This is a genomic window from Vibrio sp. MMH1-50, assembly GCF_022347645.1.
Taxonomy (GTDB): domain Bacteria; phylum Pseudomonadota; class Gammaproteobacteria; order Enterobacterales; family Vibrionaceae; genus Vibrio; species Vibrio harveyi.
Genome location: NZ_JAKRGG010000002.1, coordinates 115,117 through 172,787, shown reverse-complemented (window position 1 = coordinate 172,787; position 57,671 = coordinate 115,117). Strand labels below are relative to the sequence as shown.

Annotated in this window: 51 protein-coding genes and 1 tRNA gene (2 of these 52 only partly in view); 44 read left to right on the top strand and 8 right to left on the bottom strand. The window is 42.8% G+C overall.

Annotation, left to right across the window (positions count from 1 at the left end; all coding sequences use genetic code 11):
- The 19 genes from MHO32_RS02850 to MHO32_RS02760 all read left to right on the top strand — a co-directional run.
- Window positions 1-391, top strand: partial view of a methyl-accepting chemotaxis protein gene (locus tag MHO32_RS02850; RefSeq protein WP_239210627.1) — the end only. 1,061 nt of this gene lie to the left of the window's left edge; only the last 391 of its 1,452 coding nucleotides appear in the window; its start codon lies beyond the left edge, outside the window; the stop codon is at window positions 389-391.
- Window positions 392-469: 78 nt separating this feature from the next.
- Window positions 470-1,084, top strand: a complete 615-nt coding sequence (ruvA, locus tag MHO32_RS02845) for a Holliday junction branch migration protein RuvA (protein WP_009698278.1) — start codon at window positions 470-472, stop codon at window positions 1,082-1,084.
- Window positions 1,085-1,105: 21 nt separating this feature from the next.
- A complete protein-coding gene (ruvB, locus tag MHO32_RS02840; RefSeq protein WP_009698277.1) occupies window positions 1,106-2,110 on the top strand; it encodes a Holliday junction branch migration DNA helicase RuvB in 1,005 nt (334 codons plus the stop codon).
- Between the two features lie 461 nt (window positions 2,111-2,571).
- Window positions 2,572-4,158: a cytochrome ubiquinol oxidase subunit I gene (gene cydA / locus MHO32_RS02835; protein ID WP_005450312.1), complete on the top strand. Its 1,587-nt coding sequence runs from the start codon at window positions 2,572-2,574 to the stop codon at window positions 4,156-4,158.
- A gap of 17 nt (window positions 4,159-4,175) precedes the next feature.
- Window positions 4,176-5,312 (top strand): cytochrome d ubiquinol oxidase subunit II, encoded by a 1,137-nt coding sequence (gene cydB, locus MHO32_RS02830; RefSeq protein ID WP_005450311.1) that lies wholly within the window; start codon window positions 4,176-4,178, stop codon window positions 5,310-5,312.
- A gap of 12 nt (window positions 5,313-5,324) precedes the next feature.
- Entirely contained in the window at window positions 5,325-5,432 is a 108-nt protein-coding gene (gene cydX, locus MHO32_RS02825; protein WP_000270284.1) for a cytochrome bd-I oxidase subunit CydX, read from the top strand.
- Window positions 5,425-5,727: a cyd operon protein YbgE gene (ybgE, locus tag MHO32_RS02820; protein WP_017188312.1), complete on the top strand. Its 303-nt coding sequence runs from the start codon at window positions 5,425-5,427 to the stop codon at window positions 5,725-5,727. Before cydX ends, ybgE begins: the two co-directional genes overlap by 8 nt.
- A 171-nt stretch (window positions 5,728-5,898) precedes the next feature.
- Window positions 5,899-6,318 carry a tol-pal system-associated acyl-CoA thioesterase gene (gene ybgC / locus MHO32_RS02815; RefSeq protein WP_005450307.1) on the top strand — a complete coding sequence of 140 codons (420 nt, stop codon included), beginning with the start codon at window positions 5,899-5,901 and terminating at the stop codon, window positions 6,316-6,318.
- Window positions 6,308-7,006, top strand: coding sequence for a protein TolQ (gene tolQ / locus MHO32_RS02810; protein WP_239210626.1), 699 nt, complete (start codon window positions 6,308-6,310; stop codon window positions 7,004-7,006). Before ybgC ends, tolQ begins: the two co-directional genes overlap by 11 nt.
- A gap of 3 nt (window positions 7,007-7,009) precedes the next feature.
- Window positions 7,010-7,453, top strand: coding sequence for an ExbD/TolR family protein (locus tag MHO32_RS02805; protein ID WP_005450302.1), 444 nt, complete (start codon window positions 7,010-7,012; stop codon window positions 7,451-7,453).
- A 13-nt stretch (window positions 7,454-7,466) separates the two neighbouring features.
- Complete coding sequence (gene tolA, locus MHO32_RS02800; RefSeq protein ID WP_239210625.1) at window positions 7,467-8,531, top strand: cell envelope integrity protein TolA; 1,065 nt, start codon at window positions 7,467-7,469, stop codon at window positions 8,529-8,531.
- Between the two features lie 16 nt (window positions 8,532-8,547).
- The gene (gene tolB, locus MHO32_RS02795; protein WP_009698274.1) at window positions 8,548-9,900 is read left to right on the top strand and encodes a Tol-Pal system beta propeller repeat protein TolB; all 1,353 of its coding nucleotides are present in this window, start codon (window positions 8,548-8,550) and stop codon (window positions 9,898-9,900) included.
- 32 nt (window positions 9,901-9,932) lie between these two features.
- Complete coding sequence (pal, locus tag MHO32_RS02790; RefSeq protein ID WP_005450296.1) at window positions 9,933-10,454, top strand: peptidoglycan-associated lipoprotein Pal; 522 nt, start codon at window positions 9,933-9,935, stop codon at window positions 10,452-10,454.
- 15 nt (window positions 10,455-10,469) lie between these two features.
- Entirely contained in the window at window positions 10,470-11,225 is a 756-nt protein-coding gene (ybgF, locus tag MHO32_RS02785; RefSeq protein WP_239210624.1) for a tol-pal system protein YbgF, read from the top strand.
- Window positions 11,226-11,445: 220 nt separating this feature from the next.
- The gene (nadA, locus tag MHO32_RS02780; RefSeq protein WP_239210623.1) at window positions 11,446-12,507 is read left to right on the top strand and encodes a quinolinate synthase NadA; all 1,062 of its coding nucleotides are present in this window, start codon (window positions 11,446-11,448) and stop codon (window positions 12,505-12,507) included.
- A 132-nt stretch (window positions 12,508-12,639) separates the two neighbouring features.
- Entirely contained in the window at window positions 12,640-13,683 is a 1,044-nt protein-coding gene (locus MHO32_RS02775; RefSeq protein WP_005450291.1) for a potassium channel protein, read from the top strand.
- Window positions 13,683-14,099 (top strand): DUF350 domain-containing protein, encoded by a 417-nt coding sequence (locus MHO32_RS02770; protein ID WP_239210622.1) that lies wholly within the window; start codon window positions 13,683-13,685, stop codon window positions 14,097-14,099. Before MHO32_RS02775 ends, MHO32_RS02770 begins: the two co-directional genes overlap by 1 nt.
- Before the next feature lie 8 nt (window positions 14,100-14,107).
- The gene (locus MHO32_RS02765; protein WP_005450289.1) at window positions 14,108-14,677 is read left to right on the top strand and encodes a DUF1190 domain-containing protein; all 570 of its coding nucleotides are present in this window, start codon (window positions 14,108-14,110) and stop codon (window positions 14,675-14,677) included.
- Window positions 14,678-14,682: 5 nt separating this feature from the next.
- Window positions 14,683-15,849 (top strand): glutathionylspermidine synthase family protein, encoded by a 1,167-nt coding sequence (locus tag MHO32_RS02760; protein ID WP_239210621.1) that lies wholly within the window; start codon window positions 14,683-14,685, stop codon window positions 15,847-15,849.
- A gap of 66 nt (window positions 15,850-15,915) precedes the next feature.
- Here the strand turns inward: MHO32_RS02760 and MHO32_RS02755 are convergent, their stop codons facing one another.
- Window positions 15,916-16,485, bottom strand: coding sequence for a YecA/YgfB family protein (locus MHO32_RS02755; protein WP_005450287.1), 570 nt, complete (start codon window positions 16,483-16,485; stop codon window positions 15,916-15,918).
- A gap of 94 nt (window positions 16,486-16,579) precedes the next feature.
- On the opposite strand from MHO32_RS02755, the gene MHO32_RS02750 reads away from it, so the two are divergent.
- The 7 genes from MHO32_RS02750 (at window position 16,580) to MHO32_RS02720 (ending at window position 25,207) form a co-directional block, all read left to right on the top strand.
- Window positions 16,580-19,000: a hybrid sensor histidine kinase/response regulator gene (locus MHO32_RS02750; protein WP_199451326.1), complete on the top strand. Its 2,421-nt coding sequence runs from the start codon at window positions 16,580-16,582 to the stop codon at window positions 18,998-19,000.
- 572 nt (window positions 19,001-19,572) lie between these two features.
- Window positions 19,573-20,022, top strand: coding sequence for an L-alanine exporter AlaE (locus MHO32_RS02745; protein WP_005441741.1), 450 nt, complete (start codon window positions 19,573-19,575; stop codon window positions 20,020-20,022).
- Between the two features lie 144 nt (window positions 20,023-20,166).
- Window positions 20,167-20,254, top strand: a tRNA-Ser gene (locus tag MHO32_RS02740).
- Window positions 20,255-20,593: 339 nt separating this feature from the next.
- Window positions 20,594-21,859, top strand: coding sequence for a tyrosine-type recombinase/integrase (locus MHO32_RS02735; protein ID WP_443088415.1), 1,266 nt, complete (start codon window positions 20,594-20,596; stop codon window positions 21,857-21,859).
- Between the two features lie 93 nt (window positions 21,860-21,952).
- On the top strand, window positions 21,953-22,144 hold the full coding sequence (locus MHO32_RS02730; protein WP_053052850.1) for a helix-turn-helix transcriptional regulator: 192 nt from the start codon (window positions 21,953-21,955) through the stop codon (window positions 22,142-22,144).
- A 499-nt stretch (window positions 22,145-22,643) separates the two neighbouring features.
- Window positions 22,644-22,886, top strand: a complete 243-nt coding sequence (locus MHO32_RS02725) for a hypothetical protein (RefSeq protein WP_095760662.1) — start codon at window positions 22,644-22,646, stop codon at window positions 22,884-22,886.
- 5 nt (window positions 22,887-22,891) lie between these two features.
- On the top strand, window positions 22,892-25,207 hold the full coding sequence (locus MHO32_RS02720; RefSeq protein ID WP_239210620.1) for an AAA family ATPase: 2,316 nt from the start codon (window positions 22,892-22,894) through the stop codon (window positions 25,205-25,207).
- 243 nt (window positions 25,208-25,450) lie between these two features.
- Here the strand turns inward: MHO32_RS02720 and MHO32_RS02715 are convergent, their stop codons facing one another.
- Window positions 25,451-26,542 (bottom strand): hypothetical protein, encoded by a 1,092-nt coding sequence (locus MHO32_RS02715; RefSeq protein ID WP_239210619.1) that lies wholly within the window; start codon window positions 26,540-26,542, stop codon window positions 25,451-25,453.
- A 374-nt stretch (window positions 26,543-26,916) separates the two neighbouring features.
- On the opposite strand from MHO32_RS02715, the gene MHO32_RS02710 reads away from it, so the two are divergent.
- The gene (locus tag MHO32_RS02710) at window positions 26,917-27,336 is read left to right on the top strand and encodes a DUF6088 family protein (protein ID WP_239210618.1); all 420 of its coding nucleotides are present in this window, start codon (window positions 26,917-26,919) and stop codon (window positions 27,334-27,336) included.
- Between the two features lie 11 nt (window positions 27,337-27,347).
- Here the strand turns inward: MHO32_RS02710 and MHO32_RS02705 are convergent, their stop codons facing one another.
- Window positions 27,348-27,644 (bottom strand): hypothetical protein, encoded by a 297-nt coding sequence (locus tag MHO32_RS02705; protein ID WP_239210617.1) that lies wholly within the window; start codon window positions 27,642-27,644, stop codon window positions 27,348-27,350.
- A 15-nt stretch (window positions 27,645-27,659) separates the two neighbouring features.
- Complete coding sequence (locus tag MHO32_RS02700; RefSeq protein WP_239210616.1) at window positions 27,660-28,679, bottom strand: integrase domain-containing protein; 1,020 nt, start codon at window positions 28,677-28,679, stop codon at window positions 27,660-27,662.
- Between the two features lie 680 nt (window positions 28,680-29,359).
- Here MHO32_RS02700 and MHO32_RS02695 point away from each other — a divergent pair.
- The 3 genes from MHO32_RS02695 (at window position 29,360) to MHO32_RS02685 (ending at window position 33,059) form a co-directional block, all read left to right on the top strand.
- A complete protein-coding gene (locus MHO32_RS02695) occupies window positions 29,360-29,503 on the top strand; it encodes a hypothetical protein (RefSeq protein WP_239210615.1) in 144 nt (47 codons plus the stop codon).
- 249 nt (window positions 29,504-29,752) lie between these two features.
- On the top strand, window positions 29,753-31,246 hold the full coding sequence (locus MHO32_RS02690; RefSeq protein WP_062853092.1) for a hypothetical protein: 1,494 nt from the start codon (window positions 29,753-29,755) through the stop codon (window positions 31,244-31,246).
- Between the two features lie 574 nt (window positions 31,247-31,820).
- Window positions 31,821-33,059: a tyrosine-type recombinase/integrase gene (locus tag MHO32_RS02685; RefSeq protein WP_239210614.1), complete on the top strand. Its 1,239-nt coding sequence runs from the start codon at window positions 31,821-31,823 to the stop codon at window positions 33,057-33,059.
- 70 nt (window positions 33,060-33,129) lie between these two features.
- On the opposite strand, the gene MHO32_RS02680 is transcribed toward MHO32_RS02685, so the two are convergent.
- Both MHO32_RS02680 and MHO32_RS02675 read right to left on the bottom strand, forming a co-directional pair.
- On the bottom strand, window positions 33,130-33,852 hold the full coding sequence (locus MHO32_RS02680) for an NYN domain-containing protein (protein ID WP_239210613.1): 723 nt from the start codon (window positions 33,850-33,852) through the stop codon (window positions 33,130-33,132).
- Window positions 33,853-33,922: 70 nt separating this feature from the next.
- A complete protein-coding gene (locus tag MHO32_RS02675) occupies window positions 33,923-35,794 on the bottom strand; it encodes a hypothetical protein (RefSeq protein WP_239210612.1) in 1,872 nt (623 codons plus the stop codon).
- 490 nt (window positions 35,795-36,284) lie between these two features.
- Here MHO32_RS02675 and MHO32_RS02670 point away from each other — a divergent pair, with 490 nt between their 5' ends.
- The 4 genes from MHO32_RS02670 to MHO32_RS02655 all read left to right on the top strand — a co-directional run bounded on the left by MHO32_RS02670 (window position 36,285) and on the right by MHO32_RS02655 (window position 38,703).
- Window positions 36,285-37,031 carry a hypothetical protein gene (locus MHO32_RS02670; protein WP_239210611.1) on the top strand — a complete coding sequence of 249 codons (747 nt, stop codon included), beginning with the start codon at window positions 36,285-36,287 and terminating at the stop codon, window positions 37,029-37,031.
- A gap of 270 nt (window positions 37,032-37,301) precedes the next feature.
- Entirely contained in the window at window positions 37,302-37,544 is a 243-nt protein-coding gene (locus MHO32_RS02665; protein ID WP_239210610.1) for a helix-turn-helix transcriptional regulator, read from the top strand.
- A 43-nt stretch (window positions 37,545-37,587) separates the two neighbouring features.
- Window positions 37,588-37,791 carry a helix-turn-helix transcriptional regulator gene (locus MHO32_RS02660; RefSeq protein WP_050937586.1) on the top strand — a complete coding sequence of 68 codons (204 nt, stop codon included), beginning with the start codon at window positions 37,588-37,590 and terminating at the stop codon, window positions 37,789-37,791.
- Between the two features lie 63 nt (window positions 37,792-37,854).
- A complete protein-coding gene (locus tag MHO32_RS02655; protein WP_239210609.1) occupies window positions 37,855-38,703 on the top strand; it encodes an HNH endonuclease in 849 nt (282 codons plus the stop codon).
- 12 nt (window positions 38,704-38,715) lie between these two features.
- On the opposite strand, the gene MHO32_RS02650 is transcribed toward MHO32_RS02655, so the two are convergent.
- Window positions 38,716-39,372: a HEPN domain-containing protein gene (locus MHO32_RS02650; protein WP_239210608.1), complete on the bottom strand. Its 657-nt coding sequence runs from the start codon at window positions 39,370-39,372 to the stop codon at window positions 38,716-38,718.
- Between the two features lie 98 nt (window positions 39,373-39,470).
- Window positions 39,471-40,331 (bottom strand): helix-turn-helix transcriptional regulator, encoded by an 861-nt coding sequence (locus tag MHO32_RS02645; RefSeq protein WP_239210645.1) that lies wholly within the window; start codon window positions 40,329-40,331, stop codon window positions 39,471-39,473.
- A 142-nt stretch (window positions 40,332-40,473) separates the two neighbouring features.
- Between MHO32_RS02645 and MHO32_RS02640 the strand changes: the two genes are divergently transcribed.
- The 10 genes from MHO32_RS02640 to MHO32_RS02595 all read left to right on the top strand — a co-directional run.
- Window positions 40,474-43,959, top strand: coding sequence for a hypothetical protein (locus MHO32_RS02640; RefSeq protein ID WP_239210607.1), 3,486 nt, complete (start codon window positions 40,474-40,476; stop codon window positions 43,957-43,959).
- A 5-nt stretch (window positions 43,960-43,964) separates the two neighbouring features.
- The gene (locus MHO32_RS02635) at window positions 43,965-45,935 is read left to right on the top strand and encodes a hypothetical protein (protein ID WP_239210606.1); all 1,971 of its coding nucleotides are present in this window, start codon (window positions 43,965-43,967) and stop codon (window positions 45,933-45,935) included.
- 175 nt (window positions 45,936-46,110) lie between these two features.
- Window positions 46,111-47,364 carry a DUF6361 family protein gene (locus MHO32_RS02630; RefSeq protein ID WP_239210605.1) on the top strand — a complete coding sequence of 418 codons (1,254 nt, stop codon included), beginning with the start codon at window positions 46,111-46,113 and terminating at the stop codon, window positions 47,362-47,364.
- Window positions 47,348-49,171, top strand: coding sequence for a phospholipase D family protein (locus MHO32_RS02625; protein WP_239210604.1), 1,824 nt, complete (start codon window positions 47,348-47,350; stop codon window positions 49,169-49,171). Before MHO32_RS02630 ends, MHO32_RS02625 begins: the two co-directional genes overlap by 17 nt.
- A 41-nt stretch (window positions 49,172-49,212) precedes the next feature.
- The gene (locus MHO32_RS02620; RefSeq protein ID WP_239210603.1) at window positions 49,213-52,455 is read left to right on the top strand and encodes a DEAD/DEAH box helicase; all 3,243 of its coding nucleotides are present in this window, start codon (window positions 49,213-49,215) and stop codon (window positions 52,453-52,455) included.
- Window positions 52,456-52,608: 153 nt separating this feature from the next.
- The gene (gene mads1 / locus MHO32_RS02615) at window positions 52,609-52,779 is read left to right on the top strand and encodes a methylation-associated defense system helix-turn-helix domain-containing protein MAD1 (RefSeq protein WP_017038628.1); all 171 of its coding nucleotides are present in this window, start codon (window positions 52,609-52,611) and stop codon (window positions 52,777-52,779) included.
- Window positions 52,776-54,254 (top strand): type I restriction-modification system subunit M, encoded by a 1,479-nt coding sequence (locus MHO32_RS02610; RefSeq protein ID WP_239210602.1) that lies wholly within the window; start codon window positions 52,776-52,778, stop codon window positions 54,252-54,254. The genes mads1 and MHO32_RS02610 overlap by 4 nt, the downstream gene beginning before the upstream one ends.
- Window positions 54,254-56,038 carry a DUF262 domain-containing protein gene (locus tag MHO32_RS02605; protein WP_239210601.1) on the top strand — a complete coding sequence of 595 codons (1,785 nt, stop codon included), beginning with the start codon at window positions 54,254-54,256 and terminating at the stop codon, window positions 56,036-56,038. Before MHO32_RS02610 ends, MHO32_RS02605 begins: the two co-directional genes overlap by 1 nt.
- A complete protein-coding gene (locus tag MHO32_RS02600) occupies window positions 56,035-57,495 on the top strand; it encodes a type I restriction-modification system subunit M (protein WP_239210600.1) in 1,461 nt (486 codons plus the stop codon). The genes MHO32_RS02605 and MHO32_RS02600 overlap by 4 nt, the downstream gene beginning before the upstream one ends.
- 1 nt (window position 57,496) lies before the next feature.
- On the top strand, window positions 57,497-57,671 hold the 5' portion of the coding sequence (locus MHO32_RS02595; protein WP_239210599.1) for a restriction endonuclease subunit S. Its footprint extends 1,097 nt past the window's final position; 175 of the gene's 1,272 nt are visible here — the first part of the coding sequence; its start codon is at window positions 57,497-57,499; its stop codon lies beyond the right edge, outside the window.

The following is a 57,671-nucleotide window of genomic DNA, read 5'->3' as shown; positions in this document are numbered from 1 at the left end:
CAGAGGTTTTGCGGTCGTTGCGGACCAAGTGCGAGAGCTTTCAGCTAAGAGCAGTCAGTCGGCGGTGGAAATTCGGAACTTGCTTGATCGCAGTGAGCAAGAAGTGAAGCATGGTCAAAGCGTTGTGACATCGAGTACAGAGCGAATGAACACCATTATTCAGCAAGTTACCACCATCTCTCACGATGTGCAGAGTCTGTCTGGCATCATGGCGACGCAAATGACGGCTTTAAAAGAGTTAGATGAAGCCAGCAGTGAAGTTGCTAACGGCGTAGTGAACACCAAAATCATTGCCGAAACTGTCGCGCAATACGGCAGCGAACTGAACGGGCAAGTGGTCGCGGTGCGCAATCTGACTCAACAGCTTGATCAAGTTGTCTCAAAAATCTAACCCCACCGCATAAAGGACTGGATGTCTATCCAGTTCTTTATTATCCTATCGCAAATTCATTTCCAAAGAGTATTTATAGTGATTGGACGTCTTCGCGGCACTCTGCTTGAAAAGCAACCACCTGAAGTTTTAATTGAAGTTAATGGCATTGGTTATGAAGTTCAGATGCCAATGAGCTGTTTCTACGAACTGCCAAATGTCGGCGAAGAAGCCATTATTTATACTCACTTTGTTGTGCGTGAAGACGCGCAATTACTTTACGGTTTCAACACAGTAAAAGAACGTGCGCTTTTCCGTGAAGTGATCAAAGCGAACGGTGTTGGTCCTAAGCTAGGTTTAGGTATTCTTTCTGGTATGACAGCGAGCCAATTCGTTTCTTGCGTTGAGCGTGAAGACATTTCAACGCTGGTGAAGCTACCAGGTGTTGGCAAGAAGACTGCTGAACGCCTCGTCGTAGAAATGAAAGACCGCCTGAAAGGGTGGGGTGCTGGCGATCTGTTTACGCCATTTACGGATGCAGCACCTGCGGACTCTGGCTCTGCGGGTTCTAATAACGCAGAAGAAGAGGCAATCAGTGCGCTTCTTGCTCTGGGCTACAAGCCAACTCAAGCGTCGAAAGTGGTTTCTCAGATCGCTAAACCGGATATGACCAGTGAGCAACTGATCCGTGAAGCACTAAAATCAATGGTGTAACGGAAAGCCCAAGGGAACAATATGATTGAAGCCGATCGTTTAATCGCTCCAGAAAATCCTTCGTTTCGTGATGAAGATGTTATCGACCGTGCGATTCGTCCTAAGAAACTGGCAGATTACCAAGGTCAGGATCACGTTCGTGATCAGATGGAGATTTTCATCAAAGCCGCTCAATTGCGAAATGAAGCGCTTGACCACCTTTTGATTTTTGGTCCTCCGGGCTTGGGTAAAACCACGCTTGCGAATATCGTCGCCAATGAGATGGAAGTGAACATTCGAACCACTTCTGGCCCAGTGCTTGAGAAAGCAGGAGACTTGGCGGCGCTGCTGACTAACTTAGAAGAAAACGATGTGCTGTTCATTGATGAGATTCACCGCTTAAGCCCGATGGTTGAAGAGGTGTTGTATCCAGCAATGGAGGATTATCAGTTGGACATCATGATTGGTGAAGGTCCTGCAGCACGCTCTATCAAAATTGATTTGCCACCTTTCACTTTGATCGGTGCAACGACGCGTGCAGGTTCTCTGACTTCGCCACTTCGTGACCGTTTCGGTATTACGCAGCGTCTTGAGTACTATAAAGTAAAAGACCTGCAAGATATCGTTCAGCGCAGTGCCGATTGCTTGGGCTTGTCGATGGAATCAGAAGGTGCATTGGAAGTTGCTCGCCGTGCTCGTGGTACACCACGTATTGCTAACCGACTATTGCGCCGTGTTCGTGACTATGCCGAAGTGAAAGGTAATGGTCATATATGTGCTGATACAGCAGACAAAGCGCTGAACATGCTTGATGTGGATGCTGAAGGCTTTGATTACATGGACCGTAAGCTGTTGCTTGCGATCATGGAGAAATTTGGTGGTGGACCTGTCGGTTTAGACAACATGGCAGCCGCGATTGGTGAAGAGAAAGACACCATTGAAGACGTTCTTGAGCCATATCTAATCCAACAAGGCTACTTGCAACGCACTCCTCGTGGTAGAATTGCCACAGATCGCGCTTATCTGCATTTCGGAATTGAAAAGTAAGATTCCATCGCTGGGCGCTTAGCGCTCAGCGTTTCACCAATGTTGACCAACCTCTCATTTATTAAATCTCTTCTAATACTAAATAGGTAATAGAAACTTATAGATTGTTAACTCTATGTTCTTGCCCAACTGATTATTTTCTCTCCTGATTACTCTCTATTAACATACTCATCGAATATCGATTGATCTGGATCAATGTGATGGATTTTTGTGCAAAATCAGCGCATAAAGATTGATGTATATCAAAGCGGTTTCTCGCCATAAACCTTTTGAAACAAACTGTTTTTACAAGTAATATTAGACCCAGCTATATTAGCTGATGCTTAACAATTAACTAACCAATGAAGCACATTTTTGCAACAAAGCGTTGTGATAATTCAACATTTTTCAAGTGTGAATAACACTTGTGTATGGATTGCAATATGTAGAGAGTGTCATTCAGCCGACACATAGGAGTTACCATGATTGACGTAGTTGATCTGTCGCGGTTGCAGTTTGCACTGACAGCGATGTATCACTTCCTATTCGTACCATTGACTCTTGGTATGGCCTTCCTTTTGGCCATTATGGAATCGATGTACGTAATGACGAACAAGCAAATCTACAAGGACATGACCAAGTTCTGGGGTAAGCTGTTCGGTATTAACTTTGCACTTGGTGTGGCTACCGGCCTTACCATGGAGTTCCAGTTTGGTACGAACTGGTCTTACTACTCCCACTATGTAGGTGACATCTTCGGTGCACCACTGGCGATCGAAGCACTGGTTGCTTTCTTCCTGGAGTCAACTTTTGTTGGTCTATTCTTCTTCGGGTGGGATCGTCTATCTAAACGTCAACACTTAGCGGTAACCTGGTTGGTTGCTCTGGGTTCTAACTTCTCTGCACTTTGGATTCTTATTGCGAACGGCTGGATGCAAAACCCAGTTGGCGCTGAGTTCAACTTTGAAACCATGCGTATGGAAATGGTGAGCTTCGCAGACGTTGTTCTAAACCCTGTAGCGCAAGTTAAATTTGTACACACAGTAGCGTCTGGTTACACATGTGGTGCAATGTTTGTTCTAGGCATCAGTTCTTACTACTTATTGAAAGGTCGTGATGTGGCGTTCGCTCGTCGTTCGTTTGCTATCGCAGCTTCTTTCGGTATGGCAGCAATCCTGTCTACTATCGTGCTAGGTGATGAATCTGGTTACGAGCTTGGTGAAGTTCAAAAAGTGAAGCTTGCAGCAGTCGAAGCTGAGTGGCACACAGAACCAGCACCAGCGGCGTTCACACTGTTCGGTTTACCAAACCAAGAAACAATGAACACCGATTACGCAATTAAGATCCCTTACGTTATGGGTATCATCGCGACACGTTCATTTGACGAGCAAGTAACCGGTCTGCACGACTTACGTGAAGAGCACGTTGACCGTATCCGTACTGGTATGTACGCATATGAATTGCTTGAAAAACTGCGTGCAGGCGACAAGTCTGAAGCAAACATGACTGCGTTTGACGAAGTGAAGGGTGACCTAGGTTATGGTCTACTTCTAAAACGTTACACAGAAAACGTTGTTGACGCGACAGAAGACCAAATCCAAGCTGCTGCAGATGATTCAATCCCAACAGTATGGCCGCTATTCTGGTCATTCCGTATCATGGTTGCGTGTGGCTTCATCATGCTATTCGTATTTGGTGCATCATTTATCCAAACATGTCGTCAGAAGATCGAACAGAAACCATGGATTCTTAAAGCTGCATTGTTCAGCATTCCACTTCCATGGATTGCGATCGAAGCAGGTTGGTTTGTTGCTGAGTACGGCCGTCAACCGTGGGCAGTAGGTGAAATCCTACCGGTACACGTTGCGGCTTCAGCACTAACAGCAGGTGAAATCTGGACTTCACTATTTGCAATCCTAGCGCTGTACACTGCATTCCTAATTGCAGAAGTATACCTAATGGTGAAATTCGCTCGTAAAGGTCCAAGCAGCCTGAAAACTGGTCGCTACCACTTCGAGCAAAACGCTGACTCTGTTGAAGACAAAGTTAGCCGCCAAGTAGAAGCGTAAGGTAAGGAGACAACAAGATGTTTGATTACGAAATCTTGCGATTCATCTGGTGGGTACTGATCGGTGTTCTACTAGTTGGTTTCGCTATTACTGACGGTTTCGATATGGGTGTAGGCGCGCTTGTACCTGTTATCGGTAAAAACGACACACAACGTCGTGTAATGATTAACTCAATCGCTCCGCACTGGGATGGTAACCAAGTTTGGCTTATCACTGCTGGTGGTGCATTGTTCGCAGCATGGCCTTTGGTTTACGCGACATCGTTTTCTGGTTTCTACCTAGCGATGATCCTAACTCTAGCGGCACTTTGGCTACGTCCGATTGGTCTTGATTACCGCTCAAAAATCGAAGATCCAAAATGGCGTAACACTTGGGATATCTGTATTTCAATCAGTGGCTTCGTTCCACCAATCATCTTTGGTGTAGCGTTTGGTAACCTTCTACAAGGTGTTCCATTCCAGTTGAATGAATTCCTAATGCCAACGTACCACGGTTCATTCTTTGGTCTACTAAACCCATTTGCTCTGTTATGTGGTCTAGTAAGTTTGTTCATGATCCTGATGCAAGGTGCAACTTGGCTTCAAATGAAGACAACTGGCGAAGTACATACTCGTGCTCGTAATGTGGCTCAGCTAACAGGTCTACTAACTGTTATTGCATTTGTGGTTGCAGGTTTCTGGATCCAAAGCATCGAAGGCTACGTTATCGTAGGTGGTATCGACACAGCAGCAGCTTCTAACCCTCTAAACAAAGAGGTTATCCGTGAAGCTGGTGCGTGGATGAACAACTTTGAAGCTTACCCACTACTATGGGCTGCACCTGTACTGGGTGTTGCTATGCCGCTTCTAGCAGTATTGGCATCTCGCCTAGAGAAGTGTGGTATCGCGTTCCTAACTTCAAGTCTTGGTAATGCTGGTGTTATCTTTACTGCTGGTATTGCAATGTTCCCATTCGTAATGCCTTCAGACCTGATGCCAAGCCAAAGTCTAACAATGTGGGATGCAACTTCATCTGAACTGACTCTGAACCTAATGACAGGCGTAGCGTTTGTTATGGTTCCTATCATCCTTGCTTACACGTCTTGGACTTACTACAAGATGTTTGGCCGCTTGGATGACCAGTTCATCGAAGAAAACAAAAACTCACTATACTAAGGAGCTATTACTATGTGGTATTTCGCATGGATTCTAGGTGTACTACTTGCTTGTGCATTCGGTATCATCAACGCTCTTTGGTTAGAGCACTCAGAAATGATGGATAAAGACAGTGAGTAATCTCGCTGACAAGGTAGCGAAACTTCACGCACCAATGGACAAGACTCTGCTAAGAGTCTTGGCCTTAATCCTTGGCTTTATGCATGTAGGGTTGGTGATGTGGGATCCGAACGCATACCATCGAGAAATTGGTGGCTTTAATGCGTTTATCGCACCAGCGCTGATTTGGGCAGTGTGCTCAAGCATGGTATATGGTGTGGGCTTCAAGCCAAGAAACTGGTACTGGCAGGTGTTGTTCAGTCCTTATTTCTCGCTCGCTATCTTAATTTATCTAACTGCACTGTATTTCATGTAAGCGTTACAGACTGAAATAAAGTCGGTTACTAAATCATCGAATAAAAGCCAGACTCATAGTCTGGCTTTTATTTTTTCTACAAATTTCAAAAATATTCCCTTAGCTCAGTACCAATTGCTGTCGCTTCAGTTATAGTAATTGCTTTAAAGAATTGAATATATTGGTACTCCCTTGCAAGGCACATCAAATTCCTTCCGCTGGCCAATCACGGTGTATTACGAAGACACTGATGCGGGCGGCGTCGTCTATCACTCAAATTATTTAAAATTCTTTGAACGTGCGCGTACTGAGTTATTGCGTGCAAAAGGCATTTCTCAAAATCTGTTGTTGGAACAAAATATAGGTTTCGTTGTCCGACACATGGATATCGATTTCAACCAAGGGGCTAGATTGGACGAGCATTTGACCGTTCTTACCCGAGTGTCAGAAATAAAACGTGCGTCTCTGCAATTCTGTCAAGAGTTAGTCAATGATGAAGGCAAAACATTGTGCAAGACAATTGTTAAGGTAGCATGTATCGATAATAAGAAAATGAAACCAATAGCTATCCCATCTTTTATCAATTCGGAGCTAACAAATAGTGACTGCTGATATTTCCATTTTAGATCTCTTTCTTCAGGCCAGTCTGTTGGTAAAGCTTGTGATGTTGACACTACTCGGTATGTCTGTCGCATCTTGGGCAATGATCATCAAGCGCAGCAAAGTGTTGTCTAAAGCATCGAAAGATGCCGAGTCATTTGAAGACAAATTCTGGTCAGGTACTGATCTTTCTCAGCTTTACCAAAAGGTAAAAGCCCGTAAAGATGACATTACTGGCACAGAAGAAATCTTCTACGCAGGTTTTACAGAGTTTGCACGTCTACGCAAAAGCAATGCGAATTCTCCAGCTTACATCATGGAAGGTACGGGTCGTGCGATGCGTGTCTCCGTTGCTCGTGAAGTCGATGAACTGGAAACGAGCCTACCATTTCTTGCCACAGTTGGTTCAATTAGCCCGTACATTGGTCTATTTGGTACTGTTTGGGGCATCATGCACGCCTTTATTGCACTAGGTGAAGTGAAGCAGGCGACACTTTCTATGGTGGCTCCTGGTATCGCAGAAGCACTGATTGCAACTGCTATGGGTCTATTTGCCGCTATTCCAGCAGTAATGGCTTACAACCGTCTAAGCAACAAAGTAAGTAAGTTAGAGCACACTTACGCGACTTTCTCTGAAGAATTCCACAGCATCCTGCACCGTCAAGCGATGGCGGGTAGAGACAGCGCAAGTAAGGAATAAGGCATGGCGGGTTACCAACCTAAAAAGCGTAAAATGACAGCAGAGATCAACGTCGTGCCATATATCGACGTCATGCTCGTATTGCTGATCATTTTTATGGCAACCGCTCCATTTGTCACCCAAGGTGTTGATGTAGATCTTCCACAAACATCGACAGCTGAATCGATGCAAGATATAGCGGGTGATACAGACAGCAGCTTTATCATCATTGAAATTGATCGCGACGGGAATTTAGGTCTGAGCGTGAATGACGAAGAGGTTCAGCGCGGTCTATCACTACAAGACGTGATTGTAAGAGTGAAAGCAGAACGCTCTATCAAGCCAGATTCACCTGTTGCGGTGGGCGGCGATGCGGCGACGCCATATGCTGACGTTGTACTTTTGCTTGACGAGTTAAGTCGTGCAGGCATCCCAAAAGTGGGTCTGATGACCGATATCAAGGAATAGACATCGTACATCTATGAAAGACAACAAGAAGAAACGCAAAGAATACACCAAGCCGATAGCGATATCAGTTGGTTTGCATGCGCTGTTAGTCGTTGCTCTGCTTTGGGGTACAGATTTCACAATGTCTAAGCCGGAACCTACGGGGCAAATGGTGCAGGCAGTGGTCATTGACCCTAAACTTGTTCAACAGCAAGCGAAAGAGATTCGTCAGCAACGCGAAAAAGCGGCAAAGAAAGAGCAAGACCGTCTTGATAAGTTGAGACGTGAAGCTGAGCAGCTTGAGAAAAATCGCAAAGCAGAAGAAGAGCAGATTCGTAAACTGAAAGAGCAACAGGCGAAAGATGCCAAAGCCGCTCGCAAAGCCGAAGCTGCTCGTAAGAAGAAAGAGCAAGAGCGTAAGGCAGAGGAAGAACGCACTCGTAAAGAAAAAGAACGTGCAGCAAAAGCAGAAAAAGAACGTAAAGCCAAAGAAGAGGCTGTACGTAAAGCTGAGCAGCAACGCATTGCTAAAGAAGCTGCCGCAGCAAAAGCGGAACAAGAGCGTGTAGCGCGCGAGAAAGCTGCGAAAGAAGCAGAAGAGAAAGCGCGTCGTGAACGTGAGGCCGCAGCAAAAGCAGAGCAAGAACGTATTGCGAAAGAAAAAGCCGCGAAAGAGGCCGCTGAAAAAGCGCGCAAAGAAAAAGAGCATCTTGAGCGATTAGAGCGTGAGCGTAAAGAGCAAGAAGCAGCGTTGGATGACATCTTTGCTGGTCTAGAAAGTGAATCTGAACTTAACCAAGAAGCAAAGAATCAGCATGTTAATTCGGAAGCTGATCGTTATGGTGCGATCTATAAACAGCTAATCGAAAGTCGTATCATCAAGGATGACTATCTTGTGGGAAAGTCGTGTAGGTTGAACATTAAGCTTGTGCCAACAGGAACAGATGGCGTAGTGAGTAGTGTTTCAATTATCAGTGGTGATGCTCGTTTATGTAGCGCAGCAAAGAGCGCAGTTAATCAAGTTGGTAATTTCCCTATGCCAAAAGACCGCGCCATTATAGATAAAATTCGTGATGTTAACTTAACGGTTGATTATTAAATTAAGGAACTGAGACGTGATTAAACGCCTTTTACTAGGAATGTTTGTACTGCTTGGCAGTCTAACGAGTGTGGCTCATGCTGCACTAGAGCTGGTGATTACCGATGGTATTGATTCAGCGCGACCAATTGCTGTTGTTCCATTCAAATGGGAAGGCAGTAAACCTCTTCCAACTGATATTTCAGCTGTGATTGCTTCTGATTTGCAACGCAGTGGTAAATTCAGCCCTGTACCAACGAGCAAAATGCCACAAACTCCATTCAATGAATCAGAGGTGAACTTTGATGCGTGGACAGGTCTTGGCGTTGATGCTCTGCTAACTGGTTCAATTAAGCAAAACGAGCAAGGTAACTATGTGGTTAACTACCAATTAGTGGACGTTGTTCGTGGTCAGCTAACGGGCGGTCAGAGTAAAGCTCTTGGTGGTGATGGTGAGCTGGTACTTTCTAAAGATCATGTTCTTTTCAATAAAGTAGCAACGGTTGAAGCTCCACGCATGCGTGAATACGCGCACCGCATTTCTGACCTTGTTTACGAGCAACTTACTGGCGAACGCGGTGCATTTATGACGCGTATTGCTTACGTTGTTGTAAATGACAAAGATCGCTTCCCATACCAACTTCGCGTTGCGGATTACGATGGTTACAACGAACGTTTGGTACTTCGTTCTAAGCAACCGCTTATGTCTCCTGCATGGTCACCAGATGGCCAGAAGCTAGCGTACGTGAGCTTCCAAAATGGTCAGGCTGAAATCTTCATCATGAACATCTATACCGGTGAGCGTGAGAAGGTAACGTCATACCCTCGTCATAATGGTGCGCCAAGATTCTCGCCGGATGGCAGTAAACTTGCTTTGGTACTGTCTAAGACAGGTTCACTTCAGGTTTACACCTTGGATCTAAAAACACGTAAGCTGACACAAATTACGCGTGGCAGATCAAATAATACGGAACCGTTCTGGCACCCCGATGGCAAATCGCTGATTTTCACATCAGACAGGGGTGGTAAACCTCAGATTTATCAAGTAAATTTGGGCAGCGGTTCAACTAACCGCTTGACTTGGCAAGGCAGTCAGAACTTGGGTGGACAAATCACTCCTGACGGCCGATTCCTTGTCATGGTGAATCGCAGTGATTCGGGCTTCAACTTGGCTAAACAAGATTTGGAAACAGGTGCTCTTCAGGTGCTAACAAAAACGTTGCTTGATGAGTCTCCGAGCATTGCCCCAAATGGTGGCATGGTTATCTATAGCTCGATTTACAACAAGAAAAACGTACTATCGATGGTGTCAATTGATGGTCGATTTAAAGCTAGATTACCGGCAACAAATGGGCGTGTAAGAGCTCCCGCATGGTCACCGTTTTTGTAGTAAGAAAAAATTGATTAATAAAGGAAAATAAGATGCAACTGAACAAGGTTCTAAAAGGGCTACTAATCGCGATTCCTGTGATGGCTATGACAGCATGTAGTTCAAGCGATGACGCTGCTTCTAACACTGGTGCAGAAACAAACACTGGTGCTGCAGAAACAACAGTCGTTACTCCGATCGATCAAAACGGTCAGCTAACGGAGCAAGAGCTAAAAGAGCAAGCGCTACGTGAAACTCAAACTATCTACTTCGCATTTGACAACTCAACAATTGCAGGTGATTACGAAGAAATGCTAGCAGCTCACGCTTCTTACCTAAGCAAGAACCCTGCTCTAAAAGTAACTATCGAAGGTCACGCTGATGAGCGTGGTACTCCTGAGTACAACATCGCACTAGGCGAGCGTCGTGCAGAAGCAGTATCAAACTACCTACAAGCACTAGGTGTACAAGCTGACCAAATCTCTATCGTTAGCTACGGTGAAGAGAAGCCACTTCTTCTAGGTCAATCTGAAGAAGTTTACGCTAAGAACCGTCGTGCGGTTCTAGTATACTAATTCGAGGTAAACCTCATGTTCAGTAACACTAAGCGCGCTGTTACGCTTACGTTACTGGCAAGTGCAGCGAACTTCGCGTTCGCTGCACCAGCTCCAGTATCAGATCTCAACAGCACGTCATCAGTATCTACTCAATCTTCTTCAGAAACCGACATCGAGCGTTTAGAGCGCTTGCTGCAAAATCGCAACCGCGTTCAGCTTCAAATGCAAGAGCAAATTGACCAAATGTCACAAGAGATCAGTGATCTACGTGGTCAGTTAGAGCGTAATAGCTACGAGATGCAGCAAATGCTGAAACGTCAGCGTGAGCTGTTTGTTGAGCTTGATCGAGTGCGTGGCGAAATGAAAGCCGCACCTGTTAAAGAAACGAAACCAGCAGAGACGGGTGGTAAGTACACATCGAATGCCGATGAACAAACGGCTTACCAAGACGCGGTGGATTTGATCCTTAAAAAACGCGACTACACCGGTGCTATCGCTGCATTCCAACAGTTCCAAAAGGACTATCCTGATTCAACATATTCTGCGAACTCACATTACTGGCTAGGTCAGTTGTACTTCGCGAAGAAACAGGATAAAGAAGCTGTGAAGAGCTTTGCAGCCGTGGTTTCTTACAAAGATTCCAACAAGCGTGCAGATGCATTAGTCAAGCTAGGCGATATTGCTGAGCGTAACAACAATGCAGCGCAAGCGAAGAAATACTATCAGCAAGTGGTGGATGAGTACCCAGGCAGTGCATCGGCGAAAGTCGCTAGCTCTAAGCTGAAGTAAAATAACAAAAGGGAGCTCAGGCTCCCTTTTTCTTTGGGCTTCACCGCGCACTTTTTTAAAGACCTATTGATGTGATGAATATCTAAAGGCAACAATCAGAATTGTCACTCACAACAAAGATATACGGCTAGACTGCTATAAATTCCGGTTACGGGTTGGTTTTTGAAAATCAACAAGGTTACAATACTCGGATTAAAGGAAGTTGCGTAGAGCAAGAGCAATGAGCCACATATTAGATAAAATCGACACAGTTTACCCATTCCCACCAAAACCAATCCCATTAAGCCAAGAAGAAAAAGCCGATTACATCGAGCGAATCAAAAAGCTGCTTAAAGAAAAAGACGCGGTACTTATCGCCCACTACTATACCGATCCTGAGATCCAAGCTTTGGCTGAAGAGACCGGTGGTTTTGTTGGTGATTCGCTAGAAATGGCAAAGTTTGGTAACCGTCATCCAGCAAGTACGCTGATCATTGGTGGTGTTCGCTTTATGGGTGAGTCTGCGAAGATCCTGACACCAGAAAAGCGCATTCTAATGCCAACGCTAGAAGCAGAATGTTCACTTGATCTTGGTTGCCCTGCGGATAAGTTCAGCGAGTTCTGTGATGCGCACCCAGACCACACGGTTGTGGTTTACGCAAACACATCTGCAGCGGTAAAAGCACGCGCAGATTGGGTGGTGACTTCTAGTATTGCGCTTGAAATCGTGGAGCACCTAGATTCAGAAGATAAGCCAATTATCTGGGGCCCTGACCGTCACTTAGGTTCTTACATCGCAAACAAAACTGGCGCAGACATGTTGCTATGGCAAGGTGAGTGTGTGGTTCACGATGAGTTCTCTGCAGATGCGCTACGCAAGATGAAGAGTGTTTACCCAGACGCGGCAATCCTAGTGCATCCAGAGTCTCCAGCGAGTGTGGTTGAACTAGCAGACGCGGTTGGTTCTACGAGTCAGCTAATTAAGGCAGCGAAAGAGCTTCCTCATCAACAAATGGTCGTTGCGACTGACAAAGGCATCTTTTTCAAGATGCAACAGCTAGTGCCAGAGAAAGAATTGATTGAAGCACCCACGGCAGGCGCAGGCGCAACATGTCGCAGCTGTGCACACTGTCCTTGGATGGCGATGAACGGTCTTAAAGCAATTGAGCAAGCGCTGCGTGAAGGTGGTGAAGAGCACGAAATCTTTGTTGATGAAGCACTACGTGTGAAGTCACTGATTCCGCTCAACCGCATGCTAGATTTTGCCGAGCAGTTAAACATGCAAGTTAAAGGCAACGCATAGTCATTCCGTCAACTTAGACTGTAGTTTGTTAATATAAATCTCAAAAACCAGCCGAATGTGGCTGGTTTTTTTATTTCTTACAATCAATAGGTTAGTATTTAGTTATAGCAATCAGAAAGGAATCGGAAACTTATGGCTGTATGGCTAGTACTGAAAAAGTGGCTAAGCACCCATCTTTTCAAATTAAGCAACCGAAACCTTCTCGTCATTAGTGGCGCATACATTGCCATCTCGTGGTTATTGTTGGCTCTTGCAGGAGAGCATGCACTGACCGAAAACTTCTCTAACTTTATTTACTACCTCATGGTGACTGCTTCAACGGTTGGCTATGGTGACTTATCACCCTCAAGTGATATGGGTAAGTGGGTTGTGGTTTTGTTTATTATCCCTGGTGGTTTGAGTTTATTTGCTGCCATTTTGGGGCGAGTGGCTGGTGGCGCAATTGACTATTGGCGAGCAGGCATACTGGGTAAACGGAGAGTAAGAGTGGATAACCATATCGTATTATTGGGTTGGAATGGCGCACGAACCATGCACCTTATCCGCATGTTGCAGCATGAAGAAGAGGGCAAACGCCCAATTGTGTTATGCAGTCGTTCAGACATTGAAAACCCATTACCAGGTGAAATTGGTTTTATCAAGGTGAACAGTTACACCGACGCGCAAGAGATGAAAAACGCCAACATCACCGATGCTAACTGTATTATTGTCGATAATCTTAGCGATGATATTACTCTCTCTGCCGCCTTGTATTGTGCCTCAGTGAATCCTGATGCACACTTGCTGGCTTATTTTAAAGATGAAGCGCTAGGTCGACTGTTGAGTGAGCACTGTCCAAAAGCGGAATGCATTCCAGCCGTTGGCGCGGAGATGCTTGCGAAAGCGGCAGTAGATCCGGGTTCGAGCGCACTTCATCAGGAGCTACTTGCTTCAACTCGGGGTATGACACAGTACTCGGTGATTTACCCACAAGATCAACCGACAACCAGCGTGGAAAAGATCTTCGGATTTATCAAGAAGCATCACCAAGCTACGTTGATCGCGTTCGATCTTGGTGACGGGATTGAACTCAACCCAGATTTAAATGCTCAAGTGCCACCAAGCACTAAGCTGTTTTACATTGCCGACGAGCGAATTGATGACTTCGCTTGGACAGACATGAACAAGGACAAATAATGCATATGATTGCCGACCTGTTGGCAGGTTTTCCCAATTTTCTTCTCTACTTTTCTGTTTCGATCGTTTTCGTGCTGGCGTTTAAGTTCGTCTACGTCAGATTGACACCTTATGACGAATGGCATCTGATCAAGGAAGAGAAAAATACCGCTGCGGCAGTTGCGTTAAGTGGTGCTTTTCTTGGTTACTGTCTGGCTATTGCCGGCGCTGCGACTAACTCAGTCAATATTGTGGATTTCATGGTATGGGGCGTTGTAGCGATGCTGGCACAGATCATTGCGTTTGGTATTGTGCGTTTTATTCTGCTGCCGAAAGTATCGGATCGTATTGAAAATGATGAAGTACCAGCAGGCATTGTTTTAGCTGCCGTCTCTGTGTCTGTCGGTGTGCTTAACGCAGCTTGCATGACCTACTAGGAGGAACGATGAAACGCAGTTCCAATGTAAAACGCTCCTCAATGGACAAGAGTTTTAAAGTCGGACGAATCATTCCATTCGTTGCTTTTGGTGGGATTTTTTTCCTCGCAACTCAAGAATCAGAAACGGAAGGCTATATCTACGTCGATGCTGACGAGTGTAAATCTGCCGCGCCTGAATTCAGTGAGCAATGTGACATCGCCTACCAAGAAGCAATGGCGCGTGCAGAAGAAAATGCGCCGCGCTACAACAACAAATATGAGTGCGAAAATGACTTTTACGAGGATGATTGTTACTACAGTTCTCGTCATCACTCATATGTCCCATTTGTTGGTGGTTACTTCTTCAGTCGAGCGGTGAGTGGGCTTAAGGGTTACAACAAAAGTTATTACTCAGAGCCGATGTATCGTTATAAATCGAAGTATTACAACGGTGCAGGGCAGTTTTACGGCTCTTATCGCAATCAATCCACTAAGGTCGCTACCAGTAACCTAAATAAGCGCGGCGGCGGTACGATTGGTCGTGCGATGTCTCGTGGTGGCTTTGGTAAAGCTGTGTCAGTCAGCCGCGGCGGTTAACTGAAATGTTTCGACGAGAAATACAAGAAAGAGAAAACTGGCGTGAATTGGCACGCCAGTTTGGTTTTGGCTTCCATTCTATGTACGACCAACCGTATTGGGATGAGAGTGCTTACTATCAATTTACCCTTGAACAGATAGAGAAAGACATTGAAGACCCAACGGAAGAGCTTCATCAAATGTGTCTTGAAATCGTCGATCAGGTTGTGCGAAGTGAGCAGTTACTGACGCAGTGTGCGATTCCTGAAGCAATGTGGTCACAAGTCGCTTCCTCTTGGCAACGAAGAGAGCCTTCTCTTTATTCGAGGATGGACTTTGCTTACAACGGCTCCTCTCCTGCAAAGTTATTAGAAAACAACGCAGACACACCAACGTCATTGTTTGAGACTGGCTTTTGGCAGTGGGTGTGGTTAGAGGATGTTGTCAATAAAGGTCGCATTCACCAAAGTGCGGATCAGTTTAATATTCTGCAAGACTTTCTGATTCAACGCTTTGCCGATATTGCCAAATTGCAGCCGGGTCAAACGCTGCATTTTAGTTGTTGCAAATACACCGAAGAAGATAAAGGCACAGTGCAATACCTCGAAGACTGTGCGCGAGAAGCTGGGTTAGCAACCGCCTTTGTTTTTGTCGAAGATATTGGCGTGACGCAAGATGGGCAATTTGTGGATTCCGATAGCAGAGCGATTCGCTGGATGTTCAAACTCTACCCTTGGGAGTTCATGTTCGAAGAGGAATACAGCCAGTACTTGGCAACTGCGAGTGTGAATTGGTTAGAGCCGATGTGGAAATCGATTCTGTCTAATAAAGCGTTGTTACCCTTGCTTTGGGAGAGGTTTCCAAATCATCCGAATCTTTTGCCCGCGTATTTTGCCAATGATCCAAAAGCGGCTAGCTTAAAAGACTATGTCATTAAACCTCTGTTTTCTCGCGAAGGTGCCAACATTGAGATTGTCAAAAATGGTCAGCGATTGGTGAAAACACCGGGTCCGTATGAATCGAGCCAAAACATCATTCAACAATATCATCCGCTACCTAAGTTTGGCTCAAGCCATACGTTGATTGGCAGTTGGTTAGTGAATGATAAAGCAGCCGGGATCTCCATTCGAGAAGACAGCAGTTTAGTTACCCAAGATATGGCGCGATATATCCCCCATGTCATTCTAGATTGATCAAAAAAGCTCTCCGGATTGGAGAGCTTTTTCATTCTGTCTTATGTATCTCACAGGGTGGTGAGTTTATTCTTGCTCAGCTAGCATTACGCCACGTTGAGTCAGCCCGCAAAGCATCATCGGCATTGCGTTGAAGATCTCTTCAAACTGCTCTAGACCTTCCATACCTTGCTCTGCAAGTGTCGTGATTGTCGTTTCTGGATCGTAAAGCATAGTTAGAGAAAGCAGTACGCCACCAAGCAATGCACTGTCTTCACTGTCATCAGGCATCAACGTTTCCCAATCGTCACGAGACAATTGCCAGCCTTGAAGTACACCCTCACAGAAATCACGCGTGTTTGCAGATACGATATCTTGATCATCCAGCTCGCATCCTTCAGGCCACAGCCATGCACCTTCCAGAAGCGCTGGGCGTGTTTGGTTCCACATTTGAATGATCTCATCGATGTACTGTTCTAGTTGCTCACCATCAGAGAAAGGTGCTGTTTCTTCACCGCCCCATAGGAATGGCAGCCACTCTTGAGGATTCAACACGTTTGGCGCACATGCCATAGACGTAACAAAGCCTTGAGTTTTCGCTAGGTTTAGTAGTTTTCCATCAAGTTCTGGAAGAGAAAGGATGTCTTGTAGTTTCAAAATAGAATACCATTTGTTAATGGGCTGGTTGGTTGGCTAATCTTACCAATCAATCAGTGATAAATCGATATTAGGGAATGATTCGTCTACATCTATGGAAATTCGTTCGTCACTCAGAAACAAAAGCATTCTCGCCCTGACACTTTATTTGTGTTTCTTCATCGCGACCATTGGTTCTGTTGTTTACCTCGTTGTTGAGCCTCCAGTGCGTGAAAAGCTTGAGCGTAATTTGGATTTGCGAACTCAATTGCTCGCCTCACAGATTGAAGGACCGCTAACCAGTTCCGTTGGTTTGCTCAATAGCCTTGTAGGGTTAGGGCAGACGCCAACACCAAGTATTTCACTTCAAGATACGATTCCCCAGTTACTCGCGGTGAGCGACGACATCATCGTCAGTGGCGGATTATGGCCAAAACCAACATTGGAAGATGAACGTTGGCAATATACAAGCTTATTCTTCAATAAGAATGACAACGGCAGCTTGGATCAAATCCATTCCTACAATAATCCAGAGTCTGGTGGCTACGACAACGAACCTTGGTACCAGTCTGTTGCAAACAAACCTGCAGGGGCAGTGAGTTGGTCTGGCGTGTATATCGATACCTTCACGCAAGTTCAGATGATCACGGCTTCAGCGCCTTACTACAAAGAGGGTGTTTTTGCCGGAGTGGCAACCGTAGACTTGTCTTTGGAAGCGTTATTCCAGTTCATTCGTGAACATACAAATCAATACTCATTAGGTGTTGTGATTCGTGATGCCGATGACCAAGTCGTGATTGAGCACAACTTTCAGCTTACTAAGAACATATACATCAGCCAGCTCGGGTTTGGTGGCTTTAATTGGCGCATGGATGTGGTGAATGCCAAGGTCAAAGTATCGGATCAAGTCTTTAATCAAGTAATGAGTGTTGAGACCGGTGTTATCCCATTTCTACTGCTCTGCGTGCTGGTGGGTTACTACCTATTAAACCGATATATTGTAGAACCGATTGTTCGAATTGCTAAGAAAGTGGATGACTCCAAAACGGGCGGCATTATCGATATCGCCTATGAGAGTGAAGATGAAATCGGGCACTTGATCGCCAAATTCAATGAGAAGACGGTTTACCTTGAGCGTGAACGGGTTAAGGCGCAGGCATCTACAAACGCAAAAACAGCCTTCTTAGCAACCTTGTCTCATGAAATCCGAACGCCGATGAATGGAGTACTGGGAACCGCACAAATACTACTGAAAACTCATCTAACTGACGAACAAAGAAAGCACTTAAATACCTTGTATGATTCTGGCGATCACATGATGACGCTACTGAATGAAATTCTCGATTACTCGAAAATTGAGCAAGGACACATTGAGCTCGACAACACGCCTTTCCCAATCGAATCGATTCTCGGCAGTATCAACAGTGTGTATCACACTTTATGTGCCGAAAAGGGGCTGCAATTTAGAGTCATTTCTAATGTTCCGTTTGGACGTTGGTACAACAATGACAAAGCACGCCTGCGCCAGGTGTTATTTAACCTCCTCAATAACGCAGTGAAGTTCACGGATCGTGGTTTTGTTGAAGTCGAACTGACTGAGCATGTGAAAGATGGCATAACCAAACTAACCATTAGTGTAAAAGACACAGGGATTGGTATCAGCCCTGATGCGCAGAAACGCATTTTCCGACCATTCGAACAAGCAGAATCGTCGACAACACGTCGATATGGCGGCACGGGTCTTGGATTGGCGATAGTGAAGCAGATTTCAGAGCATATGGGCGGGAGTATTACTGTTCAAAGCCAAGAGTGTATTGGCACCAAGTTTATTGTCGAACTTGAGCTCAATCCTTGTAAGGCTGGGGTGTTAGAAGCATCTAATACACATAAACTTGATTGCCAAGGCTTACGTGCGCTTATCGTGGAAGACAACCGTACGAACACCATCATTATGGAGACCTTCTTGCGCTCTAAAGGGTTTGTATGCGTTTGTGTCGAGAATGGGCAGCAAGCAGTAGAGCAGGTGTCGAAGCATGAATTTGATTTGGTGTTGATGGATAACCACATGCCAGTACTTGATGGCGTAGGGGCGATTGCTGTTATTCGCTCTATGGATGCACCAGCTCGCTCGGTTTTGATCTTCGGCTGTACTGCAGACGTCTTCAAAGAAACGCAGGAGCGTATGTTAGATGTCGGAGCAAACCATATCATCGCCAAACCGATTGTTGAATCAGAACTCGATGATGCTTTGTATCGTCATGCGTCGATACTTTATCAATACCAAGACAAGCAAAGCGGAGAACAACCTAAACCTCAAAACGCCGAGGCATTGTTGCTGAACTTCTATATGGCATTAGATGATGGCAACTTGGAACAAGCAATGACGACACTTTCTCACATTTTCGAAAGTGCCAAACCAAATGTCTCTGATGAACTGAATAAAGTTATCCAACGCATCGAAGACTATTTGAGTAAAGCGCTTACCCCTGAGCAAGAGGACATCGACCAACTGACGGTACTGTTAGCAGAACACTAACTCCGTGCATTCACTAAGTAGTGTAGGGTACTTCCAATACTACTTATACCCAAGTGATTTCAAGATGCAGGACTCAGAGCGTTGTCATTTCTTGATTTAGAGTAACTAGATCTTTAAATCGCCGCTGCGCCTACAAACCAAGTCATCCTTGCTGAACCTAGCATCTCGATGTTACTTGGGTATAACCTCCATCTTCACTTCCCATTCTATAAACTTCGTGTTTACTCTGAATTTGCTTGATCCAATAGCATAAGACGATCTTTTTGAAATTCATTTGCCAGATATTTCTCTAGTTTTCTGTGTTTTCTCGTGAGCTAACTGGCTTAAAAGTAAATAAATTACGTTTTAAAACTCCATTTTGAAGTGTTTTATGGGGCTTTTTACTGATTTTGGTGAAAGCTGCTACTTTTGCTTTGAAAGTTAGTTATTAATTTACAACTCATATTTTAAAACGGAATTATAAACTGAAAATAATGTGATTTAATAGCGCTATTAACTGCTATGTGGTTTTAAGTGCAGTAAATGATTTTATAGATGTCGTTTTTATTGGTATTTGATTTTAGAGGTTGTAAATGAAGTCTCGTGGACCATTTTGTATTCGCAATGCCGCAGCGGATACTTTTGCTATGGTGGTTTTTTGTTTTATTACAGGGATGATTATCGAGATCTTGATTTCGGGTATGACGTTTGAGCAGTCTTTAGCATCACGCACATTGTCTATCCCAGTAAACATCGCGATTGCATGGCCTTACGGTATGTTCCGTGATTGGGTATTACGCCAAGGTAACAAACTATCACCCTCTTCGTTTATGAAGAACGTGTCTGACTTGGTGGCGTACGTATTGTTCCAATCTCCAGTCTATGCGGGCATTTTGCTGGCAGTAGGCGCGTCAACTGACCAAATCATCACGGCAGTAGCAAGTAATGCAGTTGTGTCATGTGGCATGGGTGTCCTTTACGGTTACTTCTTAGATCAGTGTCGCCGTTGGTTCCGAGTACCAGGTTACTATCAAGAAGCCTAATTGCCCCAGTTTTGCGCAATTTAGCTAGATAGTGAGCAAACAAACGCAAAAGGGCGCTTTTTTTCGTGTTTAGCCTTGACCATCAGGAACATAATCATTAAATTAGCGCCTCGTTAGCAAATGATGCTAACCACAATTTGATTCGGTGAGTTGTCCGAGTGGCTGAAGGAGCACGCCTGGAAAGTGTGTATACGGCAACGTATCGAGAGTTCGAATCTCTCACTCACCGCCACATTCGAGCCCCTAGAAGTTTCTAGGGGCTTTTCTCGTTTTATAACTCTCTGTTTTTGAACGAATCAACAGTTTCACTACGTATCACCCGTCTTTTACTATCCCAAACTTTATTGTATGCCAAAGTGTATGCTTCTAAGCTGTGAGAAAAATCGGCATACATTTGCGTCGAAAATTCAGCATACAGGTTTGTGGGGAGCAGGATTGCCAAGTTTCTTATCCCACCTTTTATCTCATTGAAAAATCATCATTCACCTATTTTGCATACCGAAAATTTTAGGGAGCAGGATAGGTCGAAAAACTGCATACAGTTTGGCTAAATTTCAATTCTAAGGAGGGGATGATGGCAAAACTAACGGCAAAAGAAGTATCGAATGCAAAACCTCGCGATAAAGCCTATCGACTGGGAGATGGCGGAAACCTCTATCTTCATATAAGAAAAAGTGGGGCGAAATCTTGGGAGTTTAGATACACCAAACCCTCAACAGGCAAACCAACATTTGCAGGCATTGGCTCTTTTCCAGATGTCTCATTAGCTGAAGCTAGATCAAAAGCCACAGAGTTTAGAAAAAACATTGCTGAGGGTGTTGATCCGCAACTGCTCAAAATTGAGCAAAAGGCAAGGTTAGCCACTGAACAGTCTAATACCTTCAAAGCAGTTGCCTACTTGTGGATGGACACGAAACAAAACCGTATATCACCTAAAACCATCGAGGGTAACTGGCGAAAGTTGGAACTCTACGCTTTCCCAATGCTTGGCTCGATCCCTATTACTAAGTTATCAGCCCCAATGGCAATCGCGGCGCTTAAACCTGTCGAGGAGGCTGGTTATTTAGAGACCGTAAAGCGCACCGCGCAGTTGATCAACGAAGTGATGACGTACGCTGTCAATGCTGGACTTATACATTCAAACCCGCTCAGTGGTATTAGAGAAGTTTTTAGAAAAGCGAAAGTCACTCATATGAAAGCCTTAAGCCCAGATGAGTTGCCCGAGTTAGTGCGAGCAATAGCCAGAGGAAACATGGCAATTACAACAAAATGTCTTATTGAGTGGCAACTGCATACGATGACACGCCCAATCGAAGCGGCGGCGGCACGTTGGTGTGAAATCGATTTTGAACAACGGTTATGGATTCTTCCTGCCGAAAGAATGAAAGCAAGGCGCGAACATATAATCCCATTAACAGCGCAATGTATGGCTATATTGGAAACGATCCGACCAGTGAGTGGACACAGAGAGTTTATTTTTCCCTCGATTCGACACCCTAAAAAGCACACGGATTCTGAATCTATCAATAAGGCGTTAGGACGTATTGGATTCCAAGGTAGAACGACAGCTCACGGATTACGCTCATTGGCATCAACAACGCTTAATGAGCAAGGGTTTGATAGTGATGTTATTGAGGCTGCTCTGTCTCACTCAGATAAAAATGCGATTCGGAAGGCGTACAATCGGACGACGTATCTAGAACGTCGTCGCCCCTTAATGGAATGGTGGAGTCAAAGAATTGAAGAAGCGAGTTACGGCAGTGTCTCTGTAACAGGCTATCGCACTTTAAACGTGGTGCCGCATTTAGAGTTTGAGGAGAAAGTGAGAAAAATATAATTTAACGTAAGAAAAATGCGTCACTAATTTCGAGGGCTTTCGTTTTTTTAACCATATTCATAGTGATATGTAATTAAATACGGGAGTGCCACTATGTCTCTACGCATCATTCGCCTCAAAGAGGTTATTGCCTTGACAGGCTTATCTAAAAGTTCGATTTATCGTTATGCAGACGGAAAAGCATTTCCTCAATCCGTTCAATTAGGTGCACGAAGCGTTGGATGGATTGAGGAAGAGATCAATCAATGGATGCAAGGGCGTATCGATGAACGCAGGGTTGAGTAAGATGTGCTTCTTTAGCTTGTATAATGTGTGGTGTGCTGAGTTAAGAGCCACCACACACTGTTAAGTTGGTTTACAGCCTAATTGATCAAGTGTTTACCGAGATAAGAAAAGTAGAGTACGACCGAATCGTTTGGTGTTCACAATGCTGATGTCGCTGGATTAGCTTATTTGTGGGCAGAAATGCGTTAGAGCAAGGAGTCTAAAGCTGGGTCGTGGGATGAGGAAAAATATGGTACTCAAATAACGTTTACCTTGACCCCACATATCCATGTTATCAATCAATATCATGAGTTCGGTAACTAGGAAATAGATAAGTAACTGATACTGAGGAGCTCAAGAAAAAGCTTGAGCTATTAACTGATGATATTAAAGACTGCCTAGATTTTGATGATTAACTACCTACAGTTGTGACTTTTTTCACAAAGCTTTGTGTCTTCTCCTATTGAAATGATATACAACGGACACCATATCGTTATTGTCTATTTCACAGGATAAGATTATGAATACTAAGAAAACCTCCAAGTCAGTTGCTTCAAAAGCAGCTAAGGCCCTTTCTGATCCTAATGCTTCAAAGATTCAAAAGTCACTAGCTGCTAGCGCAATGGCTCAAGCTAGTTCATCAAAGCAAACAGGCAAAGACATGGAGGCTAAAGCCTCAAAGGTTCTTCAGTCAGACAAATACAGTGACGATACCAAAGAGTTTGCTGCTTCGGTGCTAGCTCAGTCAAACAAGAAGCGATAGACAATATGATTAACGGCATTAGTAAAATCAAGAGTCTTCGTTCATTCGGAATTTATGAAAATCACATCAATGATGGTTGTGATGAGTTTGCGAAATTTAATCTTATCTATGGTTGGAACGGTTCAGGTAAATCGACATTATCTCGATTGTTCCGTTGTATTGAAAACAAGAGCTTAGATGGCACCAACTACACCGAGTCAACATTTGAAATCGAGTACAGCGTGGATGGCCAAGCTCAGAGTGTCCTTACTCAACAAAACCTCTCTCAGAATCAGCTAAACATTCGGACATTCAATAATGATTTCGTTCGTGAGAACATCGACTGGAGTGGTACTGTTAAGAGTATACTGCTTGTTGACCAACAGAAAATCGAAGAACGAAAGCAATTAGATGAACAGAATAAAACTCTCAAACAAAAAGAATCAGCTTCAGAAAAAGAAACAAAGATAGCTGATGACCTCGATACCGAGATTAACAAATTCCTGTCACGCACAGCGAAGAGTATCAAGACGAGCTTAAAGGTAATTGGGACCGAAGATAGTAAGTATCTTAACTACAACAAAACCTCACTTGAAAATTTGATTAGAACTAGCTCTGCGGAAGTTGTGGATCCTGCGTCAGTTCTTACCGATGAGCAAATCATTCTTCATACCAAGTCAGCTTCTCCTGTCGAAAAAGATAAAATTACATTTGCAGCAAATACAATCAGGCAAGATCATTTTGAGTCGGGCTTCAATGCGCTAACTAAGTTGCTAAGTAAGTCAGCGGTTAATGAAGTCATTGAGTTTCTTAGAGACAACCCCGATGTTCAAACATGGGTGTCAAGTGGTATGGCGGTTCATGATGAGCATAAATCGGAAGAATGTCACTTCTGCGGAAATAAGATAGATGAATCAAGGCTCACTAGTTTAAATAATCATTTTAGTAATGAATTCAAACTATTGAAGCAGGAGATTACTGAAGCAACAAAGTACTGTTGTAATTTACCTGAGCTTACTTTACCTGGTGTTGAGTCATTTTTTGATGAGTTTCAGACTGAGTACAAAGAAGTAGTAGCTCCTTTGGAGGGTATTGTAACTGAAATCAATAGTATCGTAGAGCAGTGGCGAGAATGCATCGATAAAAAATCAAATGATCCATTTGATATCTCTCAAAAGATTTCGTCTGTGACAGTGGATTTGATAGACCAATATAACAAAGTGATTCTTGATATCGCTGCTTGTGTGAAAAAACACAATGACAAATCAGGAAACTTCCAGGCTGTTACGACCACACATAAAAAAACTCTTGAGCTCCATTACGCCGCTGATGAAGTCATCGATTTTGATTACAGCAAAAAAGTAGAAAATAGAAAGACCGCAAATGATAATGTGCTGAAACTGAGTGATGAAATTTCTGCAATTAAGAAAGAAATACAGAGACTTGAAGCAGAGCTATCGAATGAGTCAATTGCCGTAGATGCTTTCAATGCTGAGCTAGCGAAGTTTATTGGTAGAACTGAGTTAACTTTAAAGTTTGATGCAAAGCAGAAAGGCTACCGAATTTCACGTAATGGATCCGATAGGCACGCTCAAAACCTGAGTGAGGGTGAGAAAACCGCCATAGCATTTGTTTACTTCGCGACGAAACTCGAAGAGCACGATAATGATATTAAGAATACGATTGTCGTGATTGATGACCCAGTTTCTAGCTTTGACTCTAATCATTTGTTCCACTCGTACTCATTCTTGAAAAAACACTGTGAGCAGGCAAAGCAGTTGTTTGTAATGACGCACAATTTTTCCTACTTCAAGTTGGTTCGTGACTGGATGCTGAAGAAAAATAAGATGCGTAAACAGCCGCCAGTGATTAAAGCAAGAGCCTATACGATTGAAAGTAAATCTGACGGAGTACGTCAGTCTAAGTTGGTTAATGCTGGTGGTTCATTGACTGATTATAATTCCGAGTATCACTACCTGTTCTCTAGACTTTATTCTCTCAAAGAGAAACAAGAGCTTAATCTTGATGAAGTGTATTTGTGTGCGAACTTGTCAAGAAAGCTGTTGGAATCTTTCTTGTGCTTTAAGTTTCCTAAAAAGAGAAGTGATTTTAGACAGTTGGTTGATGATGGTGTTAGGCATTACCCAGCAATCAAACCTGAAGATGTTGAAAAGGCATATCGCTTCATCAACAAATATTCTCACAACCAAGAGATCGAATTAGAGGATAACGCTGATAACTTGCTTGGTGAGTCACCTGCGATTCTTAATATCATATTAGATATTGTTAAGACTATCGATGAGGCACATTATTCTGAGATGGAAACAGTAGTTACTGCTTGATAGTATCAAAAGGGAGTCTTAACGACTCCCTAACTTATCTGTAATGCCTTTCTCGACAAGGCGTGTTGTCACTCTTTCGTGAAAAGGTGTGGAGTCAGCTACGCAGTTTTTACTCTAACAAACTTCAGGTCGAACGGGCACTTTCGTGTTGCAAAGCCCCTCAGAAACTGTAGATCTCACTGACTCAACTATAGACAGAAACGTGTCAGCCGAAGAGAGGCTAACACGTTGTTGAAAACTAAGTTACTCTACTCGAGTATATGTCTTTCCAATAAGAACGCGCTTAATCTGGTCAATGTTTTTCGCGCCAATTCGGTCAAAAATTTCTTCAGCAGAATATTCTTTACCTAGTTCCCGTATGGCACGAACTTGCTCAACAGACAATCTATCTTCACGACTACAAATTTGTGCAACAGCCCACTCATTGTCACGCCACTTTTCTGCTACCCAGGGTGCTGGCAGTCCTTTTCTTGGGTGTTCGTCAAGCCACTTTCGGATAACTCGAACCCTATCATCTGGCATGGGGATGATAGATTTTTTAAGCAGCCCATTATCCCGAAGATATCTCAATCCTGATTTTCCTCCAGGAATCATATTTAGACGTCGTTCATCACTCCAATGACCTTCAACTAAGAATTCTTCAGCTTCATATAGTTGCTCAAGATCATCAGTAATACCCATTACTTTATGATGTATGTACGTCACTTTTCCACGCTCGGCTTCCTCTCGAAACTTTCGGTGGAACAGAAGAGGGCTTCCTTTTTCTATTGCGTACTTATGTTCAGTCCATCTCTTCTGCCAACTACGAGTTGTCACCCCAACATAAAAGTATCCATCATTAGGATATGAGCCACCATTGCCAAAAATATGCTGATACAATACATATGACTTTTTTGGAAAATATTGTGGTGTCAGTAGAAAGTGAGCGGGTATTGAGAAAACAAGGCTAGGTTGTTTTATTTTTGCTTCATCTATAGAAGTTACACCACAACTAGCTGCACAAATAAACAATGGGTCAGTGACCAACTCAACTTCAATGATTGGATTAATTACTTTCTCTTCATTTTCAAGTACTTTCCCTGATAAGTATTTAGCATCTCTAGTAACAGTTCGATGACCAGCCTTTAGCTCTTTTAGCGGAGCAACAAATCCAGGCCTATTTCCCATGAAAGTCATATGGATAACCGGAATTACCTGTCCCACTTTAAGTCTAAACACCCCTTCTGGCTTAAGCGCAACCTTACACCATTCTTTGCCATAAGGATGAGAGTTTATAAAAGTTTTAAGAAGCGATTCAACTTCATTGCGACGAGATATTAGAGGCTTTGGAGCCAAATGTTCCCACCATAACCTGTTTAGCTGGAGCATGTTACGACCTATTGGAGACTTTCGATTAAGAAGTAGACCTGTTCCTCTAATCCAGTTCTGTGATAGTTAGAGCGTTAGTCAACTAAGCACATAATGAGATATTAGATAAATTAGGTCAACGAACAGGTAATTCGATCATAGAAATTGATTACTCTAACGCAGAAAGGGACATAACTGTGTTTGACAAGAATGATGCTCTTGCAGATATAAGAGTTGCTTAGTACTTATGTATGTAACATCCAAACTAGCGATCTTTGAAGTACACTCTCTCTTTAAAGAAAACTAGAGTCGAAGTGAAATACAGATTAGAGTGTTTAGATCAGAGTTTTAAGGAGAGCATTGTGACAACGCTTAATCGCATTGAGGTGTATATTAAAGCTTCTCGTCGCTATGTCTTCGAGCGGAAAGACTTTGCTCACTTTGCCAGCTACTCTCAAATCAGCCGCAGCCTTAAACGGCTGATTGAAAAAGGCATATTGATGAGAGTAGGGTATGGCTTATACACCAAAGCCACAATAAACAGCTTAACGAATAAACCAATGCCGACTCACCCTGGTGGCACGGATGGTGTGATGCTAGAAATCTTGAAGAAACTTGGTGTACCTTTTGAGGTAGACCAAATGTCATTGAAAAGTATCAATGGTCACTCCAATCAGATCCCCGCTTCGGTTCAGTATTCTTGGGATCACAAAGCATTTAGTCGTGAGATCAAGGTAGGTAACCGAGTTCTATGTAGTACTCGAAAGCGCTCCGATGATTGATCCAAAGACATTCAATGTAACTCAAACTCCGGAGGAGCACTGTTCCGATTTAAGACAGTATTCCAGAAGTACCTTATCGCATAGTTATAATCTCGCTTAGTGCTGAGAGCATAGTCACTGTTCCGTTTCAGAAAACCAGTAACGTGGTTGCGACCAATTTGATTGATTCTTTTCACCGCATGCTCGTGCTCGGCAATATTTAAGACTAACAACTCAATCCTTTTCGCTTGCTGCTTTCTTGATTTCTTTCCTCCTTTTCTTTTTAAGTCCCCTAATGGTTTATGGAGATCTTTCAGGATGTTGTACATAAGTAATCTCCCCAATTAACCTAAGTAAGCGTTAGTGATATCTACTCTCGCATGCCCTAGTGACGTTGCAACGGCATAGCGTGCTCGATAATCGAGCTCTTTTGCTCGTTGGTAGGTTGAGCCGATTGCTGATGCAATGTATTTGATATGCTCTCGACCTTGTGAATGCTTGCACAGCACCGGAGCCAAGATATTGTTTTGACCAGATAATGCTCTCATTACTTGCGTGTACTTATTGTGTGCGTAGTGATGCCTCTCCTTGTGTGGGCTATAACCTTTGATTTTTGAGTATGCTGAATAGCAATGACCTCGGAATTCTTTATAGGACAGATTCTGTGGGATCATTGAACGATGGCTACCCTGAATCTGTGCCGCTTTTTTGAGTGCTTCAATCTGAGCTTTTGATGTTATATCTACGATCCTTGACCTGCCTCCTTTTGTTCCATCGATAATATTGACATGAGAAGTGCGAGTCACAGGATTGAAGTTTCGAGCCGCTTGGGTAAGTAGCTCCGCTGGGTTGCATTTTACCGACTCTTCAAACCGCAAACCGAGCTGTCGTTGTATTTCAGAGAGAATAGAGAGACGTTCATCTAAGAGAGACTTTGCATGTTGATGTAAATCCTTGCTACAGGCTTTTGATTGCTCTGCTATGTGACTCCGGTTGGGGATATTTGTTTGTGCAGCAGTCACTCTGACGAGATTGTCTTGCCTCATTTGAGCAATCACTGCGTTGACTGAACTTAAGTAGTCGTGGGCAGATGATACGCTGAGAGAACCATCTTCAACTCGCTCTGCTAACTCTTCGGCATATTGGAGAATGTGGGAGTTTTCAATTTTCCGAGAATCATTGATTGAAAAGTTATCGACGCAGTATCTTGCAAACTTCTCGAACCGATCTGCATTTTGTTGTGCCGTGGAATAAGACGTTGTCTTTGATTCACAAGCTTCAGTCATTGCATTTCTTCCTGCACGAGCCATATCACGGCTGCGCAATCCGTGGTTTCTAGCTCCGGTATTGCCTCTGGTGAACATGCTGCTTTCCTAATTAAAACAAGATTGTTAAGAGCGGTGGCTTAGGCTGAGTATTCATACTTTGATGAAGCATCAAGCCTTGGATGTTAAGTGTTATTGCGCATTTCATACTTGCGCGTGTATTGCTCTTTTGTGTGAGGATGTCCGATCCTCTGCGTTATTCATTGGTATTGCTTTACGGTGGTTTGCAATCAATTTGTCTGGCGGCCACATCGCATGCTTTCAAAAGCTCCAACCCTATTGTTTGCCCGTATGTTGTTGGGCGTTTGCTTCGCAAACGCAGCCAAAGATGAGTCTATGCTCATATTTCGTGCATTTTCGTTTTTCGAAAAGGCATGGGAAGTCCATTTAATCAATGGCTTAGAGGTGGTCGTAGTGTCCGTCTATGTCGACATAGACGGACCATAGCTAGCGACTATCGTGAAATGCTGTATCCAAGAGTCAGTCAATGCACAGCGCATTTCACACAGAAAGTAGCGATGTTTAAACGACGTTTCAGTATTGCAACGCTTGGCGTTGTCATTGGTTCTTATCATTGATGATAAGCAGGAGGGTTGTAGTGAATTTAAGCACTACTTGAGTTCAAGACGCAGGCTCCTGTGGCTTACGTTTGTGCAACTCGAAAAAGTCAGCGACGGTTGCAGAGGTTAATTACTCATTTCTGAATAATGCTTCGAACTATGTCGAAAGTAGTTATTGACCTAGATATGAGAGGTCAGGCTCGCGCAGCATTTAGCTGGTTGTCAGATCTGGACAACGGCAGTGTCGATACGTCGATCCAAATCATTTGGAAAGAACATATCATTGGTTCTCTCCTAGCTTAACTTAGCTAAACCGCTGCATTTAGAATTAGTCAGGCAGTTTTGGGGCGTTTAAACGAATAAATTCAAAATGAGGCAGACTCGAAAGGTTATAGAGCAGTTATAAGTTCGTCTTTCGATCTTATATGCGACGGATGATCACACTAAGTAAGCACATTGTCTTTGACTTGATTTTAGTATGGTAATTAATATGAGATTGATTCCATATTTTGTGTTTTTAATCATCACTATTTTTCCAATGTTGAGGTGTGCATGAGAAATCGTTCTATTTTTGGGTGGAAGCTAAGCGAGAGTAGAGTTGTTTCTGTTGTTGAGCTTGAAAGTGGCACTCAGGATGACGTTGTTTGCCCTTGCTGCGGAGACTTCATGGTTGCCGCACATAGTAATAAAGGCATAGCTAGCTACTTACGCCATCAAAGTAACGCAGAATGTCGCTATTCGTATGAAACCCAGTTGCATTTGAGTGCAAAGGAGTTCATTGAACGGGAGAAGCTCATTCCTCATCCATATTCCAGTGGCATTTTTGATTCTAGTGATTGTGAAATGGTAGGAGTGAAAAATGTCCGTTTAGAGGTCTATCGAGACGGTAGGATTCCAGATATCGTCTGCCAGATTGGTAGGGAAGAGTATTATGTGGAAGTTACTAATACTCATGAAACCCCACCAGATAAAATAGTGGACTTTCGAAAGCAGGGTAGGAGTGCCCTTGAGTTATTTCTTGTTGGATTGGACTCAGATTCGCTGCTGAACAGCTATGAAAATGTAAAAGTTCAGATAACAGCATTAAATCCGCTAAATCCATTCTGGGATTTTATTGAGCAGCAAGCCGCGATGAGTATCAGCAAAGAAAGAAGTATGTTGTTGAGAAAGATAGCAAGGCATCGCAAACAAGTTCAAAGAATCACTGATAACATTTCTGAGCGTGAGGAACAGGCTGAGGAAAGGGTAGCCCGAATCAAACAAAGAGTTGAAAAGTGGCAAGAAAAAGAGCGGGAGCAAAAAGAGCTCTATACGCAGATAAAGTCCCTCGCGAATGACCTTCAAGTAGCGGTATTGCGGCTTGAAGAAGAGAAGTCATCTTTAAATCAAGAATTAGAACAACTCAAGCAAACCATTTATCTTAACAAGTTAGAAGCGGGAAGAATCATTAACAATGCGAGAGTTGAAGCAGAACAACAACGTGAAAAGGTTAGAGTAGAAGTTAGAGATGATGTTCTAGCTGAGTTAGCGTCGGAAATAGAAGATGCTAGAAAGAATGCTCAAGTGATTACCGAGAATGCTCTAAAGCAAGAGCTATCAGTGGTTGAAAGCGCTCAAAGAACAGCGCAACAAATATTGGATGGAGCGCATTACAAAGTCACGAGTGAGCTTGAGGCTGCACTAGATAGAAAAGGTGTATCAAGTGAAGCGTTGACCGAGTTAGAAAACCGTGTCAAATGGTTAAGGCAAGAAACGGAGAGTCTAGAGGAAAAGAAAGCTGAGCTAGAGAGTGGTGTAAATTTAGATGAACTTTGGAGTAAGCAACAACACTTGTTGGATTTGATTGGCAAGGAGACAAACCGTTTGAATGAGCTTAAAGACGTTGGTGATAAATATGTCAAGATCATTAATGATATTGCCATAGATTTTAAACAACTAGATATTGCGGAGTATGCCTCTCTTTTGCCTGAACGTATTCAAAAGAAAATAAAAACTCATCGAATGATCTTAGAGATGCAAAACTCAATAGAATACGAGGCGTTGTAACTAGCGGTATGTGCTTTGGAGTCTATGACTGTTACCAGCATTCGAGCAGAATAGATATTGATTAGCTCTGTTCCTACTCAGATCAGTGATAGGAGCCTTTTCTACTATACTTACCTTAATGAGTTAAAACGGGACAAGGTAAATTTAGCTAGGGTGTATGCGTAATGAAATGCTTTTTTCTACCCAACTTGTAAGATGAGCATCAATTCAGAGATTTATATTTCTAGGTGTTAGGTCTCACTCCCGCCACATTCTTGAAAAAAGACGTCCTAGGACGTCTTTTTTTATGCCTATTATACTTCTAAATCAATAAGTTATCGTCCGATAACGTCCAAAGATGTCCTAGTTCGTTCGCCATTTTGGGGTATGACAAAGTGTATGTTTTAATCTTTCCCGACTTCGGGAATATACCATTTGAACTTGATTTGCTTAGCTCCTATTCAAGTGATTAGGAACTTAGGAATTACATGAGTTACAGCTTTGATTCTCCATAAATCAATAGCTTAGGGTTAAGTGGTATGACGCGAAAAACTTAACTTTTTCTGAGTGTAGCTTAGTCATACCAGGGGGCAATATGTCGCACTTAATACATCGTCTGAAAGACAAGGAAATCGAACAAGCACAGGGCCGAGATCGAATCTATCGTTTACCTGATGGCGGTGATCTCTATCTACTGGTGAAACCCAACAGCCTCAAATACTGGGAGTTTCGTTACACAAAGCCAGGTACAAAAAACAGAACCTTCTTGGGGTTGGGTAGCCTAGACATGCTCAATGTTGATGGTGCTCGTGACAAAGCGTTTGAGATGCGCAAACTTCTGAAGGAAGGTATTGACCCTAAATTAGACAGGATCGAGAAGAGGACCCAGATTCAACAAGAGCAAGCTTGTACATTCAAGTCAGTCGCTGATGAATGGGTTAAGACCAAGACGAAACTAAAACCTAAGACCGTCCAAGGTAACTGGAGAAAGCTCGAGCTTTATGCTTTTCCTAAGTTCGGTGAGATCCCGGTTAAGTCACTGACGCCAATAATAGTTCAGGACGTGTTTAGGGCCATTGCTCGTAGAGGCAAGTTGGAGACAGTAAAACGCACCATCCAGTTGGTAAATGAAATCATGCGCTTTGCTATCAATAGCGGCTTGATCCAACACAATGTTCTATCTGGAGTTGGAGAAACGTTCGCTTCTCCAGATGTAAAACATATGGCCGCACTTAAACCTGATGAACTAACAGAGTTACTACAGACAGTTGCAACTGCAAATATGCAGCTGGCTACCAAATGTTTAATTGAGTGGCAGCTGCACACCATGACTAGACCAAGTGAAGCTGCTGGTGCTCGCTGGGATGAGATTGACATAGAAAATCGACTCTGGATTATTCCAGACACACGGATGAAAATGAAACGTGAACATCGCATTCCATTGACCGATCAGACTATCGCCATACCGGAGCGCATACATCCTATTAGTGGGCATAGGGTACATGTCTTCCCCTCTATGCGCTTCCCCAAGCGGTCTATTGACTCTGAGACTATAAACAAGGCGTTGGGGCGTATTGGATTCAAAGATCGCACTACTGCGCATGGCATGCGCTCTCTCGCCAGTACGACGTTGAATGAAAGAGGTTTTGACCCGGATATTATTGAGGCTGCTTTGGCTCACCAGGATCGAAATGCTATTCGTTCCGCTTACAATCGGACAGATTATCTGGAACGTCGACGAAAAATGATGGAGTGGTGGAGTAGTTATATTGATGATGCAGCAGTAGGTTCGTTGTCAGTAACAGGTGCTGTACATTTAAGAGCGATCGGTTGAATTCATGATAAATGGCAATTTAGGGCTTAGCTGTAAAGCCCTAAACTTTTTCCATTTCTACTTCTGCTAACTACACGCAGATTTCAGTAATACGATTTTCACCAGTGGGAAGGCTTTCTAGTTTGACGTAGCCTTTTTGCTCCATGTGATTGATAAAATTCATGAAGGTTTTGAATTCCGTATTATTCACTTGAAAACTTGGGTCTAGAGCTTTCATCCTGTCATTAGCAATGGAAACGTTACTTGGAAGTTTGCTCTGGTTCATATTCCTGACGGCGCTGATAAAAAGCTTATCAAGGTTACCCACTACAGAAGTATCTTTTTTAGGAAGAAAATCTTCGACGAACAATAAGTTGTCGAATGACTTAGCGATAATCGCTCTATCTTTGTCGGATTTTTTGCAGACTAACCATACTTCTCTACCGAACTTTCTCAGTTTATCTGCGATTACAGTAAAGTCAGAATCTGTGGTCATAAAGCAATATCTATCAACTCTCGGGTTATCAAGGTGCAGACTTTCAAAGGCATCCAAGCTGAGTAACAAATCTGCTCTGTTCTTCTCTTTACCAATTTTTGGCGTATCAATAATATTGAAATTATGCTCTAAGATTTGAGTTTTCAGTGATTTCTTTGCTGTCGCTTGGTTCCCATAAGCCGACTTAATTGTGAATATACAGTTGTACTCGTCGTCAGCGCTGAGGAAAGAATTCATTACTTCTTCAAGCTGAAAGTCGCTAGCTGCTATGTTTTCCATATCAATGTAAACAGCGATATTAAAGTTCTTCTTTTTCATCAAGTTGTGTCCCGGAAAATAAATTCATGAAAGGGTTAACTAGGCAGCGACTTATCCACTGCCTTAACTGTTAGTGTTTTTTCAGCTCGTAACAGAGCCTGAAGCCTGTCTTCATGCCTTTGTATTTTCCGGTTGAATCTTGAGGTCCACTTGCCCTCAACACGTAATTGTCCAAATAGAACGAAGAGAGGCTAGCTGAGCGGATCTGAACCCCTTCTAGTAGCCACTCACAAAAGAAATTTGAATCAATAAATCGCAATCCGTTCTCTTCGATATTGTGAAGAGGTTTTGGATAGCGAAGGTGCAAGTTGTCAAAGTCATTTTGAGCCATGTAGGGTGGGTGAGAATCATACTTCTCACCTGATGTGCTGATGAATGTCATGTCACTGTCTTGACCACGTTTTGGTTCTGACCAGTTTTCTCCTCTCAATGACTTGTATTCTGAGTAGCTAAGAATACGAAGAGGAACCCCCGTTTGTTTCTCCAGCCAGTTAATGTAGGCTAGGACGTCAAAAAATGTACATGATGCTGGCAGAGTGATATCACTCTCGCTATTGACTGGGGCAAGTGAATCACCTTGACGGCTTTTGCTGTATTCTGCGTTTTCTTTTAGGAAGTTGATCAGGTCACCAATCGTTATGAGTTCGGAGACCATCATTTCTTTTTCATCGATGGATACTTGTTTGAAGCCATCTAGACGAACGTTAGAACTTCTATGCTCTGGGTGATAAACCCCTTTATATTGATAGTACTCACGTAATATGGTCTGAATGCCGGGGTAGTTGGACACCGTGCCACCATTAAGATAGTAGTGCTTTTCTGAGTTATGTCCATCTAGTTCTCTATTACCTTCATATTCGAAGTAGTACCAACGCTCAAAGCGGTAATTTTCGATGAAGCTTGGAATATCAGCTCGTTTCAAATTGTTCCCAAATAGCTGATGGTTGAACACTTTGCCACGTTGATTTTTGATGACAAAATCATAGTTACCGCGATCATCTGACAAGAAAATCAAATTCTCATTGTAAGGCAGAACATTGACCCAGCCGGCGTTGCCTTCGCCTATGCGTTTAGTTAGTAACAGTTGCAGGTATTTGTCCGAATTTAAATCTCTTTCAACATTTTCAGTTGGAACTGTATTTGGGGCATAAAGCTTTATGTATTCTGACGGTGAAGGAATATCTGTTAAAGAGTTTCCGAGAAGATGGTAAATACTACTAGACCAGTTTCGGTTTTTTAGAAGGATGAGATCTAAAATCTTCACAGAGACCTGTTGGTATCGTTTTTCCCTTTTCTTTGGTTCCGTCTCTTTGTTGTTTAGAAAATCTAAGAAGTTAGGGAGGCCCGTTTGATCCAATAAGCGCACTGTAATTTCTGTTGTTACATCGAGTTTAAGCAAATACTGTTGACGGTCAGATAGGTGAGAAATATCAAAATTATCGTCTATTGCTCGCTTGATATGATAATTGCCTAATATAATATCAGACCAGTCACTATCTTCATTGAGAGCGTCGTATAAGTCTTGACTGTGCCAACTAATTGGACCAGAAAAGTCAAAATCATGCCCGGTGAACAGCTTCTTAGGAGTCGGGCCTTCAAAGAAGAATAGTCGTTCAGAAACCTGCTGGTGGCTGAAAGGGAAATACAAATTGTAATCTCCGTCTTTCGTGTGCTTGAGAAGATTTTTGCGTTTTCTAAGGTTATGTTTGGCCATAAACGGAAGTAAGCTTCCGTTGTACTCTTTCTCGTAAGCGGCAAATCCACCAGTTATTCCAAGACGTTTAGCAATGGCGTTTAGTTTTGTTGTATGGGTGATTTTTTCACGGTCACGCGATGTTCTTTTCGCAGAGATTTTGAGTTCTGCTGGAGACAGTCCTGTTAAGGGAACAATATGGAATTTCTCTAACGGGATGTATGTAGTTGGGATTGAGTTATTAGTCATTCTAAAACCTTTAAAAAGAAGCAAGCCCCATCACAGTTTAGTGACGGCGTACTTCCGGCTATAAGGTCCGAGAATGATGGTTTGATCGTGAGTGGTAGTGTCTTTTTCTTCAACGATGTGAGTGCTTTGTTTTGTAAGAAGTACATTACAAACCGCGGGTAAGCCTCAGCCCTTTGCGTATAACCTAAATTGAAATATTGGCTAAGTCAATAGATTGTTCGTGTTAATCTCCATCACTTATTTGTTTTCCAAACTACTCTCCGGAATTGTTACTGGTAGTCTAGCTAGTGCTTTTTATGACTTACAAAACATTAAGTTGCTGCTATTTCTGCTACTAATAGCAACAAATAGCTATAGTTTTAAGGGCAGAGAGCTACATGATGAAAAGACTCCATCGACTTGATGAAGTCGATTCGGGTACTTCGATTGGTGATAAGTTGGGAAATGCCTTGAGCTTGACATTCCAGTATTGATCCAAGTTCCGGCATCCATGGATGTATGGGCGATAGACCCAAAGTTAAACCAGTTAACGAAAAAGGATGTTGTTTTAAGTGAGTCAAACGTTGTTACGCAGCTTCCGCTAAGAATTCATCTCTTAGGTGGGCAATCTTTTCCTCCTTCAAAGAAACCTCATATTCACACTTCGAATTTGGCAGCATCAACAAAGTTAGCGCATGTCGAATACTTGCAGTTGAAGCACAGCGATATCCCTAGGTTACTGGCGCTTCACCAGTTGAGGCTTGATAAGTTTGATGCTGTTTTCGTTTACGACAACGAGACTTGTAAATACAGTTTGTGCAAGTCTGTGCCTGTATCAAGATATAGTTTTAGTATCGATGAAACTGATAGTCGAGCGAACCTTGAAAGCGCTCTAATAGGAAAGATCAAGTTTTCGGACCGAGAGTTGGATTATGTTCTTTGTAACCAATACAGTGGAGAAGAGCAGTATAATCACCCGGTTGATATCGTCGAAACTTGTTCTGTAACTCAGTCGGAATGTTGGGTCTTGGAGGAGCATCTATCAACGGCATTCGTGGAGCTTTCAAAAGCTGCTTTTGAACTTCTGGAAATGGGGGAAAAAGCCCATACTTACTCAGCAAGCATAAGTGTTTCAATCCAAAGCATGTCAAGGATGGTGGAACGCGGACTATTAACCTTATTAAGAGCGAGGGCGGAAGTGAAACCTTCAACAAGCTCAAGGATATTTTTGAGCGATATTGGGTTGATATGTCGATAAAAGGTAAGGACGAAGCACGCAGGGTGACTAAAGGTGTCATCGAGACTCTTGAGAATGAGATAGGTTCCTTGTCTAGTAATGTAGTTGGGGTTGAAATGATATTGAGACCGGATAAATACAAATAAATTGAAAAAACTTTTTAGGAGTCCAGAGCCTTGTCCCCAAAGGTTTAAGGATTCCGTTTATAGGGATTTCCTATCGTTAGCTCCTTTTTCCTATTCCCTGGCTTAGTGTTTACTTCTCCCATCAAATCAATTTGGGAGAAGCAATATGCAAAACCACCACACACCACTTTCAAACAAAATCCTTCGCTTGAAAGACATAGCGTTGCTGACCGGCTTGTCGCGGTCAACTATTTATGACAAACAAAACCCTAAGTCCCCGCGGTTTGACTCTACATTTCCTCTGAAGATCCAGCTTGGGGCACGAGCTGTTGGCTGGCGAGAAAAGGACATCATAGAGTGGATCAACTCTATGAGATGTGGACCTACTCGGACGTCCCTATACCCCTAGGCGGGGCTTAGCGTCTGTTGACAACTAATATGAGGGAAATGAAATGAGGTTCTTGAGACTAGGTGAAGTGAGAGAGAAAACAGGTTTAAGTAAATCAGCGATTTACAACCAAATTAAAAAAGGAGAGTTTCCGGTAAGTGTGCCAATTGGGTCACGAACAGTCGCATGGCTTGAAAGCGACATAAACGAATGGTTGGAATGGCGGGTACAGGTTCGAGATCGCGCTGTGAAAGGATTTTTTAGCTAATAAAGTCATATTTGGCTATAAATTTAACGTGGGCGGTTGTAGCACTTAATGTAGAGGTTACACATGAAAATTGGAAAGCTAGTTCAGGCACTGCTCCCCAAAGTACTGGAGCATTGCGAGCAAAAAAGTCACAACGAGTTCGAGCGTCTTTGTGATGCTGATTACTCCAAGCGTAACTTTAACCTTAACTTTCCATTTTTGGTTCCAATTAGCAGTCTTCCTTCGGATTTGTCTAAACGATACTGGACCAAAGTTTACTTGGTGCGTGGGCAAACTGTTCGTGCATGTAGCCAATGGTTTGAAAAAGATGCGGTTTACTTTGTTAAATACTTAAAACGAATCGGCATCGACTATGACCAATCTCAGTTGGAGATTGAGATACTTGAATCAAGAACAACACTCTCGCGCAAGCTATCAGCACCAACTGCTAGACCCAATAGCCGCTACCGTGGTAATGCGATAGGCAATGCTCAAAACCTATTAGTGCGAAATATTCTTAGTAACCTTGGAACAGAGCAGTTTTCTGAAGAGGATTGGCAGGCAACCAAAGCCTACTTCAACCATCAATGTGCTTATTGTGGAGAGTCAAAGGAACTGGTTATTGAGCACGCAGTCCCTATTAATAAGGTTTACCTAGGAGAGCATCGTCTTGGGAACTTAGTACCTAGCTGTAGAGAATGTAATAGCGCAAAGGCAAGCAAAGATTTTCGTGAGTTCCTAGAAGGGCGGGATGACAAGATTAAGGCGATTGAATCTTATATGGACGAGAAAAACTACGTACCTCTTGAAAACAACGAGCAGGTATCAATGATTCTCGAGATGGCCTATCGAGAGGTCGGCACAGTGGCTGAGCGGTATATCACAATTATCAACGAGCTATTTGTTAGTGACGATGATTCTCAAGGGCTTTAACTACTCAATGAGCTAGTTATGGTTGATAAGTGGATAAACAGCTTCTCCCCAAACCTTGTCTGCTGAGTCCATCATGATTTCAATAATACTCGGAACCAGTTTTTCTAGAATACCGCAGCAGTCTTTGAGCTGCTGCCTATTTGCCGAGCTCAAGTAAGTCGCTCCGCCATGGATTAGCTGGTTACGTAGGGTGTATAGGCGAGAAAACAGTATAGATAGGACTTTCGCCGTATCATTTTGACTCAGCGCTTTGTTGGCGGTGATTTTGGCTTTGCTGCGTTCGCTCTTCCAGCTATCTTCAGTAATTCTTCCTGCATGATAATCCCAATATGCCTGGAGGATAAACTCATTATCCAAGATGACTCGAATAGTGTTGGAGTACTCGTCCCAAACTAAATTGTGTAATTGCTGTCTCTGATCACAAGTGATGAGTTTTTCTAAGAACTTGCCATAAAGTCCTTGCTCGCCAAATTGTTGCCGTTGCTCAAACTCTTGCGCATAAGCAGAGTTGAAAGCGATCCACAGGAAAATAAACTTAGAGTCATCATCATCACAAAGTTCTGACTTATTCAGCCAGCTCAAGGCACGATGGACACGTAGGCTAAGGTTCTGTGGGTAGTCATCTCGTTCAACTCTTTGACGCTGTTTTAATACTTGGTAAGTTTGCATGTTGTCATCCAGAGCAATATTACTATCGTTCTGTTAGTATATAAGCAGTCTGATGCTTATAAATTGACGTGTTATGCAATTTTGGCAAGTAGATTTAACTAGAAGATTAGGTACTGTTTTATCTTTTCAAAGTTCCCCACGATAATCTGCTGACCTTTAGGGTTCGAATCTAGCACATTAATATCGATGTTGTAGGTATCGAGAACGTAGCGAACCAACGCAGCATTGGTTGGAATTGTGAGTGTGCCATTTTCCATACCGTAGTCATGGGCAACGACAGCGGCCTGAGCTTCCGTCAGTCTTGGGTCCGGTATCAACTCAATAGCGAGAGGAGTATTCCAACGGTCATCGTTGGACTTCCTCATTACATTTTTAGCCTCAAGGCATGGAATGCCTCTTATGCGGCTGAGCACAAAATCGCGATAATCTTTCGCATGTTCACAATAGGCCCGAACATGCCATCTGAGAGGGGTGCAAACTAATGTATGTGGTGAAATGATCCGCTCAACTTCAACGCCGTCTTTTAGTGATGTGTAGCTTATGTCGACACGTTTCTTTTCTCTGATAGCTTGAACTAAAGGACGCAAGACTTGTGGCGATATGTTGCGAGTAACTGGGCGAACCATAGCTGTATTCTCGAACCCCATATCAAGTTCATTAAATGTGATGGTCATATCTTCACTTCTCGAAAGAATGTGCAAATATTCATCAGCATGCCCCTTTGTTACTTGTGGGCCAAAGGTATCACTGGGCTTGTAGCCTTTCAGCTGTTTATCATAAACAAGGTTTCCTGGAGCGATATCGGCTAGATAGGTGTTGATGTCTTTCGATGCTTGCTGTCTGCCAATACCAAAGCTCTTAATCAGATGATTGGTTGTTAACCGTCCTTCCCACAGAGCGATGACTTCTATCATTCTGTAGCGGAACAGTAGATCCCAACGTATTGGCCATTTGCTCATCATCTAACTCCTGTCTATTTATGCGACGTGTGTATGTATTCAGTGTTTACCTGTAACCAACGACGACATAGTATTGATTGAGTGTTTTATCGTCAAGTTGATGGTCGGTTTACTGATAAGGAATTAGTCTGGAGTGAAGAGTATGAGTGCATTGCTGAAAACTTATTTGGAAATTGCAGGTCCAGGAGCGTGTATGTCTGATGAGGGCTTTTTGGCTCTAGTCGATGCTCAGACTGGCCTGGGTAAGACTTACCAAGCCACAGAGCTTCAACTTGAACATCTTATAGCTGATTCCAAGAAAACACTGATTTACGCAACTAACTTGAGAGTCAATGTAAAGGAAGCATATGAGGACCTATTAAAACGGATTGATAATAATAAGTCATTGAGTCAAAACCGTAAGGTATATCTAAAGCGAAATGTCATTCTGATCCAAGCTCAGGATACCTGTATAAAAGATCTATCCACTGATGATTGGACTATAGTTTTTGAAATCTTGGATGTGTGTGAGCGTCGGGAGATTAAAAAATCACTTGATAAGATAGAGTTACTGGAACAGGCCAAAAGTAGCAGCAGTTCTACAGTATTTGATGATGAACTGCGCACCAGATACGGAGCTATTTTTACATCACTTAGAGCATACCTTAGAGACAAAGATGGCTGGGATGTAAAAACAGATCACATTCTAAATCGAATTTTTCCAGCTCGGTTAATAGATCAAGAACAAACGCAGGTGCTTTTTCTGACCACATCAAAACTGCTGTATCCTTGGCATGCAATTCATCGTACGTACAGAATCAGTGATTTTCTTGAAAATTCACTTTTGATACTTGATGAGTTCGATCGTCAACAAAGTGAATTTTTAACTCATCTGATAAATGCGGTTTCAGATTACGACATCATTGCGTTGACTCGTAAGTTTTACTCGAGCTTTGATAGTTTCAAGATCCAAGGTTCGCCAGAGTTTAGTGGGGTGGATAAGTGTTTTGACCATTTTCGTGTAGCGCTGAAAGATCACAAACATAAATGGAAAATACACTACAGACCATTTATAACAAATGCGACTATTCAAAAAGGGAGTGAAAACCAAAATCGTATTTTTACTCTATTGTCTGACCGAATGTCGATTCATGCCATCAACTTTAAGCATGAGGATCTACGATCGAACATCAATCATCTAAAGGGTAGTCACGAAATTGGGCCTACTGGAAAAGAAAGTACCATTCAATTTGTCAATAATGGTGCCCAGTTAGTTCGAACCTTTTGCAACGGTATGTTGAGTGCCATCCTCACGCTTAAAAAGAATTTGGAAGACTCTAACGAACCTAGATCTTATACAACCGAAAATTTGGTTGAGAAAATACTGAACAATCTTGGTTTGGTTGAATTGACCAACAGCATTATGTCTTTGATATCTGCACGTTTAAGCTTCACAGTTCAAAATGAATACAAATCTTATAGTTTCCATGATAGTGGTTATGAAATTGCTAATATTTCTAAGTTCAGCGAGACGGACAATACTGCTATAGCAACAACTTTCGACTTAGCGCTAACTTCAACAGGGCTGTTAGCACATTGGGTTTTTGCTGGCGCCAAAGTTTTGGGTATCAGTGCAACAGCCACTAGCGAAACGGCCATTCATAATTTTGACCTTAAGTATTTAGAGGATGTGTTATCTGATAGGTTAATTCGGCTCAACGAATCACAGAAGTCAGCGATTCAGGATGAATACTACGCAAAGCGGAGATATACGGAAAATGGAATCAACATTGATGTAACAGGTATATCTCAGCGAGTTGATTGGGGTGGTGTTGGGTTGCTGTATCAAGAGTTTAAAGGAACAACATATTTTCCTCAGTTATTGGAGATGGAGCTGTGCCAACTCTTGGGGGTTGATAAGCCTACAGATCTATCTTTCGCGCTAAGTAGGGTGGATAAGCTGGTTGGCTCCATCAAACGATTCTCAGAGCATCCAAGTAATCGATATCACTTCTGCATGCTCAACAAAAGTTACAAGAGCAGAGAGTTTTTTGAGTTCATGGCCTTTGTTGGGGAAAAATTCGATGTCACGATTTTCGAGAACATAAATGCTGCGTCATTTAGAAATGAACAGTTTCAAGGTGTATTGGAATTGTTGGAAGGTACGGATAAGAAAGTAGCAGTAATCACAAACTATCAGGCAACAGGTGCTGGATTATCTCCATCTTACGAGGTTCCGAACGGGCATGATCTTGTTTATATCGGTCCAGAGGGCAGTGAGCCAATACAAAATAAGACAGACATAGATTCTATATATTTGGAGCAACCAAAAAGCCTGATAGGAAGCCATCTACATGACAACCTATCAACAGCAGAACGAGATCTAGCCATTAAGAAAAATATTCATGATGCCTTAATGCTGCATGAAAAAGGAATTATTGTCGCCAACGAGGTCAAGGGGCAGTTGAAATGGTTTATCTCTTCTAAAGTAAACGGAAGAGCGGTTGGATCGATGATTAAGACATATAAAGGTAGTGAGGATTATCGATATGCTGTGTATCGGTTCATTGAGCAGGCGCTTGGAAGAATGTGTCGAACAGAGTGGAAACAGAAAGAGATCTCAATCATGTACGACGCAGAAGCGGATTTTATCGAAGCTTTAGCCAAAGATAGCCGTGATCTTTCCTATCTGTCTTATGAGTATCAAGAGTTGATCACGGAAGTGAAAAAGAAACATCGAGTGTTTGCAGAGGAAAAACAACGTATTTCATATCATCCTAAAGCATCTCGCAACTATGCTCACATTCAAAGGCTTATAACCAGTGTGTATGAGCATCAGAACCCTAATGCGATAGGTCAGTATGAAAGATTAAGGTACTGGATGCTAAAGAAGCCTGCTATGGATCAAGCTCCAGTAGGTGAAGAGGTTCGTTACTATATTGAACCTAAAGAGAGCCTAGGCAGGTATCAATACCAAATCCAATACTCAGACGAAAAAGGTATTACGGAAATATTCGTTGATCCAGCCGATGTCGCTGGTTTACGTGAGGTTTCGGAAGTCTCGGCACGTTTGTCTATTTTATTAAAAAATCCTTTGGTCGCAGCGCACTTTAATGAGAACCATTTTGCAGGTTCATTCAGTGATGGCAAATATGTTCTGGCTCCAGCCATGTTTGATTTATACATGGGCGCTGTGGGCGAGGAGGCAGTCTCTGCTGTACTAAAGCATTTTGAGTATGAAATACAAGGTATGCCAGAGGGCTGTATTGAATGGTTTGATGGTTATCTAGCAGTTGGTAACAGAATTCTGTTAGTTGATGTAAAGCATTGGGATCTGAATATTGGGTGCTTGATTTACGACAATACACTTCAGAAGTGTCAGGCTAAGTTATTGGAAATCAGAAGCAACCCTCCTCAAGAGTTTCAAGGTAAGGTTATCCAGGCGCTATACATCAATACGATTTATGACGATAAGCCAGGTGTGGTTACTCGGAAATTTTCTGAAGAAAATGAAATGTTTGTGGAGCATGCAATAGCAGCTGATGCGGATGTTATCGAAATCCCAGGAATTATCGACAATGTGACAGGCACGAACAACGTTCCACCAATGACCCAGTTACTTGAATTATTAGACCAGTTTTCGGAGTGAAGAAGATGAGCCGAAGTTTAACCACCCTCATTGACCTAACCTTTGATTTTGAAGCGTTGAATCAAAAGTACGTCATTTACAAAGTGTCATTGGACAAAAGCATGGGAAAGGTAGATTACGCGAAGCAACTTAGCATCGTGGAGCGAGCTTCGATGCCTAAGGCACTTATAAAGCACTCTGGTAACTACTGGGTATTGCGTGGCAAACAAGACAAAACTAAGCCTGAATCAACAGAGGTTGCTTTTGAGCGCGTGAGATTTGAAGACTGCGACCAGTTGTTACTGGGGCGTCTTTTTGTACGAGCGCTTGGCAAAGTGGCGTCAAGTCAGTTTTTTTCAGGGCTTGGAGAGACATTTCTTTTTGTTGAGTCAGACAAGTTCTTTGAGCATAACGTGTACAAATGCTTAAAATTTGATCTTAAAGAGAGTGTGCGCTTTAACTCCTTATTCATTTCTATAGATGGCACAACATTTTCGCCAATAGAAACGGCTTATAAGCCAGTAAGCTATATTGAGAAACAAACTAAATTTGAGTTCGACATGGAAAGCGGGCTATTGCGACGTAACCCAAAGGGCAACCTCATTGTGCATAGTCCAGGGAAGAAAAAGTTCACGACAAATGCCATCGACATTACTGGTCAAGAACCGATTTCGCTTCAAAGGACGAAAACCGGCGCCATTTATCAATTCGTAAATCTGATGAACACGCATTTCTCTGGTGGCTTATCGCTTCAACTAAAGCCTATTGAGGCTAGTTGGCGTGAATATTATAAAAAGCGCGATGTTGAAAAGGTGTATCAGCGTATCTATCAAGTTATCGATGATGCTGGTGGTCTACAGATTGCGAACGCGTCGTTAAAAGGGGGTGGCTTTGAGAAGCTAAAAGATCAGCAATGGCCAATACAAGTTGAATTTATTGAAGTTGCAGATATCGATGCCAGAAAGCCATTACTTGTCGTATTAGATAGTGCTGAAGACTATGAAAAAGCAGGGCTATCCGATCCTAAGGCGGTTTTTTATACATCAGATAGAGTGACACAAGGTATCTACAACTCAACAATTACCTCTGTACGTCCCAAAGCGAGAGGAAATGAGCTAAGCCCGATCATTGATGCAGTGGTAAAAGAAATGGCGATTAAACAAGAGTGCTTGCTAGGTCAGTTTCTTGTTCAACCTCTAACTGGGAACTACTGGTTTGCCGAGAGAGAAGACCCTAAGTATCGCGACCAAGAGCCGGTTTTTCATATCTTGAAATGTGATAACGGAGCCTTCAAGTATGAGCAGCAAGATGAGTTTTATTTTGATGAGCTCAATATAGAACTACCTGAAAAGCAGCGCTATTTCGAAACGCTGAACTATGTAATCGATATGTCGCAGTTACCTCCTCAAATCTGTACCATTGTTCATGAAGAAATTGCCGCAATTCCGGATGCCGAAAAGCTATTCAAAGTACTTGAACATCTAAAGGAGAGTAACCTGCGAGGCATAAGCCGTGGATTTATCGATACTTACCTTTCAGATGCTGCCTACTTGAACGATCCAATACATGGCAAGCTCAAGTCCATGTTGGAGACACATACGCTGCAGGAAGAGTTTTACAAAGAAGATCTTAAAGCTGCCAAGATTGGGTACCGCTCGACCGCTGAACAAGCACTGATTGATGGCTATTTTGAAGAGACTGGTGTGATGCTTAATTACTCGTTGAAAGGTGGACATAACGAGTACCTCGAAGCACTAACGGGGCACTTCTACGATGCCGAACATTCTGCTTATTTTGTTGGTAGTGAAAAAGGTGGTTTTAAGTTTAGCCGGGGGCAGTTCAATCATATCAGGTATCTTGAAGGCCCTGATGAACTAAAGCAACTTTGTTTGAATTTAACGAAGAGCTACTTTGTGCGCAATAAACTAGCGACAGTCAAACCTTTCCCATTTAAGTACTTATCGGAATGCCGAGAAGGTCGCAAATGGTCGAAATGAGTTTCGATTGGCAATTGAATATAGGGAAAACTAAATCGTTGGTGATTAATTTTCTTTTTAGCTAAAAGATCAACGACATCGAAGTATTTGAATATCTACCAATAAGGAATACTGAAAGTCTTAGTGACATAGCGCTAGATGATCTCTGAATTAATTAAGAATATGTGAGTGAGTAGTGAGCCGACAAAAAAGTCTAATTGGGTGGATAGATTTTTCATCCACAGAGCGAGAGCGTGTATCTCAAGTGTTATCCATGTTACAAGAGAAAGGTACACTTGATGAGTTGGGTATAGGACAAATTAGGGATGCCTTTGCCGATCAGCTTTTTCCGGGTTTTTCTACTATCCAAACCCGCGCTAAGTACTTTGTCACTATCCCATATATCTTTCACGACTACCGTAAGTTAGATCCCTATGAGAGGCCCCCTCTTGCTGAATACATTAGCCAGCAAGAAGATAAATTAGCTAGGTGCTTAGTCGAAAACCATCGACATGATATGCCTGATGGGATCATTGGAAAAGAAAGCCTAGAGAAAGGAGTGGCTCGGAAGCCTTCTTCTGTCTACTGGAATGGACTGCGCCAGTTATCTATCGCTAAAACAGAACTGTCGTTAAGAGAGTTTGTTAATCAGTACCAAGAGCTAGCAAACAATAAGACCAAAGCCCATGTTGATGACGATGGGCAGCATTCTGATATCGCTCAACTGATGACGAAACCCGATGGTTACTGTGAATCTTGGTTAAACCAAGTGTCAATAAAACTTACACGGAATGAAGCTGATTACCTCAAAAATAAACTACAGCTATCGAGTAAGATTGAACATAGTGTCCCCGCTCAGTTATTCAAGCACAACCTTGTTGGTGAAGCTTTGCAAGTGGCTGATATGGATGTCCATAATGGTTGGCAGGCAGAAGCCCTTTATGAAAAGTTAAAAGACTCGCCTATTTCCGAACAAACGAAAACATGTTTTGAAAACGCGCTGGAATTTAGTTTTGTTCTTGAAGGCGCGCATATTCGTTACAACATCCTCATAGCCCAACGTGCCAAAAATATCGAACAGATTGAACAGTGGAATGAAGAGTTTGATGTTTGGTTGAATCAAGCTCATAAACAGCGGACGAGCTTTGAACAGCAGAGCATCGATAACTGGTATGAGTTTGCTTTCGGACCACATAAAAGCGCAAACAAACGTACACGTCAGTTTATCGAAAACTGGTGTAGCTTGATTCGCGAGAATGCCCCTGTAGATAAGTTGGATGCATGTGTTAAGCAGCAAGCGATAGCAAATAAAGGGGTAAGGTGTTTGCTGAAAAAAGCCCTCAGTGAAAATCAAAAGTGGGTTGGAATGCGCAAACTAGAATTTCGTTGGCCTTCTGCCAGAGTCATTTTACAAGATATCCAGGAGGGGCTAGATGTTAGTGCCGGATAAAAATCGCTTAGATTATGGCGAACAGCTTATTGCTCCCGAGGGTTATGAGCTTACTCATGCTATCGCCACGACGTATAGCTTGGATCTAAATACCTTGTTGACGGTGCCAATTGCCATGTGTTTTGGCCATACCTTAGAAGGCTCGGTTGAACACATGAGAATAGCGCTGTTGGAAGCGTTAGGAATGCTGGGAGATAAACTTACGGTTTTCTACCAACAAGGTAATATTAAGTTGCCAGATAAGTACAACAGCTTATTTGGCTTGTTGGAACGCAGCCTAGTGCCTGTAGTTCCAAACGCAGGAGAGTCAAATTCAGCGTTTTCGTCGTTTCACCCGAAATTGTGGTTATTGCGATTCGAAAGCCCAGATGAAACTAAAAATGTAAAATACCGCTTGATAGTGTTGTCACGTAACTTAACGTTTGACCGCAGCTGGGATCTCAGCGCTGTTATTAATGGAGAATCAAGAGGGAAGCGCAAGCCAGCCAATCGTCCATTGATTGACTTTTTTGATGAGCTTTACCGCGGCTCATCAACGCTTTCATTTGATGAAGTGATTGATCCAGAAGAGCTAATTAGGGTGCATTGGGATAAACCAGATAACATCAGTAAACTCGGCTTTCTCTCTACCATTTTTGATGATGACAATAAACGACAGCATCCAATTCGTTTAGAGCATGGTAATCAAGCCATGCTTGCCGTATCACCTTTTATTCGAGGAGGCGGCAAAGTCGGGGCTTTAGACTGGCTTAGTACCTTTGCTCCTGATGACCAACGTTACTTATTTAGCCGTAAAGAAGAGCTTGATATGGCGGGCGAGAAAGCGTTGGACGGTTGGCACTGTTACGCACTTAACGAACACCTCGTCGATGCGGAAGAAAATGAGGAAATGGACCAGTCCTTATTTGTCGAAAACGACCTCAACTTGCATGCTAAGTTATTAGTTGTCGATGAAACTGATTCTACTTCCAGCTGGCACCTTGGTTCTGCGAATACAACGCAAGCGGCGATAGGAGACGCCTCCAATAGTCCGAGAAATAGTGAATTTATGCTTCGTTTAACGGGCTCCAAGGACCACATTGGTGTTCATTCACTGATTAAGCAATGGGTTAATGAGCATGGCTCAGGCTTATTTACAAAACATGAGTTCAACGAATTAGAAGAAACTGAAGGTGAAGACTCTGATCGAGCACTTCGTCTATTAGAGTTCAGCCTAATTAGTACGGATTGGAAGCTCAACGTTGATTTATGTGGTGATGGTGAATATCAGCTGACCTTGAATGGGGCTTTGGTTGAGACTCCCGAGAGGTTTGACGTTAAGGTTTCGACATTGAGTGCGTCACAGCCTCGAGCCCTAGCTCGAGAGGTTATTTGGGATAGCCTTAAACTCTCCCAGATTAGTGCACTAATTCACCTCGAAATATCAGAAAATGATTCAGTGGTTAAGAATTTAGTAGTTAAAGCTGAAATAACGAATGATTTTGAATTGGATCGAGGCAAGGCAATTACTAATGAATTGCTCGAAAACCGCTCACAGTTTATGAGTTATATCGCGATGCTGTTACATATCGACCCAAGTAAGCAAGATTTGATGAACAGTGAGGGCAAGGGAGACGGTGAGGGGGCGGGTGGCGTGTTCTTTACCAAAGACAGTGTGATCTACGAAAAGTTGATGCGAGCGGCTGCGTTAAGTCCGGATTTGTTAGAAAGAATTGATCGTTTACAAGCGCAAGTCGATGAAAAGATCATTCCAGATGAATTCAAGACGTTATGGGGCGTCTTCTCGTCATTTGTACCATCCAAGTAGTAGTTAATAAATAGTTGTAAGAATTATAAGAACACGAAGTAATGACACAAGCGATCCTAGAGCAACTAAACGGTGTATTGACTGGCCTTAAAGATTTTCAAAAGGCAACGGTAGACCTAGTTATAAATAAGTATCAAATACCCGAACATAGCCACAGAATACTGGTTGCTGATGAAGTGGGGTTAGGAAAAACTATCGTCGCGAAAGGTGTTATCGCTCAATTACTGAAAAGACATTTAGGGTCCAACACGACTACACCGATGCGTGTCATCTATATCTGTACCAACCTTGCATTGGCAGATGAAAATCGCCAAAAGCTGGCGCTCTTTAATGGTGAAGATGCAAAGCGATGGGTGAAACCATCAACATTTGGGCGTTTGGTTGAACTGGCTTTAAAACCGAAAAAATCTGAATTAAACGATGAGCATGTCATTGAAGTTTGTACGTTAACCCCTTCGACTTCTTTTACGTTGACTGCTGGATCGGGTAACTGCCGGGAAAGAGCGATCTTAGCGGTTCTATTGTCTCAAACGACGAACTTATGTGAAGTTGTGGAACCAATTCGTCAGCTATTCAAAACCAACCAGATTACCAAAGAGGGCCGATGGGAAAAAGAATTGGGGGAACTGGATAAGGATTTTGACACTGAACCGTCGGTGTTATTAGAGCTTGAAAGCAGCTTGAGCAAGCCTTGCGAATCTACAGTGTTAAGAGAACACTTTTCATCGCTACAAGATGCGGCGCTCTACTTAGCTAATTGTTGGAACAAAGACTCAGGCGAAACCGAAGAAACTAGCCATCTATTTTACCATTTTAGAGTGGAAATTCGTCGACTGGTGGCGCGCTGTTGTGCTGGAAGCTTGCAAGCAGACTTGTTCATCCTAGACGAGTTCCAACGCTTTCAGTCGTTAACAGATCAAAGCTCCGATTCCGAAGAGTCGTTAATTGCTAGGCAGGTATTTAGTGATAAGGACAAAGTCAAAAAAGCAAAATCCAAAGTACTTTTGTTGTCGGCAACGCCTTTTAAAGCGATGACGACAATTAACGATGAGGACGATGAAAGCAGTCATCATGAACAATTGCATAAGTTACTCGATTTTCTATCGCACAATGACGTGGACTTTGTTTCTCAATACGAACTGAAGCGTAATCTGCTTCATGGGGACATGCTAACCCTGTCGTCTGGCAATGCAGATTTTGAGTCCATCAGCGATACTAATGCGCGTTCAGTCGAAAAGTTACTGCGAGAATACATTGCCAGAACTGAGCGGAGCCAAATTAGCAAAGGCTTTGAGCAGCTTATTTATTCCAATGAACTATGTTGTGGTTCTGACTTTAGTGTTGAAGAAGTCCAAGGTTACCGAGCGATCGAAGCGTTAAACGCAGTGCTGCCTAAAGGGCGTGGAGGTGTATCTCTTATCGAGTTCGCTAAGTCAGCACCTTGGGCTATCTCCTTCCTAAATGGTTATGCTTTTAAGGAACTGTACCACCGCAATATCAATAACCCTGATGTACGTAAGCTACTTGGAAAGCACCGAAGCAGAGAGCACACTCACGCTTGGCTCTCTCATGCGAACATTCAAAACTATAGATTGAACGTTGAACAAAGTGCCCCGAATGCAAAGATCAAAGCATTAAGTAAAGTGATTTTCGAAGGTTCGCCGGAGAACTTGCTTTGGTCCCCACCTTGCAAACCTTACTACCAATTTGACGGTGTATTTAAAGGGAATGAACATTTTACTAAGACGCTGCTATTTTCATCGTGGGCGCTTGTGCCAAAGGCTTTAAGTTGCCTGTGGTCTTATGAGGCCGAACGTCGAGTAATAAAAGGGAAGGGTAAGAGGCCGCAGTACCATAGTGATAAAAACGCTTCACCTTTACTTCGATTTGAAGGGAAATCAACTCTCAACGTATGGCATTTACTTTATCCTTGTAAGTCGCTAGCCGATGTGTCGTATTTGGGTGGGAGCCTAGATGAGGTATTGGCTCAACAAACCATGTTAATCCAGAGTAAATTAGCTTGTTTAAAGCAATATGAAAGCGAAGAAAGGACCAATAGAGATTGGTACGTGCTTGCTCCTATGCTGCTGGATCAACAAGCTGGGAAGGCAGGACATTTCGAGCAATGGTTAGAGGTGATAGAGTCTCGCTTAAACACAGAAGGCCGTATTAAGCATTTTGCCAAAATTAAGCAGTACTTTGAGGGGAGTGAGCCATTCTCTCTAGGTAAAATGCCTGATGATTTAGCCAAAGTACTGGCATATTCAAGCTTAGCTAACCCTGCTACCTGCGCAATGAGGACCATTCAAGCGCTGTGGTCAGAAGGCATATCTGAATTCGATTTGGTAAGTTACTCTGTTCAATTTGCAGAGCTTACAACCAGACTGTTCAATCATGAATACGCTATTCCCATTGTGAAACGTAACGTTAAACACACTCTGCTATCTGGACAGACGGCATCACCCGCTTGGTATAAGGTCTTGGTCTATTGCGCACATGGCAATTACCAATCAATGCTTGATGAATACTGCCACTTACTTGCGACATCAGGCAGCGATGTTCATGCCGCAACAAGTAAGCTAGAGCATGCCATGGGAATACGAAGTTCATCCGAGCAGGTTCACTTCTGGGAGAATAGAACAAAAGCGAAAGATAACTGTTCATCGTCTATGCGTTGTCATTTTGCTGTTCCGCTCGGTAATCAAAAACTCAATGATGATAGCGGCTTGAAACGAGTAGTGAGCGTACGTGACGCGTTTAACTCCCCATTCCGACCATTTGTGTTGAGTTCGACATCAATAGGTCAAGAAGGGCTCGATTTTCATTGGTATTGCCGTCGAGTCGTTCATTGGAACTTACCCAACAACCCCATCGATATTGAGCAACGAGAAGGGCGGGTGAACAGGTATAAGTCGCTTGTCGTTCGTCAACGTATAGCAGAAAACTACACGCCAGATTTTGGCAGCAAAGCGGATGTTTGGGAGCAGCTATTTACTCAAGCAGCCAATGGTGATGCGAATAAAACGAGTGACTTAGAGCCGTATTGGTTTACTCCTAATGGGAAGGCTCAAATTGAACGAGTTGTACCGACTTACCCAATGAGTAAAGAAGTTGCGAAATATGCGGAAGTGAAAAAAATACTGGTGCTCTATCGCTTAGCGTTTGGACAACCGAGACAGCAAGAACTTTTGGAAAGCTTTACAGCCTGCGATATAGAAAGTGAAGAATTTAATCGAGTGAAGGACTCGTTGATCATCGACCTTGCCCCTTTGAATGCTATTTGATTTATCCCCACCAGCGAAAGCTGGTGGGCATTTGTATTTTTTCTATGCACTTAGTCTTGTATTGAGTTATCTCACATTGCTGATTCCTCAATTTTCTCATATTCTCTCACCATCAATTCTGATGAATAAAACCAACATGAGATAACACTCTGAATGGTAGACCAAATTTTAACCTTGAAAGAGGTGGCTGCTTATCTAAAGTTGGCCGAAAAAACAGCATATAGATTAGCAAGCGAAGGCAAGTTACCAGGCTTTAAAGTCGGTGGCTCATGGCGCTTTAAGCGCGAAGACCTTGAGGCTTGGATAGAAGAGAGTAAAAAATGACCGCTAAACTAACGCTCTCACAATTAGAGCAGTACCTATCAAAAGCCGCATGGATACTAAAAGGTCCAGTCGATGCTTCAGATTTCAAAGTATACATATTCCCACTGCTGTTCTTTAAGCGTATCTCTGACGTTTATGATGAAGAATACCGCGTTGCCCTCGAAGAGTCGGGTGGTGATGAAGAGTACGCGTCAATGCCAGAAATGCACCGTTTTGAAATCCCTACGGGTTGTCATTGGCAAGATGTGCGTGAAACAACCACCAACGTTGGTATCACGATAGAAGATGCTTTACGCGGAATCGAACAAGCGAACCAAGAATACCTATATGGCATTTTTGGTGATGCGCAATGGAGTAACAAGAACAAACTGTCTGATGAGCTGCTTATTAACCTAGTGGAGCATTTTTCTCAGTACACGTTAGGTAATCAGAACGTTGACCCAGATATGCTTGGCAACGCATACGAGTATTTGATTAAGCACTTTGCTGATTTAACAAACAAAAAGGCAGGGGAGTTCTACACCCCTCGCTCTGTTGTTCATTTGCTAGGTTTGATACTTGACCCGCATGAAGGGGAAACAATCTACGATCCTGCTTGTGGAACTGGCGGCATGTTACTTGAGTGTGTCGACCACCTAAAAGACAACAAAGAAGATTACCGCACCCTTAAATTATTCGGCCAAGAGAAGAACCTAACCTCTAGCTCTATTGCCAGAATGAACATGTTTCTACACGGGATTGAAGACTTTGACATCCTGCGAGGTGACACATTACGTTCACCTGCATTCTTTGAAGCTGATGGTCTTAAAACCTTTGATTGTGTGATTGCAAATCCACCGTTCTCTTTAAAGGACTGGGGCGCTGAAAATTGGGCTAACGATCCTTACGGCCGAAATATTGCTGGTGTGCCACCAAAAGGCAACGGTGATATGGCATGGATACAGCACATGGTTAAGTCGATGAACAGTACTGGACGAATGACAGTTGTACTTCCACATGGTGCACTATTTAGAAAAGCAGCAGAAGGTAAAATTCGTAAGCAATTGCTAGAGCAAGATATGTTAGAAGCTGTGATCGGTCTTGGGCCAAATATCTTCTATGGTACTCAGTTAGCTGCCTGCGTCATGGTGTTCAAGCAGAACAAACCAAAAGAGAAGAAAGGTAAGGTGCTGTTTATAGATGCATCAGACCAAATTCGAGTAGGTCGAGCTCAAAACTTCTTAGAGCCAAAACATGTTCAGCAAATTTACGACTGGTATCAAAGTTATGAGGATGTAGAAAACTACGTCAAAGTCGCCACTATGGAAGATTTGAAAGAAAATGACTTTAACTTGAACATCCCACTTTATGTCGAAAAAATTATCGAAGACAACCTACCGTCAGTCGAAGAAGCGATGGCAGATTTGAAGCAAGCCTGGCAAGAGAGCCTAGATGCTGAAGAGAAATTCAAACAAGTGTTGAAGAGGTTTCTGTAATGGCTTACCAGACTCCAATTACGATAAAAACAGCAATTGATAACATTAGAAAGCGTAATTACCTTTTGCCATCAATTCAACGAGAGTTCGTTTGGGATACCGATCAAATCGAAACTTTGTTTGATTCATTAATGCGTGATTATCCTATCAGCACTTTTCTATTTTGGAAGGTTGATAAGAACAAAATCAAAGACTTTCAGTTCTACGAGTTTCTAAATAAGTACCATGAAAAGGATAATAGGCATAATCGTAAGGCCGAACCTAGTGATGATGAAGATATCATTGCATTGCTAGATGGTCAGCAACGCATGACATCCATGTATGTTGCATTGACTGGCACATACGCAAAGAAGATGCCTTACTACCGTTGGGATAGTCCTTACGCATTCCCAGAGAAGAAGCTGTATCTAAACCTGCTTAAGCCGTCTGACGAGCTGGAAACTGAGTTTGATTTCAAATTTCTAACACAAGCTGAAGCTGAGCCGTGTGAAGGATATTATTGGTTTGAGTGTGGGCAGATTCTTGAACTGACCGATATGGGAAAAATATCGATGTTCATGATGAAGAACAGACTCATGGATACTTCAGTTTACAGTGAGAAAGAGTCTGAATTTGCAATCAATACATTGAATGAGTTTTTCAATGTTGTGCATCAAAAAGGGACCATCAGCTACTATTTGGAAGAAGGCGAAGAGCTCGATAAAGTGCTTCAAATTTTCATCCGAATCAATAGTGGTGGTACAAAGCTTAGCTACTCAGACCTATTACTTTCTATCGCTACAGCTCAATGGAAAGAGAAAGATGCGCGAGAGGTTATTCATGAGTTTGTAGACTCTATTAATCAGATTGGTGATGGCTTTAACTTCAATAAAGATATCGTACTCAAATCCTGCTTGGTGCTTGCTGACTTTGACGTGAAGTTTAAAGTCGACAATTTCACTAAAGAGAACATGATAGCTATAGAGAGGAAGTGGGATAAAATCTCAACGGCGATGCGTACAAGCATCGAGTTGGTATCTAAATTAGGTTTTAGTCGAGACAACCTAGCCGCGACGAACACGATTATTCCTATTGCTTACTTCATCTACAAGAATGATTTTGAAGACTCAATAGTTCATTCATCTTATAGAGAAAGTGATAGAAAAGCGATTAAAGAGTGGCTTGCTCGTGTCTTATTAAAAGGTACTTTTGGTGGTCAGCCAGATTCCATCTATCCAAAAATGCGTGACCTAATTAATGAGCACTTAGGTAAGTTCCCACTGCAGGAAACTATTGCACATTATCGCGGTGGCCGTAAGTCAATCAGCTTTAGTGAAGATGATATAGATAATATTCTCGATTTACAGTACGGGAAAGCGAAAACATACTGCGCGCTTTCGCTGCTCTACCCTGGTCTCAATTCAGCTTATAAATACCATCAAGACCATATTCACCCACAGTCATTATTTAAGACGAAGCTTCTTGCTAAACAAGGGGTAGAGTCTGAAGACATTGAGTTATATCTGTCGGAGTACAATAAGCTGCCTAACTTACAACTGTTGGAAGCGACCAGTAATATTGAGAAAAGTGATAAGCCATTCGAAGAGTGGTTGAACTCGAATTGCCCAACACACGAGGCTAAAGAGAGCTATCTTCGCCAGAACCTTATTGCTCCAACTCAATCATTGGAACTTAAAGACTTCTTAGCCTTTGTGACAGCAAGAAAACAAACTATGAAAGAACAACTAATTCGCATGCTTGATGTGAAGATTACGAGTGTCAGTTTAGAAGGTACCCCCCAATGATGACCCAACAAGAACTAGAAAAATACCTTTGGGGCGCCGCAACCACACTTCGCGGCACCATTGATGCAGGTGACTACAAGCAGTACATCTTCCCACTGATGTTCTTCAAGCGCATCTCTGACGTCTATGACGAAGAGTTTGAAAGCGCACTTGCAGAAAGTGAAGGTGATTTAGAGTATGCCGCGTTTGCTGAAAACCACCACTTCCAAATACCTGAAGGGGCGCATTGGAATGATGTCCGTGAAGTAACAGTCAACATTGGCTTAGCGCTGCAAAATGCAATGCGAGCGATTGAAAAAGCAAACCCAGATACATTAGAAGGTATCTTTGGTGACGCAAGTTGGACCAACAAAGAGCGTCTTTCAGATGCCATGCTAACCGAGCTTATCGAGCACTACTCAGAGCAAAAACTTAACCTTAAAAATGTACCAGATGACAAGCTAGGCAATGCCTACGAGTACATGATTAAGAAATTTGCTGACGATAGCGGCCACACCGCAGCAGAGTTCTACACTAACCGCACTGTGGTTAAGTTAATGACCATGATCATGGACCCACAACCAGGCGAGTCAGTTTACGACCCTACCTGTGGATCTGGTGGCTTGCTACTTAACTGTGCGTTGCATTTAAAGGAAGAGGGCAAAGAGTACCGAAACCTTAAGCTCTATGGGCAAGAGATCAACCTCCTGACTTCTGCTATTGCTCGTATGAACATGTTTATGCATGGCATAGAAGAGTTCGATATTATTCGTGGTAACACTCTGTCTAACCCTGGTCTACTTGAAAACGATGAACTGAAAAAATTCAACGTGATTCTTGCTAACCCCCCGTACTCAATTAAAGCGTGGGATCGTGGTGCATTTGAAAGCGATCCTTACGGGCGTAATTTATGGGGTACGCCACCACAAGGTTGTGCAGATTATGCGTTTCAGCAGCATATTCATAAAAGCTTAGACTTAGATAACGGACGCTTCGCAATACTTTGGCCGCATGGCATTTTGTTTAGAGATGCAGAAGCGCCCATGCGCAGAAAAATGATTGAATCAGATCAAATTGAAGCAGTGATTGGTGTAGGTGCGAATCTTTTCTATAATTCGCCAATGGAAGCAATGATTTTAGTGGGTAATACAAACAAACCTGCTGAACGAAAAGGCAAAGTTTTATTTATTAATGGTAAAGATGATGTGGTCGATAATAAAGGATTAGCTTACCTAACCCCTGAACATATTAATAAGCTATATCAGGCATACAAAGACTTTACTGATATCCCACATTATTCAACTGTTGCCACTAATGAAGAAATTTTAGCGTTAGATGGCAATATGAATGTTAATTTTTACGTCAAAAAAGATAACTCAGATAATGATATCTGCTTTTCATCCGCGTTATCAGACTGGCAAAAGGCTGGTGACGATTTAAAGGTATCAATGAACAAATTATTTGAGGAGGCTAAATAAAATGGCGGCAATATTCGAAAAAGTAGTTGCAGAATTTAATTTAGACAGAAGTGATTGGCAGATAGTGAAGTTTGGCGATGTTGCTATACAACAAAAACAAACTGTAGACCGTGAAAACACAAAATTAACTCGCTATGTAAAAGGTGAGCATATGTATTCTGAAGATATTCATCTAC

Excerpts from the sequence above, each read along its gene's own strand:
- ruvB (WP_009698277.1), top strand. The coding sequence starts at position 1,106 with ATGATTGAAGCCGATCGTTTAATCGCTCCAGAAAATCCTTCGTTTCGT.
- cydA (WP_005450312.1), top strand. The coding sequence starts at position 2,572 with ATGATTGACGTAGTTGATCTGTCGCGGTTGCAGTTTGCACTGACAGCG.
- cydB (WP_005450311.1), top strand. The coding sequence starts at position 4,176 with ATGTTTGATTACGAAATCTTGCGATTCATCTGGTGGGTACTGATCGGT.
- cydX (WP_000270284.1), top strand. The coding sequence starts at position 5,325 with ATGTGGTATTTCGCATGGATTCTAGGTGTACTACTTGCTTGTGCATTC.
- MHO32_RS02805 (WP_005450302.1), top strand. The coding sequence starts at position 7,010 with ATGGCGGGTTACCAACCTAAAAAGCGTAAAATGACAGCAGAGATCAAC.
- tolA (WP_239210625.1), top strand. The coding sequence starts at position 7,467 with ATGAAAGACAACAAGAAGAAACGCAAAGAATACACCAAGCCGATAGCG.
- pal (WP_005450296.1), top strand. The coding sequence starts at position 9,933 with ATGCAACTGAACAAGGTTCTAAAAGGGCTACTAATCGCGATTCCTGTG.
- ybgF (WP_239210624.1), top strand. The coding sequence starts at position 10,470 with ATGTTCAGTAACACTAAGCGCGCTGTTACGCTTACGTTACTGGCAAGT.
- nadA (WP_239210623.1), top strand. The coding sequence starts at position 11,446 with ATGAGCCACATATTAGATAAAATCGACACAGTTTACCCATTCCCACCA.
- MHO32_RS02775 (WP_005450291.1), top strand. The coding sequence starts at position 12,640 with ATGGCTGTATGGCTAGTACTGAAAAAGTGGCTAAGCACCCATCTTTTC.
- MHO32_RS02770 (WP_239210622.1), top strand. The coding sequence starts at position 13,683 with ATGCATATGATTGCCGACCTGTTGGCAGGTTTTCCCAATTTTCTTCTC.
- MHO32_RS02765 (WP_005450289.1), top strand. The coding sequence starts at position 14,108 with ATGAAACGCAGTTCCAATGTAAAACGCTCCTCAATGGACAAGAGTTTT.
- MHO32_RS02760 (WP_239210621.1), top strand. The coding sequence starts at position 14,683 with ATGTTTCGACGAGAAATACAAGAAAGAGAAAACTGGCGTGAATTGGCA.
- MHO32_RS02750 (WP_199451326.1), top strand. The coding sequence starts at position 16,580 with ATGGAAATTCGTTCGTCACTCAGAAACAAAAGCATTCTCGCCCTGACA.
- MHO32_RS02745 (WP_005441741.1), top strand. The coding sequence starts at position 19,573 with ATGAAGTCTCGTGGACCATTTTGTATTCGCAATGCCGCAGCGGATACT.
- MHO32_RS02735 (WP_443088415.1), top strand. The coding sequence starts at position 20,594 with ATGATGGCAAAACTAACGGCAAAAGAAGTATCGAATGCAAAACCTCGC.
- MHO32_RS02730 (WP_053052850.1), top strand. The coding sequence starts at position 21,953 with ATGTCTCTACGCATCATTCGCCTCAAAGAGGTTATTGCCTTGACAGGC.
- MHO32_RS02725 (WP_095760662.1), top strand. The coding sequence starts at position 22,644 with ATGAATACTAAGAAAACCTCCAAGTCAGTTGCTTCAAAAGCAGCTAAG.
- MHO32_RS02720 (WP_239210620.1), top strand. The coding sequence starts at position 22,892 with ATGATTAACGGCATTAGTAAAATCAAGAGTCTTCGTTCATTCGGAATT.
- MHO32_RS02705 (WP_239210617.1), bottom strand. The coding sequence starts at position 27,644 with ATGTACAACATCCTGAAAGATCTCCATAAACCATTAGGGGACTTAAAA.
- MHO32_RS02700 (WP_239210616.1), bottom strand. The coding sequence starts at position 28,679 with ATGTTCACCAGAGGCAATACCGGAGCTAGAAACCACGGATTGCGCAGC.
- MHO32_RS02695 (WP_239210615.1), top strand. The coding sequence starts at position 29,360 with ATGTCGAAAGTAGTTATTGACCTAGATATGAGAGGTCAGGCTCGCGCA.
- MHO32_RS02690 (WP_062853092.1), top strand. The coding sequence starts at position 29,753 with ATGAGAAATCGTTCTATTTTTGGGTGGAAGCTAAGCGAGAGTAGAGTT.
- MHO32_RS02685 (WP_239210614.1), top strand. The coding sequence starts at position 31,821 with ATGTCGCACTTAATACATCGTCTGAAAGACAAGGAAATCGAACAAGCA.
- MHO32_RS02680 (WP_239210613.1), bottom strand. The coding sequence starts at position 33,852 with ATGAAAAAGAAGAACTTTAATATCGCTGTTTACATTGATATGGAAAAC.
- MHO32_RS02675 (WP_239210612.1), bottom strand. The coding sequence starts at position 35,794 with ATGACTAATAACTCAATCCCAACTACATACATCCCGTTAGAGAAATTC.
- MHO32_RS02670 (WP_239210611.1), top strand. The coding sequence starts at position 36,285 with ATGGATGTATGGGCGATAGACCCAAAGTTAAACCAGTTAACGAAAAAG.
- MHO32_RS02665 (WP_239210610.1), top strand. The coding sequence starts at position 37,302 with ATGCAAAACCACCACACACCACTTTCAAACAAAATCCTTCGCTTGAAA.
- MHO32_RS02660 (WP_050937586.1), top strand. The coding sequence starts at position 37,588 with ATGAGGTTCTTGAGACTAGGTGAAGTGAGAGAGAAAACAGGTTTAAGT.
- MHO32_RS02655 (WP_239210609.1), top strand. The coding sequence starts at position 37,855 with ATGAAAATTGGAAAGCTAGTTCAGGCACTGCTCCCCAAAGTACTGGAG.
- MHO32_RS02650 (WP_239210608.1), bottom strand. The coding sequence starts at position 39,372 with ATGCAAACTTACCAAGTATTAAAACAGCGTCAAAGAGTTGAACGAGAT.
- MHO32_RS02645 (WP_239210645.1), bottom strand. The coding sequence starts at position 40,331 with ATGAGCAAATGGCCAATACGTTGGGATCTACTGTTCCGCTACAGAATG.
- MHO32_RS02640 (WP_239210607.1), top strand. The coding sequence starts at position 40,474 with ATGAGTGCATTGCTGAAAACTTATTTGGAAATTGCAGGTCCAGGAGCG.
- MHO32_RS02635 (WP_239210606.1), top strand. The coding sequence starts at position 43,965 with ATGAGCCGAAGTTTAACCACCCTCATTGACCTAACCTTTGATTTTGAA.
- MHO32_RS02625 (WP_239210604.1), top strand. The coding sequence starts at position 47,348 with ATGTTAGTGCCGGATAAAAATCGCTTAGATTATGGCGAACAGCTTATT.
- MHO32_RS02620 (WP_239210603.1), top strand. The coding sequence starts at position 49,213 with ATGACACAAGCGATCCTAGAGCAACTAAACGGTGTATTGACTGGCCTT.
- mads1 (WP_017038628.1), top strand. The coding sequence starts at position 52,609 with ATGGTAGACCAAATTTTAACCTTGAAAGAGGTGGCTGCTTATCTAAAG.
- MHO32_RS02610 (WP_239210602.1), top strand. The coding sequence starts at position 52,776 with ATGACCGCTAAACTAACGCTCTCACAATTAGAGCAGTACCTATCAAAA.
- MHO32_RS02605 (WP_239210601.1), top strand. The coding sequence starts at position 54,254 with ATGGCTTACCAGACTCCAATTACGATAAAAACAGCAATTGATAACATT.
- MHO32_RS02600 (WP_239210600.1), top strand. The coding sequence starts at position 56,035 with ATGATGACCCAACAAGAACTAGAAAAATACCTTTGGGGCGCCGCAACC.